At 68.8% G+C, this 44,458-nt stretch carries 37 protein-coding genes and 1 riboswitch (1 of these 38 running past the window's edge); of the genes, 14 read left to right on the forward strand and 23 right to left on the reverse strand.

The window, feature by feature from the left end:
- The 3 genes in view from glgX to treZ are tightly spaced (at most 3 nt apart) and all read left to right on the forward strand, a layout consistent with a single transcriptional unit that may run on beyond the window.
- A protein-coding gene (gene glgX / locus A5747_RS07085; RefSeq protein ID WP_076122947.1) for a glycogen debranching protein GlgX crosses the window boundary here: on the forward strand, positions 1-71 show its end. It extends 2,134 nt beyond the left edge of the window; 71 of the gene's 2,205 nt are visible here — the last part of the coding sequence; its start codon lies off the left edge, out of view; its stop codon occupies positions 69-71.
- Positions 72-74: 3 nt separating this feature from the next.
- Positions 75-2,381, forward strand: coding sequence for a malto-oligosyltrehalose synthase (treY, locus tag A5747_RS07090; protein WP_076122948.1), 2,307 nt, complete (start codon positions 75-77; stop codon positions 2,379-2,381).
- Positions 2,374-4,128, forward strand: coding sequence for a malto-oligosyltrehalose trehalohydrolase (gene treZ / locus A5747_RS07095; RefSeq protein WP_076122949.1), 1,755 nt, complete (start codon positions 2,374-2,376; stop codon positions 4,126-4,128). The genes treY and treZ overlap by 8 nt, the downstream gene beginning before the upstream one ends.
- Before the next feature lie 3 nt (positions 4,129-4,131).
- On the opposite strand, the gene A5747_RS07100 is transcribed toward treZ, so the two are convergent.
- Positions 4,132-5,496 carry an HNH endonuclease signature motif containing protein gene (locus A5747_RS07100; protein ID WP_083700203.1) on the reverse strand — a complete coding sequence of 455 codons (1,365 nt, stop codon included), beginning with the start codon at positions 5,494-5,496 and terminating at the stop codon, positions 4,132-4,134.
- A 74-nt stretch (positions 5,497-5,570) separates the two neighbouring features.
- Positions 5,571-6,890, reverse strand: coding sequence for an aminotransferase class I/II-fold pyridoxal phosphate-dependent enzyme (locus tag A5747_RS07105; protein ID WP_076122951.1), 1,320 nt, complete (start codon positions 6,888-6,890; stop codon positions 5,571-5,573).
- 10 nt (positions 6,891-6,900) lie between these two features.
- Between A5747_RS07105 and A5747_RS07110 the strand changes: the two genes are divergently transcribed.
- Positions 6,901-7,596, forward strand: a complete 696-nt coding sequence (locus A5747_RS07110) for a pyridoxamine 5'-phosphate oxidase family protein (RefSeq protein WP_076122952.1) — start codon at positions 6,901-6,903, stop codon at positions 7,594-7,596.
- Between the two features lie 8 nt (positions 7,597-7,604).
- On the opposite strand, the gene ilvA is transcribed toward A5747_RS07110, so the two are convergent.
- The 5 genes from ilvA to fadD11 are packed head-to-tail and all read right to left on the reverse strand — an operon-like array spanning position 7,605 to position 13,927.
- Complete coding sequence (gene ilvA, locus A5747_RS07115; protein WP_076122953.1) at positions 7,605-8,897, reverse strand: threonine ammonia-lyase; 1,293 nt, start codon at positions 8,895-8,897, stop codon at positions 7,605-7,607.
- 43 nt (positions 8,898-8,940) lie between these two features.
- The gene (locus A5747_RS07120) at positions 8,941-9,378 is read right to left on the reverse strand and encodes a nitroreductase family deazaflavin-dependent oxidoreductase (RefSeq protein WP_076061976.1); all 438 of its coding nucleotides are present in this window, start codon (positions 9,376-9,378) and stop codon (positions 8,941-8,943) included.
- Positions 9,379-9,388: 10 nt separating this feature from the next.
- The gene (locus tag A5747_RS07125; protein ID WP_076122954.1) at positions 9,389-10,177 is read right to left on the reverse strand and encodes a DUF6065 family protein; all 789 of its coding nucleotides are present in this window, start codon (positions 10,175-10,177) and stop codon (positions 9,389-9,391) included.
- 34 nt (positions 10,178-10,211) lie between these two features.
- Positions 10,212-12,080, reverse strand: a complete 1,869-nt coding sequence (locus A5747_RS07130) for a lysophospholipid acyltransferase (protein WP_142245479.1) — start codon at positions 12,078-12,080, stop codon at positions 10,212-10,214.
- 11 nt (positions 12,081-12,091) lie between these two features.
- Positions 12,092-13,927 (reverse strand): fatty acid--CoA ligase FadD11, encoded by a 1,836-nt coding sequence (fadD11, locus tag A5747_RS07135; protein WP_076122956.1) that lies wholly within the window; start codon positions 13,925-13,927, stop codon positions 12,092-12,094.
- A 131-nt stretch (positions 13,928-14,058) separates the two neighbouring features.
- Between fadD11 and A5747_RS07140 the strand changes: the two genes are divergently transcribed.
- Positions 14,059-14,922 carry a class I SAM-dependent methyltransferase gene (locus A5747_RS07140; RefSeq protein WP_076122957.1) on the forward strand — a complete coding sequence of 288 codons (864 nt, stop codon included), beginning with the start codon at positions 14,059-14,061 and terminating at the stop codon, positions 14,920-14,922.
- Here the strand turns inward: A5747_RS07140 and A5747_RS07145 are convergent.
- Positions 14,910-15,308 carry a MerR family transcriptional regulator gene (locus A5747_RS07145; RefSeq protein WP_076122958.1) on the reverse strand — a complete coding sequence of 133 codons (399 nt, stop codon included), beginning with the start codon at positions 15,306-15,308 and terminating at the stop codon, positions 14,910-14,912. The genes A5747_RS07140 and A5747_RS07145 overlap by 13 nt on opposite strands.
- Positions 15,309-15,368: 60 nt before the next feature.
- Here A5747_RS07145 and A5747_RS07150 point away from each other — a divergent pair, with 60 nt between their 5' ends.
- Complete coding sequence (locus A5747_RS07150; RefSeq protein ID WP_076122959.1) at positions 15,369-15,812, forward strand: PPOX class F420-dependent oxidoreductase; 444 nt, start codon at positions 15,369-15,371, stop codon at positions 15,810-15,812.
- Positions 15,809-16,753, forward strand: coding sequence for an MBL fold metallo-hydrolase (locus tag A5747_RS07155; protein WP_076122960.1), 945 nt, complete (start codon positions 15,809-15,811; stop codon positions 16,751-16,753). The genes A5747_RS07150 and A5747_RS07155 overlap by 4 nt, the downstream gene beginning before the upstream one ends.
- Here the strand turns inward: A5747_RS07155 and A5747_RS07160 are convergent.
- The gene (locus A5747_RS07160) at positions 16,750-17,658 is read right to left on the reverse strand and encodes an alcohol dehydrogenase catalytic domain-containing protein (RefSeq protein WP_369805017.1); all 909 of its coding nucleotides are present in this window, start codon (positions 17,656-17,658) and stop codon (positions 16,750-16,752) included. The genes A5747_RS07155 and A5747_RS07160 overlap by 4 nt on opposite strands.
- A gap of 185 nt (positions 17,659-17,843) precedes the next feature.
- Here A5747_RS07160 and A5747_RS07165 point away from each other — a divergent pair, with 185 nt between their 5' ends.
- On the forward strand, positions 17,844-18,422 hold the full coding sequence (locus A5747_RS07165; RefSeq protein WP_076122961.1) for a TetR/AcrR family transcriptional regulator: 579 nt from the start codon (positions 17,844-17,846) through the stop codon (positions 18,420-18,422).
- On the opposite strand, the gene dnaE is transcribed toward A5747_RS07165, so the two are convergent.
- From dnaE to A5747_RS07185, 4 genes are all read right to left on the reverse strand, one after another.
- Positions 18,419-21,952 (reverse strand): DNA polymerase III subunit alpha, encoded by a 3,534-nt coding sequence (dnaE, locus tag A5747_RS07170; RefSeq protein ID WP_076122962.1) that lies wholly within the window; start codon positions 21,950-21,952, stop codon positions 18,419-18,421. The genes A5747_RS07165 and dnaE overlap by 4 nt on opposite strands.
- A gap of 145 nt (positions 21,953-22,097) precedes the next feature.
- Complete coding sequence (locus A5747_RS07175; RefSeq protein ID WP_076061952.1) at positions 22,098-22,529, reverse strand: SRPBCC family protein; 432 nt, start codon at positions 22,527-22,529, stop codon at positions 22,098-22,100.
- Positions 22,529-23,332, reverse strand: coding sequence for an SDR family oxidoreductase (locus A5747_RS07180; protein ID WP_076122963.1), 804 nt, complete (start codon positions 23,330-23,332; stop codon positions 22,529-22,531). The genes A5747_RS07175 and A5747_RS07180 overlap by 1 nt, the downstream gene beginning before the upstream one ends.
- Before the next feature lie 4 nt (positions 23,333-23,336).
- Complete coding sequence (locus A5747_RS07185; protein WP_076122964.1) at positions 23,337-24,362, reverse strand: SDR family NAD(P)-dependent oxidoreductase; 1,026 nt, start codon at positions 24,360-24,362, stop codon at positions 23,337-23,339.
- A gap of 175 nt (positions 24,363-24,537) precedes the next feature.
- On the opposite strand from A5747_RS07185, the gene A5747_RS07190 reads away from it, so the two are divergent.
- Positions 24,538-24,948 carry a group 1 truncated hemoglobin gene (locus A5747_RS07190; RefSeq protein ID WP_076122965.1) on the forward strand — a complete coding sequence of 137 codons (411 nt, stop codon included), beginning with the start codon at positions 24,538-24,540 and terminating at the stop codon, positions 24,946-24,948.
- Positions 24,949-25,037: 89 nt separating this feature from the next.
- On the opposite strand, the gene A5747_RS24765 is transcribed toward A5747_RS07190, so the two are convergent.
- Positions 25,038-25,679: a hypothetical protein gene (locus A5747_RS24765; RefSeq protein ID WP_142245476.1), complete on the reverse strand. Its 642-nt coding sequence runs from the start codon at positions 25,677-25,679 to the stop codon at positions 25,038-25,040.
- A gap of 87 nt (positions 25,680-25,766) precedes the next feature.
- On the opposite strand from A5747_RS24765, the gene A5747_RS07195 reads away from it, so the two are divergent.
- Positions 25,767-26,525 (forward strand): class I SAM-dependent methyltransferase, encoded by a 759-nt coding sequence (locus tag A5747_RS07195; RefSeq protein WP_076122966.1) that lies wholly within the window; start codon positions 25,767-25,769, stop codon positions 26,523-26,525.
- Between the two features lie 107 nt (positions 26,526-26,632).
- On the opposite strand, the gene A5747_RS07200 is transcribed toward A5747_RS07195, so the two are convergent.
- Both A5747_RS07200 and lspA read right to left on the reverse strand, forming a co-directional pair.
- On the reverse strand, positions 26,633-27,562 hold the full coding sequence (locus A5747_RS07200; protein WP_142245477.1) for an RluA family pseudouridine synthase: 930 nt from the start codon (positions 27,560-27,562) through the stop codon (positions 26,633-26,635).
- Positions 27,562-28,155 carry a signal peptidase II gene (gene lspA / locus A5747_RS07205; protein WP_139333435.1) on the reverse strand — a complete coding sequence of 198 codons (594 nt, stop codon included), beginning with the start codon at positions 28,153-28,155 and terminating at the stop codon, positions 27,562-27,564. The genes A5747_RS07200 and lspA overlap by 1 nt, the downstream gene beginning before the upstream one ends.
- Before the next feature lie 48 nt (positions 28,156-28,203).
- Between lspA and A5747_RS07210 the strand changes: the two genes are divergently transcribed.
- Positions 28,204-29,130: an asparaginase gene (locus A5747_RS07210; protein WP_076122982.1), complete on the forward strand. Its 927-nt coding sequence runs from the start codon at positions 28,204-28,206 to the stop codon at positions 29,128-29,130.
- Here the strand turns inward: A5747_RS07210 and A5747_RS07215 are convergent.
- Positions 29,095-30,486, reverse strand: coding sequence for a DNA polymerase IV (locus A5747_RS07215; RefSeq protein ID WP_198938145.1), 1,392 nt, complete (start codon positions 30,484-30,486; stop codon positions 29,095-29,097). The two genes, A5747_RS07210 and A5747_RS07215, sit on opposite strands and share 36 nt — an antisense overlap.
- Positions 30,487-30,543: 57 nt before the next feature.
- On the opposite strand from A5747_RS07215, the gene A5747_RS07220 reads away from it, so the two are divergent.
- Positions 30,544-31,113 carry a class I SAM-dependent methyltransferase gene (locus A5747_RS07220; RefSeq protein ID WP_076122968.1) on the forward strand — a complete coding sequence of 190 codons (570 nt, stop codon included), beginning with the start codon at positions 30,544-30,546 and terminating at the stop codon, positions 31,111-31,113.
- A complete protein-coding gene (locus A5747_RS07225) occupies positions 31,113-31,598 on the forward strand; it encodes a hypothetical protein (protein WP_076122969.1) in 486 nt (161 codons plus the stop codon). Before A5747_RS07220 ends, A5747_RS07225 begins: the two co-directional genes overlap by 1 nt.
- Here the strand turns inward: A5747_RS07225 and A5747_RS25215 are convergent, their stop codons facing one another.
- The 6 genes from A5747_RS25215 to A5747_RS07255 all read right to left on the reverse strand — a co-directional run bounded on the left by A5747_RS25215 (position 31,599) and on the right by A5747_RS07255 (position 40,182).
- Entirely contained in the window at positions 31,599-33,029 is a 1,431-nt protein-coding gene (locus A5747_RS25215; protein WP_076122970.1) for an RNA polymerase sigma factor, read from the reverse strand.
- Positions 33,030-33,189: 160 nt separating this feature from the next.
- A complete protein-coding gene (locus A5747_RS07235) occupies positions 33,190-34,185 on the reverse strand; it encodes a hypothetical protein (RefSeq protein ID WP_076122971.1) in 996 nt (331 codons plus the stop codon).
- A 134-nt stretch (positions 34,186-34,319) separates the two neighbouring features.
- Positions 34,320-37,448: an isoleucine--tRNA ligase gene (gene ileS, locus A5747_RS07240; RefSeq protein ID WP_369805016.1), complete on the reverse strand. Its 3,129-nt coding sequence runs from the start codon at positions 37,446-37,448 to the stop codon at positions 34,320-34,322.
- 218 nt (positions 37,449-37,666) lie between these two features.
- Positions 37,667-37,909, reverse strand: coding sequence for an Rv1535 family protein (locus A5747_RS07245; protein ID WP_076122973.1), 243 nt, complete (start codon positions 37,907-37,909; stop codon positions 37,667-37,669).
- Between the two features lie 287 nt (positions 37,910-38,196).
- Positions 38,197-38,379, reverse strand: a riboswitch (M-box (ykoK) riboswitch).
- A 65-nt stretch (positions 38,380-38,444) separates the two neighbouring features.
- Complete coding sequence (locus A5747_RS07250; protein ID WP_076122974.1) at positions 38,445-39,572, reverse strand: nitronate monooxygenase; 1,128 nt, start codon at positions 39,570-39,572, stop codon at positions 38,445-38,447.
- 31 nt (positions 39,573-39,603) lie between these two features.
- The gene (locus A5747_RS07255) at positions 39,604-40,182 is read right to left on the reverse strand and encodes a carboxymuconolactone decarboxylase family protein (RefSeq protein WP_076122975.1); all 579 of its coding nucleotides are present in this window, start codon (positions 40,180-40,182) and stop codon (positions 39,604-39,606) included.
- Positions 40,183-40,486: 304 nt separating this feature from the next.
- On the opposite strand from A5747_RS07255, the gene A5747_RS07260 reads away from it, so the two are divergent.
- On the forward strand, positions 40,487-44,458 hold a 3,972-nt coding region (locus tag A5747_RS07260; protein ID WP_198938142.1), incomplete at its 3' end, for a type I polyketide synthase.

Below are 44,458 nucleotides of genomic sequence, written 5' to 3' on the forward strand. Positions count from 1 at the left end.
CGGTCGTGGCGGCCGAAGAGAAGTTCGAAGTGCCGGCCCGCTCGTTGCTGATCCTGCGTAAGACCGCCTGACGCATGGCTTTTCCGGTCCGGGCAACCTACCGGTTACAGCTGCGCGGTGAGTCCAGCGGATTCGGGTTCACCCTCGCCGACGCCGAGAACCTGCTGGACTACCTCGACGACCTCGGTGTCTCACATCTGTACCTGTCGCCGATCCTGACCGCGGCCCGGGGGTCCAGCCATGGATACGACGTCACCGACCCGACGAGCGTGTCGCCGGAGCTGGGCGGGCCCGACGGCCTCGCGCGGCTGTCCGCGGCGGCCCGCGCGCGCGGCATGGGCCTGGTCGTCGACATCGTGCCCAACCACGTCGGCATCGACAAACCCGAGCAGAACGCGTGGTGGTGGGACGTGCTGCGGCACGGCCGGTCCTCGCCGCACGCGCCATTCTTCGACATCGACTGGGACGTCGGCGACGGGCGAATCATCCTGCCGCTGTTGGGTTCCGACGACGACGCCACCGACCTGACCGTCGACGGGGAGCTGCTGCGACTGGGCCAGCTGGCCTTGCCTATCGCCCCCGGCACGGGCGGTGGCACCGGACCGGAGGTCCACGATCGCCAGCACTACCGGTTGGTCGGCTGGCGAAACGGGGTCTGTGGGTACCGCCGCTTCTTCTCGATCACGTCGCTGGCCGGCCTGCGGCAGGAAGACCGCGCGGTGTTCGAGGCCAGCCACGCCGAAGTCGCCCGCTGGTTCGAGGAGGGTCTGGTCGACGGCGTGCGCATCGACCATCCCGACGGGTTGTCCGATCCCTGTGGGTATTTGGCAAGGCTGCGCGACCTCGTCGGTCCGGACGCCTGGATCGTGATCGAAAAGATCCTCGCCGTCGACGAAGCGCTGGAACCCACGCTGCCGGTCGCCGGAACCACCGGCTACGACGCGCTGCGCGAGGTGGGCGGGGTCTTCATCGACCCCGCCGGGGCGCCCGCGCTCACGGCGCTCGTCGAATCGGCCGGTACGGACTATCACGCGATGCCGGAACTGTTGCGCGACCTCAAGATCCATGCGGCCACCGACACCCTGGCCAGCGAACTGGACAGGCTGCGGAGGTCCATCACGGCAGCGGCCGGCACCGATCATCCGCAGCTGCCCGAGGCGGTGACCGCCCTGCTCAGCCACATCGGGGTATACCGCTGCGACTACCCTGGCCTGGCCGCGATCCTGCCCACCGCGCTGGCCGAAACCCAAGCGGCGGCACCACAATTGGGGCCGGCGCTGCAGCTGATCGCCGCGGCGCTGGCCGCTGACGCAGAGCCTGCCACCCGCCTGCAGCAGCTGTGCGGCGCCGTGACCGCCAAGGCAACCGAGGACTGCCTGTTCTACCGCGACGCGCGACTGGTGTCGCTGAACGAGGTGGGCGGCGAGCCGCGTCGGTTCGGCGTGAGCGTCGCCGAGTTTCACCACCGCGCCGCCACCCGCGCTCGGACATGGCCGCAGGCGATGACAACGCTCACCACACACGACACCAAGCGCGGCGAGGACGTGCGGGCCCGCATCGGCGTGCTGTCGCAGGTGCCGTCGCTGTGGACCGAGTTTCTCGCCCGTTGGGAAATTGCGGCCCCCTCCCCGGATCCCGCGACCGGGCGATTCCTGTGGCAGAACATCTTCGGGGTCTGGCCGGTGGGCGGCGAGGTCACCGAAGAGCTGCGCGGTCGGCTGCACCGGTACGCCGAGAAGGCGATCCGGGAGGCCGGCCTACACACCTCGTGGAACGAGCCGGACCCGGCGTTCGAGGAGGAGGTGCACCGCTGGCTGGATACCGTGCTCGACGGGCCCGTGGCGCCCGCACTGACCGAGCTTGTCGCCCAACTCAATCCGCACGCCGCGAGCGACTCCCTGGGTCAGAAGCTGCTCGCCCTGACGGTGCCCGGCATCCCCGACGTCTACCAGGGCACCGAGCTGTGGGACGACAGCCTGGTGGACCCGGACAACCGCCGCCCGGTCGACTACGGAGCCCGCAGGGCCGCGCTGAAAGAGTTGCGGCACCCCAAGATTCGCGTCGTCACCGCGGCGCTGGCGCTGCGGCGCTCCCGGCCGGACAGTTTTCTGCGCGGCTCATACCTTCCCGTGCTGGCCGACGGCGAAGCCGGCGATCACGTGGTGGCGTTCCGCCGCGGCTGGGAAGGCCAGGACGTCCTGGTCGCGGTCACCCGCTGGACCGTGCGGCTGGCCGAAACCGGCTGGGGTAACACCGTCCTGCCGTTGCCCGAGGGCTCCTGGACCGACACCCTCACCGGCGCCATGGCCAGCGGGCCGACGTCGACCGCCGAATTGTTCGCGGACCTGCCCGTCGTCCTGCTGGAGCGCGACCATGAGTGAATTCCGCGTCTGGGCGCCCAAACCCGCGGAGGTGCGCCTCGACCTAAACGGCCCAGACGGCGAGGCGCACGCGATGACGCGCTCGGGTGACGGCTGGTGGCACACGTCGGTCGACACGGCGCCGGACGCCAGGTACGGGTTCCTGCTCGACGACGACCCCACCGTCCTGCCGGACCCCCGGTCGCCCCGCCAACCCGACGGGGTGCACGCCCGCTCGCAGCTGTGGGACGCTTCGGCGGCGGCCTGGACCGACGCCGCCTGGCCCGGCCGATCGGTCGAAGGCGCGGTGATCTACGAACTGCACGTCGGCACCTTCACCCGCGACGGCACCTTCGACGCCGCCGTCGAAAGGCTGGACTACCTGACCGATCTCGGTGTCGACTTCGTCGAGCTGATGCCCGTCAATTCCTTTGCCGGAACACACGGCTGGGGATATGACGGAGTGTTGTGGTACAGCGTGCACGAACCCTACGGCGGGCCCGACGGCCTGGTGCGCTTCGTCGACGCCTGCCACGCGCGCGGTCTGGGGGTATTGATCGACGCGGTGTTCAACCACTTCGGCCCCTCGGGCAACTACCTGCCCCGCTTCGGCCCCTACCTCTCGTCGGCCAGCAACCCGTGGGGGGAAGGCATCAACATCGCCGACGCCGACTCCGACGAGGTGCGCCGCTACATCATCGGATGCGCGCTGCGCTGGATGCGTGACTTCCACGCCGACGGCCTGCGGCTCGACGCGGTACACGCGCTGGTGGACACCACGGCCATCCACATCCTCGAGGAACTCGCCGCCGAAACCGACTGGCTGGCAAGGCAGCTGGGCCGCCCGCTGTCGCTGGTCGCCGAAAGCGATCTCAACGACCCGCGGCTGATCACCCCCCGCGACCGCAACGGTTACGGCATCACCGCGCAGTGGGATGACGACATCCACCACGCGATCCATACAGCGGTATCCGGTGAGCGGCAGGGCTACTACGCCGACTTCGGCTCGCTGGCCACGCTGGCGAAGGCCCTGCGCCGCGGGTACTTCCACGCCGGGACCTATTCGTCGTTTCGCCGGCGCCGGCACGGGCGGCCGCTGGATACTTCTGAGGGGTCCGGCATCCCCGCGACCAGGCTGCTCGCCTACACCTGCACCCACGATCAGGTGGGGAACCGGGCGCTCGGCGATCGCCCGTCGCAGGGCCTCACCGCCGGCCAGCTGGCCATCAAGGCCGCCCTGGTACTCGGCTCTCCCTACACCGCAATGCTTTTCATGGGTGAGGAGTGGGGCGCGTCGACGCCGTTCCAGTTTTTCAGCTCACACCCCGAACCGGAGTTGGCCCGGGCCACCGCCGAGGGCCGTAAAGCCGAGTTCGCCGAGCACGGCTGGGACGCCTCAACGAAAGGGGAGGTCCCCGACCCGCAGGACCCACAGACGTTTCTGCGCTCCAAGCTGAATTGGGACGAGGTCAGCTCCGGCGAGCATGCCCCCTTGCTGCGGCTCTATCGCGACCTGATCGCCCTGCGCCGCACCGAGGCCGACCTGGCCGACCCGTGGCTGGACCACCTCGCCGTCGACTACGACGAGGAGCAGGCCTGGATTGTGTTGCACCGCGGCCGGTTACGCATCGCGTGCAACCTAGGCGCTGGGCAGGTGACGGTGCCGGTCGCCGGTGACTTGGTGCTGGCGTGGGGCGAGCCGACGGTCGGTGGGGAAACCACAGAGCTGCCGGCGCATTCGCTTGCGATACTGCGGGTCGCCGGGTAGACGTCAAACGGGTTCGTCGTCGTCCGGACCGCGGAGGAATCGTTCGGGGTGATGAAACGCGTTGGTTCGGGGTTGGCCGCGATCGAGGTGTGCCGGCGGTAGCCATTCGGTGTGGCCTCGGGCGTTGGTGCGGGTGGTCCAACCCTTTTCGACGAGCCGGTTATCCGGGCCGCAGGCCAAGGTGAGATCCGTGATGTCGGTGCGACGCGTGGTGGTCCAGCCGCGGACGTGATGCACTTGGCTGTGATAGGCAGGGGCATCGCACCCCGGCCTACTACAGCCACGATCCTTGGCGTACAACATGATTCGCTGCGCCGGGGAGGCCAACCGCTTGGCGTGGTACAGCGCCAGCGGTTTGGCGTTATCGAAGAGCGCCAAGTAATGGTGAGCGTGGCTGGCCATGCGAATCACATCCGACATCGGAAGCAGCGAACCTCCACCGGTCACACCTTTGCCTGCGGCCGCCTCCAGTTGCTCGAGTGTGGCGGTCACGATGATCGACACCGGCAGCCCGTTGTGCTGGCCCAGCACGCCCGAGGCGAACAGGGCGCGCAGCGCAGCCAGCAAGGCGTCATGGTTGCGTTGGGCTTGGGACCGGCCGTCGCGGCGCACCGCATCCTCGTCGGGTTCCTGGTCGACGACAGGGATTTCGTCCTCGGGGTTGCAGGTGCCCGGAGCGGCCAGCTTGGCCAGCATGGCCTCGATGGCCGCCCGCAATTCCGGGGTGACCATGCCGCTCAGGCGTGACATGCCGTCGAATTCCTGCCTGCCCAAACTGATGCCCCGCTTGCGGGCGCGTTCGGCGTCGCTGAACTCCCCGTCGGGGTTAAGCCAATCCATGATCCGCTGGGCGTATCGGGCCAACTCATCGGGGCGATAGTGGCTGGCCTGCTCCGCCAGATCGGCATCGGCGGCCTCGCAGGTGCACACGTCCACCTCGGCGGGCAAGTGGGCGAAGAAGTCGCGGATCACCCGCACGTGCCCGTCGCCGATCAGCCCCGCCCGCTGGGCGCTCGCGGTCGCACTCAATCGCGGCGCCAACGGCTCCCCGGTCAACGCCCGCCGCGGCCCGAGATCTTGGGCTTCCGCGACGCGCCGCGCCGCCTCGGCCTTCGTGATGCGCAGCCGGTCGCCCAGCACCGAACGCAGCGTGCCGCCCAATTCTTCCGGGCCGGCTTGGGCGCCAAGCTGATTGATCAGAGTGTGCTGCGGGGCCCGCAGCCGGCGGGCCGCCGATTCGAGGCTTTCCAGGGCCCGCAATCGTTCCGGGGTGGTCAACACGTCAAAAGACAACTCGCCCAGACGCTCCAGATCGGTCTTGAGCGCGTCGAAGACCTCGACGATCTCCTCGCGACTACTCGAACCCATGCCCCAAACACTACGAAGGCCCACCGACAAGAAACGCCGTCCGGTGACCACTGAAACCAGAGTGGCACAAGGGATTACACGCTGGAGCGTCCGGTTCCGCGCACCGCCGCGGCGACGGCATCGGCGAGCGGTTCGATCTCGTCGGCGGCGAGGTCCGCGATCGTGATACGCATGCCCGGCCCGCTGCGAATGCGAAACCGCGTGCCCGGCGCCGCCGCCCAGCCCGCGCCCAGCAGCCGGGTGATCGCGACGGTCTCGTCCGGGACCGGGATCCACACGTTCAGCCCGGACCGGCCGAAAGCGGTGACCCCCCGCTCGGCCAGGGCGGTGCGCAATCGCGTGCGCGTGGAGGCGTATCGCTCTTCGGCCTTGGCGATGAGCCGCGTCGCGGCCTCGTCCGACCATAGGCCGGCCGCCAGCGCCTGCAGGATGTGGCTCACCCAGCCCGGCCCGAGCCGCAGCCGGCCGTGCACCCGCTCGACGGTGCGGTGGTCCCCGGCCAGGACAGCCACCCGCAGGTCGGGGCCGTACGCCTTGGACGCCGAGCGCACGAAGGCCCAACGGCTGGTCGACCCGGCCAGGGTGTGCAGCGGGGCGCCGGAGATGCCCGCGCAGTGATCGTCCTCGACCAGCAGCAGGTCATCGGATCGGTCGGACAGCACGCCGCACAGCGCGTCCGTGCGATCCGCTGACAGCGCCGCACCCGTCGGGTTCTGCGCGCGATTGGTGACCACCAGCGCGCGCACCCCGCGATCCAGCGCCCGGGTGACGTCGGCCACCAGCGGCCCGCCGTCGTCGACCCGCACCGGCTCGGCCGAAAGCCCCAGCGCCGCAAGCAGATCCAACAGATTGGCCCAGCCGGGATCCTCGACGGCCACCCGATCGCCGGGGCGCAGGTGCGCGGTGAGCGCCCGCTCGATGCCGTCCAGTGCGCCGCTGGTCACCGCGAGATGTCCGGCCGGAACGCCGTCGGCGCCCAGCGCCGCGCGGGCGTGGTCGACCAGGTCGGGCGACATGGCCGGTTCGCCGTAGAGCACCGGGCGGACGACGGGAGCGGGGGCCGCTGCGATGGGCAGTAGGGCGGGGTCCGGGTTGCCGGTCGACAGATCGCGAACCCCGGCGGGAACGTCGAGCCCGAGCAGGGAGCGCGGGGTGGTCGCGGGGCGGTGGCGCACCCGCGTGCCGCGCCGGCCCGCGGTCTCGACGGCGCCGCGATCGCGCAGCAGGCGGTAGGCGGCGGCGGCGGTATTCGGGTTCACACCGAGCCGGGCGGCCAGGTCGCGGATCGGCGGCAGCGCGTCGCCGGGCGCCAGCCTGCCCGTCGAGATCGCCTCTTCCACGTCGGCGGCTATGGATTCCGCGCCCGACCCCGCTATGCTGTATTGCACTGGCACAGTTGATATTATGTACTATTACAATCGCAGAGGCAATCCATTGGACTACCGCCCCACCCCGCGCACCACGCCCACCCGCTACCGGGAACGCGCCCGCTACGACCGCGACACCGTGCACCGGATCCTGGACGAGTCCCTGATCTGTCACCTCGGCTACCTCAGCGCCGGGCGGCCGGTGGTCCTGCCCACGACGCATGCCCGCCACGGCGAAACCCTCTACCTGCATGGTTCCACCGGCAGCGGCCCGATGCTGGCCGCCATGGCGGTCAATAGACCGGCGTCGGGCCTGCCCGTCTGCGTCACCGCCACGCTGGTCGACGGGCTGGTGCTGGCCCGCTCGGCGTTACATCATTCGCTGATGTATCGCTCGGTCGTGGTGGTGGGTGATGCGCGGGTGGTCGACGATCCGGAGGAGAAGCGGCGGGCCCTGGGATCGCTGCTCGATCACATCGCGCCGGGGCGCGCCGCCGACTGCAGGCCCCCGAACGCGCGCGAGCTCGCCGCGACGTCCGTGCTCGCGCTCGACCTCGTCGAGGTCTCCGCCAAGGTGCGCCGCGGCGGGCCCGCCGACGAGCCGGAGGATTTGCCGCTGCCGCACTGGGCCGGGGTGCTGCCGCTGAGCCTGTCGGCCGGAAAGCCGGTTCCGGACGACGACCTTGATCCCGCTACCCCGCTGCCGCCGTACCTGGCGGCCTACTCGCGCTAGCCGCCGGTCTACAGCAGGTACCGGTAAGCGGGCGAATCCGGCTGCAGAGTCTCGACGTGGATGTCGGTCGCCCGAATCCGGGCCAGCAGGCCGTCGAGGTCCGCGGACGATCCCAGCTGGATGCCGACGAGTGCCTCACCGGTCTCGCGGTTGTTGCGCTTGACGTACTCGAACAAGGTGATGTCGTCGTTGGGCCCGAGCACCTCGTCGAGGAACCGGCGCAGCGCACCAGGCTCCTGCGGGAAGTCCACCAGGAAGTAGTGCTTGAGGCCGAGGTGCACCAGCGAGCGCTCGAGCACCTCACCGTAGCGCGAGACGTCGTTGTTGCCGCCCGAGATCAGGCACACGACGGTGGAGCCCGGCTCGACGTCGGCTTCCAGCAGGCCGGCCACCGACAGCGCGCCGGCCGGCTCCGCGATGATGCCCTCGTTCTGGTAGAGGTCGAGCATCGCGGTGCACACGGCGCCCTCGTCGATCGTCGTGATCGACACCATGTCACCGGCGGCGGCCAGCGCGGCGTAGGTCAGCGTTCCCGCCCGCTTGACCGCCGCGCCGTCGACGAACTGGTCGACGTGGTCCAGCGTCACCGGCTCGCCGGCGGCCAGCGCGGCCATCATCGCGGCGGCTCCGGCGGGCTCGATGCCCAACACCGCGGTGTTCGCGGTCCGCTCGGCCAGGTACGTGGTGATGCCGGCGATGCAACCGCCGCCGCCGACCGGGACCACTACCAGGTCGGGCTCCCCCACACCAAGGGCGTCGAGTTGCGAAAGCAGCTCGACGGCGATGGTGCCCTGGCCGGCGATGGTGCGCAGATCGTCGAACGGCGGCACCAGCGTGGCGCCGGTGCTCTCCACGTCGGCCAGCGCCGCCTCGGCGGCCAGGTCGTAGGTCCGTCCCCCGACGATCAGCTCGATGAACTCTCCGCCGTGGTAGCGGATCCGGTCGAGCTTCTGCCGGGGCGTCTTCGCCGGCACGTAGACGCGGCCGCGCACACCCAGCGCCCGGCACGCGTACGCGAAGCCCTGCGCGTGGTTACCCGCCGAGGAGCACACCACGCCGGCCGCCGTCTCCTCGGCCGACAGCTGCACCAGCAGGTTGTAGGCGCCGCGCAGCTTGTAGGAGCGCACGGTTTGCAGGTCTTCGCGCTTCAGGTAGACCTGCGCGCCGGTGATCGCCGACAGCCGATCACTGCGCTGCAACGGGGTGGGCGTGACCACCGGCGAGATCCGCTTGGCCGCGGCGTCGATGTCGGCCGCGGACAGCGGCGACTCGCTCGGGCTCTGACTCAGTTCAGCGGACACCGGTCAATCGTGCCATGTCGCGCCCTCAACCTGCGAAAGCGGCTCAGTTCACCGGCGTCAGCACGAACACCGGAATCTGGCGTTCGGTCTTTTTCTGGTACTCGGCGTAGTCGGGCCAGGCCTCGACGGCGCGCTCCCACCAGGTGGCTTTTTCCTCGCCGAACACCTCGCGGGCGTCGTAGTCGCGCGTGACGGCGCCGTCCTGCAGCTCGACGCGCGGGTTCTTGACGATGTTGTGGTACCAGACCGGGTTCTTCGGGGCCCCGCCGAGCGAGGCGACGACGGCGTACTCGCCGTTGTGCTCGACCCGCATCAACGGGGTCTTGCGGAGTTTGCCGGTCTTGGCGCCGACGGTGGTCAGCAGAATGATGGGCTTGCCCTTCATGTCCGCCGCATCCTGTCCGCCGGATTCGGCATACTTGTCGGCTTGTTCGCGGGACCAATCCCATGGGCTGGGTGCGTATTCACCTGAAAGCGGCATGTCCCTCACCTTACGGCTGAGCGAAGGGACGCAGATGACGCCGGGTCTGGTGATCCGGTGCGCCGGCCTCGCCGTCGCGGTGCCGGCCCTTCGTGTAGTCGCCTTCCCAATCCAGTCGCTCGCCACCGGCGACGTCCGCCGCCGCCTGGATCCGCCCCGCGTCGTCGCGGGAGCGAAGGAAGAGCTCGTGCTTGCGCCGCAGCTCCTCGTCGGACTCGATGCGCCGAAGCTCGGGGGCGAATTCCTCGAGCTCGGCCCGGCGTTGCGGAACGATCATGCCGATCGGCTCGTCGACCTCGAACCGCACCGGCATCAGCTTGCGGGTGAATTTCCAGCTCATGCTGAAACTCGCACTCGCCCAGTCGGTTTCGACGACGCCCTCCAACGGGGACACGGCGTCCTTCGGATAGTTCGCCGGCCCGCGGACCAACAGGTTGTATCCGGGAGGGGTGCGGAACAGCATCGGCAGGTGCCACGTCAGGATGCCGTTACCGAAATGGCTGGACGGCAGGAACTGGCCGGGCTCGCGACTATCGGGTGCGACCAGCACGTCCACGCCGCCCTGATCCATCCAGGTGGCCGTGAACGCGCACGGATTGCGCAGCTCCCAACCGCTCTGGTTGGCGATGAGCATCGGCAGACACCGGCTGGGCCAACCGATCCGCCGCTCCGACATCTCCGACATCCACGTCCGCGTGATCGGCGCCGGGCCGATCGGGGGTGCGTTGTCCCGCGTGATGAACCCGATCAGCGGGCGGCCCTGCGCGTCGGATTTGTCAGACGTTGGAAATCCCCTCAATAAGCACGGGCGGCAGTCTAGCGCTGGGGGCTCGTTAGCGCGTCCTGGCGAGCTCGGCGATGGCGTTGACCCGCCGGATGGCCGTCGCGATCTCGTCCGCGAACTGCCGCCGCCGCTCCGCGATGTCCGGGTACTCGAAGCCGTCCACCAGCTCGCGATGCCGCGCCAGGCGCAACGCGGTCTTGAACAACTCCATCGACCTCGACTCGGCGCTGGCGATGCGGCGCTGCAGCTCCCACTGCTTGCCCACCTCGAGGCACTCGGTGAGGAACGCCTGCTCGTCGAACGATTCGTCCTCGTGGGAGGCCAGCCGGTCGGCGACGATGTGGTACGCGTCCAGGAAGGGGCGCAGCACTAGATGCGCGAGCAGCAGGTCCGCCCGCTCCAGCAGCCGCCGCACCTGGGCCGAGCTCGCGGGCTTGGTGGTGTCTTCCACCGGCCCGATCAGGCGTACCTCGTCGGCGAGGTCCTTCTCGAACTGCGCGCGGGCCGAGAACAAGAACTCGAACTTGAGCAGCTCGCGAAGGCTCAGCGCCTCGTCGCGCACGGACGCCGGTGCGACCAGGCCATCCTCCGACATTTCCGACGCGGCCAGCAGCGCGGTCTCGGCGATGGCGCGGTCGACCAGGATGTGGATGGCGGTGTTGCGGTAGAACGCGGCGACCAGGTGCTGGTCCTCGCCGATGCCCCAGACCGGTTCGGTGCCCGCGTCGTAGACGCTGACGACGCCGGAGGCGACCAGCTGGTGCAGGGTCCACCGGATCGTGGAGCGGTTCGTCAGGTCGGCGGCGCCGGCCACCGCCCAGTTCCGCGCCGCGATGTAGCTCGCCAGGGGCCGCACGGTGGCCAGCACCTCGCTGATGGACAGCGACCGGTCCGCACCCAGCAACGCGAGGCTCACCACCGCGGTGGGCGTGACCGGCGTGGCGCGGTTGATCCGGTGCTCGACGTCCAGCGCGATCCGTTCGATCTCCGTCCCGGCGCCGGATTCCTCGGCACGCAATTCCTCGAGGCGCTTGCGCAGCGGCAGCGGTTCGCCGAAATCCAGGTAGGCGCGGCCCAGGCGCTCCCCTTGCTGTCTGGCCAGCCGGATCAGGAAGCGGAAGTCTTCGGGCCGCTTCGTCGCGCCGTAGGCCTCGGTGGTCATGGCCTCCACCTCGTGCAGTTGGTCATACACGATGGAGGTCGGCACCAAATACACCTCGGGACCGTCGATTTCGTCGACGGCGTCGCTGATGTAGCGCAGGATTCCGAACACCGGGGGCCGCAGCTTGCCGGTCCTGGTCCGGCCGCCTTCGATCGACCAGGTCAGGTTGGCGTGGTTTTGCACCAGCTGCGCGGCGTAGGCGCGCAGCACGAAGCGGTAGACGGGAATGTCTTTGGTCTGCCGCCGGATGAAGATCGCCCCGGTGCGCTTGGCCCAGGCGCCCATCGGGAAGAAGTTCAGGTTCGCGCCGCCGAACGTCAGCGCGGGCGAGAGCCGGTTGGCCTGGATCACCTCCGGCAACAGCATGCCGTCCAGATACGAGCGATGCGAAAAGGCAAATGCCAGCGTCGCTTTGCGATCCAGCTTGCGCAGCGCCGCGATCTGATCCTCGTCGACGAGAATGTCGTAGGCCCGCATCAGCCAGCAGGAGAAGCTGCGCCAGGCCCGTACCGCCCGCTCCTCCAGCGAGGCCGACATCTCGCGCAGGTAGCCCGCGGCCTCCGCGCGCACGCCGGCCGGGTCGCGGCCGAGCTCGTCGGCCAGCTTGTCGAGGCGCTCGACATACCACGGCGCGGCCAACAGCTGAACGACCTCGGCCGCGTCGGTCGACAACGGCGTCGCCGATTCTTCGAGTATTCCGGTGCGTTGTAGCAACTTTCGCGCCCCGACGCGGCCGAGCTCGCGCGCCGTCGCCATCCGTCCCCCGCTCACGCCGGTTGCACCGTTGCGGCCACGGAGGGATCGCGGGGCTCGTGAACCTCCGCAGGTGGTTCGGGCGCGTAGAGTTCCTCGATCTCGGCGGCGTACTTGGCCATGATCGGTTTGCGCTTCAGCTTCATCGTCAGCGTGATCTCGTCGCCGCCGGGCTCCCATAACGTCGGCAGCACCCGGAAGCGCTTGATCTGTTCGACCCGCGAGAGTTTGGCGTTGCCCGCGGCCACCCCGGCGGCGATCCGGGCGATGACCTCCGGGTGGGCCGCCAGGGCTTCGGGCGAGGCGTCGGAAAGCCCATGCTGGGCGGCGTACGGTCCGACCGATTCGGCGTCGAAGACCATCAGCGCGGCGTTGTACGGTCGCCCGTCGCCGATCGTGATCATGGCGCCGACCATCGGGCAGGCGGCCAGGATGGCGTTCTCAATGTTGGCCGGGGACATGTTCTTTCCGGCCGCGTTGATGATCAATTCCTTCTTGCGGTCCACGATGCGCAGGTAGCCGTCGTCGTCGACCTCGAGGATGTCGCCGGTGTGCAGCCAGCCCTCGGCGTCGATCGCCTCGGCGGTCTTCGCGGGTTCCTTGCGGTAGCCCTTCATCACCAGCGGGCCGCGGATCAGGTACTCGCCGTCCTCGGCGATCTTGCCCTCCAGCCCCGGAAGCAGCTTGCCGACGGTGCCCAGCCGGGCGACGCTCGGATGGCTCACGCTGGCAACGCAACTCAGCTCCGACATCCCCCAGAGCTCGGCGATCGGAATGCCGATGCCGAGGAAGAACGCCAGTGTCTCCCTGGGTATCGGGGCCGCGCCCGACACCGCCCAGCGCAGCTCGCCGAAGCCGAGCCGTTCGCGCAGTTTCGACAGCACCAGCTCGTCGGCCTTGGCCCACTCGGCGGCTACGTCGTCGGGCATGGGCTGGCCGGCCAGTTCGGCGTCGGCGCGCTTGGCCGCCACCGACATCGCCCATTGCAACACCTGCCGCTTGACTTCGTCGGTCTCGTGGCTGACGGTGAATTCGATTGCAGCCTTGAGCTTTTCCCACACCCGCGGCACCGCGCCCCATACCGTGGGTCGCGCGTCGGGCAGCGCGGCGGCGATGGCCTTCACGTCGGAGATCACCGTCACCCGGGAGCCGAACACCTCCAGCCCGTAGAGCGCCATCACCCTGTCGGCGATGTGCGCCGACGGCAGGAACGACGTGACCCGCTCGCCGAAGCCGACCGGCAGGACGGTGTAGAGGGCGAACAGCTCGAACAGCAGATTGGTGTGGGTCATCTCCACGCCCTTGGGGTTTCCGGTGGTCCCCGAGGTGTAGATCAGCGTGGCGACGTCGTCGGGCCGCACCGCCCGCCAGGTGGACTCGAAGTCGAAATCGGCTGGCGCGGCGGCATACAGCTCGTCCACCGAGATGGTGCCGGGCGGCGAACCGTCGATGCAGACGATGTGCTCGATGTCCGCGCCGCTGGCGCGAATGCGGTCCACGTATTGCTCCTCGCAGATCGCGACTTTGGTGCCGGCGTTGCCGAACAGGTATGTGAGCTGCTCGGCGGGCAGCGTGTTGTATACGGAAAACGAAGTGGCACCGACGTGTTGGGCGCCGATTTCGAGTGGGTAGAACTCGATCCGGTTGGCCATCATCAGTGAAACCGTGTCGCCGCGCCGGACTCCCAGACCCGCCAGGCCCGCGGCGACCTTGCGCACCTGCTCCGCGAGCTCCCGCCACGTCAGCGTCTGGGTGTCACCCGGCGTGCGCAGCGCGACGGCGTCGGGATCGATGGACGCGGTGCGCTGGAACGCCTCGCACACCGTGGCCGGACGCTCGGGTGTCGTCATGTGCGTTCTCCTTTTGCGTCGGCGCTGCCCTTCGTGAGCGTACGTCCGCGATCGCCGGGCGCGGAATAGGTTGCGCGATTTCTCCGGCGCGCCAACGTCGCCGGTCAGCGGCACCGAGTACGTTGTCGATCATGCGGCCCGATCGAGGCGTTGACGTCAGCGACCTCTCGCCGCTGGAGCAGACCGCATTGCTGACGCAGTACGCGCGGGCGCTCGACAACCGATGGCCGCGGCACGGCCGGAGGCCGCGATCGATCCTGCGCGACGAGCTCGCCGACGACATCGTGAGAAGGATCGACTACGACTTCGACGGGCTCGGCGTGCCCATGAGCGTGGTATGCCAGGCGTCCCTGCGCGCGAAGATGCTCGACGACCGAGTGCGGGCCTTCACCGCCGCGCACCCCAACGCCGTCGTGGTGGACCTCGGCGCGGGTTTGGACACGGGCCTGTTCCGGGTGGACCCGCCGGCCGCGGTCGATTGGTACAGCGTCGACCTGGCGGGCGTCATCGCGTTGCGTGACCGGCTGATGCCGCCCCACCAGCGGGCCCACTCGGTCACCGCATCGGTGGCCGATGACAGCTGGCCCAACGCCATCCCGGGCGGCCGGCCCACGATGGTGATCGCCGACGGGCTGTTCGCGTTCCTGTCCGAGCCGGTGATCGCCGGTGTCTTTCACCGCGTCACCGAGCACTTCACGTCCGGGGAGCTGGCCTTCAACGACTACGGGCGCATCGGCTGGTTCAGCCGGCTGGCGGTCAAGCTGGCCCCGCAGCAGATGTTCAGCAGCGTCGGCGCCCAGTGGGGCTATCCGGGGTTCAAGGACGCCCGGGTGCCACAGATATGGAATCCACGCCTGACGCTGGTCGAAGAGGCCAGCCTGGCACACGCGCCCGAGGTCGACGTGTTTCCGGGCTGGATTCGGTTGGCTACCAAGGTATCCGGCAAGTTCGCGGCATTCGCCCGCAAGGCCCGCATCCTGCGCTACAAGTTCTGAGTCTCCAGCGGGCTGTGAATGCCGCACGTGCAGGCGTCGATCGACGGGCACGTACAGCGCATTCCCCATTCGATGACGGCACGAGCCCGGGCCAGCGACGCCATCTGCGCATCGATTTCGGCGAGCTTGGCCTCGGCCAGCGCGCGGCTGGCGGGGCGTCCCGGGGCGTCATCGGCGAACAGCACCTGGATCTCCTCGAGAGCGAACCCGGCGGACTTGCAGAGCCCGATCACCTCGAGCCGGGCCAGCACCGCGTCGTCGTAGCGGCGCTGACCGCCCAGCCGCGTCGGCGCCGGCACCAGCCCGATGCGCTCGTAGTAGCGCAGCGTGGTCGCGGCGACCCCGGCCTGGCGCGCGACCTCGCCGATCGTCAGGCGTGCGCCCATCCGTCCTCCCGAGAATTCCATGCTTGACTTAGAGTCAACTCTAAGTTGTTGACTGTGTCCATGGATCACCCCCTCGCCGAACTGAGCGCCGCCCGCTACGCCCTGCTCCGATCGTTTCGCCGCGACGGCACGCCCGTGGACACCCCGATCTGGTTCGGGTTCGACGGCGATGCGCTGGTATTCCGGACGAAGGTAGGCCCGAAGACCCGGCGGCTGGCCGCGCGCCGCGAGGTCGAACTCGCCGCGTGCGACTACCGGGGCCGGGTGCGCCGCGGCGCGACGACGGTCGCGGGCCGGGCCACCATCCTGTGCGGCGCCGACGCCGAGCGGGCCAACCGGGCGCTGCACCGGCGGTATGGCTGGCAGTGGAACATCGTGCCGCTGATCAAGGTGCCCGGAGTGACGAACGTCCACCAGGACCTGTGCCTGCGCGAGAAACTGCGCCGCGCGCGTGACCGCGGAGTGTGGGCGGACAGCGCCATCGTCCGGGTGGATCCGGCATGACACCCACGACACTGGTGCCCGACCCCGTCCGCTCCCCCAGCGTTCTCCAATGCTGCAGCGCCGCTGCCGGACTCGTCCGTGGCCTGGTGCGGCCGCGGCGCCTCGATCGGCGCTTCGTCCGTAGCGTCGTCGACGCGGGCCTGCCGGATCCCCGGGGCACCGTGAGCGTGCGGGCGCTGCCGCAAGTGCCGCGTTTGGTGCCGACCGCCGCGATCGTCGAGGGCACGTGGAAGCCCGCCCGCATCGAGAACTCGCTGACGTCGTTCGTCGTCACGCATCCGGAGGCAACGTTCATCGTCGATCCCGCGGTGTGCCTCGACGTCGAGCACCGGGCGATCGCCCAGCTGCCCGCGGTCCTGCGCGCCGTGGTCCGCCCGCCCGCCGACACCATCCCCACGATCACGGCCCTGACCGGGCTGCCCGAAACGCCTCGACTGGATTTCGCGTTGCCCACGCACGCCCACTGGGACCACGTGTCCGGGCTGCTGGATATGCCCGACCTGCCTGTCCACCTGCACCGCGTCGAAACGGAGTGGATCGGTTCCGGGCCCGTCGCCCCCGTCGGCGGCGTCCGCGACTCGCTGCGCGATCGGCCCGTCATCGAATACGAGCTGGACGGTCCGCCGGTGCTGACCTTCGGCAGCAGCCGCGACCTGTTCGGGGACAGTTCGGTCATCCTGGTGGACCTGGCCGGACATACGCCGGGCAGCATCGGTGTGCTCGTCCATACCGGGCAGGGATGGATCCTGATCGCCGGCGACGCGGCGTGGCACCACTTGCAGATCGAGAAGGTCCGGCAAAAGTCAAGCTACCCCGGCGTTTTGGTGGACGAGGACCGCGAGCAGACCTTCCGAACACTGCAGCGACTTCATCTCGCACGGCATGCGGTGAGGATCATCCCCACCCACGACCACCAAGCGGCGCTGCAGCTCCCGACCTAGCTGTCCAGGACGAAGATGGGCTTGTGGCCGGGGGTGTCCGAAGTCAGGACGCCGGGGATGTCGTCCCAGGCGTAGATCCCGCTGGTGATTAGCTCGGGGTGCAGCGTCCCCGCAGCGACAGCGTCGAGCGTGGGCGTCATGTTCGGCCGGGCTTGGCCCTTGCCGTTGTGGAAGTGGACGCCGCGCAGGTACAGCTGCAACAGCGGCAGCGTCACATCTTGAAAGTAGATGCCCACGCTGTTGACGTGGCCCTCGGGCACGACGGAGAGCAGGGCCTTTCGCAGGCGGTCGGGGTCCGCCGTCGCGTCCACCGCCACGTGAAAGTCCTTCTCCCGCTTGCCGTTGACGTCGCACACCTCCGCACCGAGCTTTTCGGCGACGGCCATGCGGGTGGAATCGTCGTCGTAGTACACGGTGCGCGCGCCGGCGCAGTGGACGGCGACGTCGACGCAGTACAGGCCGATCGATCCCGTTCCGCCGAAGACGGCGACCTGCGGGTCGTCGATCCCGGCGATGGTCGGCATGACCGTTTCCCAGCCCAGGGCGAGGTTGTCGCCGATCGACGCCAGGTGTATCGGGTCGATGCCGGCCGGTAACGGCGCGAGGTTGTAGTCGGCGTAGGGCACGCGGATCAGCTCGGAAAACGTTCCGCCCCAGAACCCGTTGACCGGAAGACCGAACTGGGCGTCGCCGTGGCGCAGGCAGCGGGCGGGGTGCCCGAGTCGGCATTGCGCGCAGGTGCCGCACGCGATGTGCCAGGCCACGCCGACGACGTCCCCGACGCTGATGTCGGTGCAGTCGGGGCCGAGCTCGACGAGGGTGCCGACGCACTCGTGGCCGAGCGGGAACGGCCCCAGCCCGAGAACGGGGTCTTGTCGGCGACGACGTGGTGATCGAGGTCGCAGGTCGTGGCCGCGAGCGGGCGCACCAGCGCGTCGGACGGCGCGAGGATCGTCGGATCATCGACATCATCGAAACGGAGTTGCCCAGGGGCGACGAACATCAGACTTCGCACGGAACCTCCTCGCTATAACGCTCGTTATAGCAGTTCACCGTATGTTATAACGGACGTTATAGCAAGGAGGTCGGCATGCCGGAGAACTCTGTCGCCCGCGAACGCATGGTGGTCGGCGCCGCCGACATGATCAGCCGGCGCGGGCTCAACGCCACCAGCGTGCGAGAGCTGGCCAAGCACACCAGCGCCCCGCTCGGTTCGACGTACCACTACTTCCCCGGCGGGAAATACGACCTGGCCGCCGAGGCGGTGCAATGGGCAGACGACCTCACCGTCCGCATTCTGACCAAAGAGCTGCGGGCCGGCCCGGTTGCCGGACTGCAGGAATTTCTACGAATGTGGCGAAACGTGGTGCTGAACAGTGAGTTTCACGCCGGCTGTCCGGTTCTCGCGGTTTCGGTTGAAGATCTGCCCGACGGGCAGACCGCACCTCGCGACGCCGCAGCCGTTGCCTTCGGCCATTGGACAGCGCTGCTGGCGGAATCGATGCGCGAGCACGGTGTGAACGCGCCGGAGGCCGAGCGCATCGCGACCCTGATCGTCGCGGCCGTCGAAGGAACCGTGGCCATGTGCCGCGCTCAGCGCAGCATCGAGCCGCTGGATCAGGTGGCCGCGGAGCTCACGCAGATCGTCGAGCGCGCCCTGCCGTCCTAGCCCCCCAGGCAGCCCGGGCCGAGCAGCTCCTTGAGGTCGCCCATCAGCGCCGGCGAGGGGGTCACCCGCAGCGAGGCGTCCAGCTCGAGCGTCGTGATGCGATCCCCGCTAATGAGCCGCAGATGCACCTGCGAGGTCCCCGGGTGCCGGGCCAACACCTGCTTGAGCGCGCTCACCTTGTCCAGCGTGCACTGCCGGGTGGGCAGGCTGACCGCCAGCGGCCGGTCCGGCTGGGCGTTCGAAAAGTCGGGCACCACAAGGTCGTTGGCGATCAGCGCGATCCGGTCGTCGCGGATCGCGACCTTGGCGTTGACCAGCACCACCGCGTCGTCGACGATGTCGCCGCCGTAGGCGGAATACGCGTGCGGGAAAAACATCACCTCGATGCCACCGGTGAGGTCCTCCAATTGCGCTGACGCCCAGGGCATTCCGTTCTTGTTGACCCGCCGGTTCACCGAGGCGAGGATGCCGCCCACCCGCACCTGGGTTTCATTGGGGATATCGCCGTCGAGGATCGCCGGGATGGCGGTGTCGACCTGCGCGGCCAGCAGGTGCGCCACCCGGTTGAGCGGATGCCCGGACACGTACAGCCCCAGCATCTCGCGTTCCAGCGCCAGCTTGTGCTTGTCCTCCCACTCGTCGTCGGGCACCTTGATGGTGAACACCGCGTCCGTGGTGCCGGCATCGCCCCCGCCGAAAAGGTCGAACTGCCCCATCGCCTCGGCCTTCTTGGTGCCCAGCACCGAGTCGACGGCGTCGGTGTGGACCAGGAACAGGCCCTTGCGGGCATGCCCGAGCGAATCGAACGCGCCCGCCTTGATCAGCGATTCGGTGACCTTCTTGTTGCACGCCGAAATGTCGATCTTGTTCAGGTAATCCGAGAAATCGGTGAACTTGCCCTTGTCCGAACGGGTGCCGATCAACGACGTCACGACGTTGGCCCCGACGTTGCGCACCGCCCCCAAGCCGTAGCGGATGTCTTGGCCCACCGACGCAAAGTTCAGACCCGACTCGTTGACGTCGGGCGGCAACACCGTGATCCCGAGCTTGCGGCAGTCCGCCAGATACACGGCCGCCTTGTCTTTGTCGTCGCCCACCGAGGTCAGCAGGCCGGCCATGTACTCGGCGGGATAGTTGGCCTTGAGGTAGGCGGTCCAGTACGAGACCATGCCGTAGCCCGCGGCGTGTGACTTGTTGAATGCGTAGTCGGCGAACGGAAGGATGGTGTCCCACAACGCTTTAATCGCTCCGGCGGAGAACCCGTTGGACTGCATCCCCGCCGCGAAGCCCTCGTACTCCTTGTCGAGCACCTCGCGCTTCTTCTTACCCATCGCCTTGCGCAGAATGTCGGCTCGGGCCAGCGAGTAGCCGGCCACCTTCTGCGCGATGCGCATGATCTGCTCTTGGTAGACGATCAGGCCGTAGGTCTCGGCCAGGATCTCTTCGAGCGGTTCGGCCAGCTCGGGGTGAATGGGCCGGATCGCCTGGCGGCCGTTCTTGCGGTCGGCGTAGTCGTTGTGCGCGTTCTGGCCCATCGGGCCGGGCCGGTACAGCGCGATGACGGCGACGACGTCTTCGAACCCGGTTGGTTGCATGCGGCGCAGCAGGTCGCGCATCGGCCCGCCGTCGAGCTGGAACACGCCCAGGGTCTCGCCGCGGCCCAGCAGCTCGTAGGTGGCCTTGTCATCGAGCGGCACCGATTCCAGGTCGAGGTCAATTCCCTTGTTGGCCTTGATGTTCTCGATCGCGTCGCCGATGATCGTCAGGTTGCGCAGGCCCAGGAAGTCCATCTTCAGCAGGCCGATGGCCTCGCACGACGGGTAGTCCCAGCCGGTGATGATGGCCCCGTCCTGCGGCCGCTTCCACAGCGGGATGGCATCGGTCAGCGGCTCGCTGCTCATGATCACCGCGCAGGCGTGTACGCCGGCGTTGCGGATCAGGCCCTCCAGGCCGCGGGCGGTCTGATAGATGGTGCGCACGTCGGGGTCGGTTTCGATCAGCCCGCGGACCTCGGCGGCCTCCTTGTACCGCTCGTGGTTGGGGTCGGTGATGCCCGACAGCGGAATGTCCTTGGCCATGATCGCCGGCGGCAGCGCCTTGGTGATCCGGTCGGCGATCGCGAAGCCGGGCTGGCCGTAGTGGATCCGCGCCGAATCCTTCAGCGCCGCTTTGGTTTTGATGGTTCCGAACGTGATGACCTGGGCGACGCGGTCCGAGCCCCACTTGTCGGCGGCGTAGCGCACCATCTCGCCGCGGCGGCGGTCGTCGAAGTCGATGTCGATGTCGGGCATCGAGGTGCGTTCGGGGTTGAGGAACCGCTCGAACAGCAGCCCGTGCGGGATCGGGTCGATGTCGGTGATGCCCAGGGCGTAGGCGACCAGCGATCCGGCGGCCGAGCCGCGGCCCGGGCCCACCCGGATTCCCACCGAGCGCGCGTAGTTGATCAGGTCGGCGACGATCAGGAAGTACGACGGGAAGCCCTTGTCGCAGATGACGCCGATCTCGTAGGCCGCCCGCTGTTCGTAACCGTCCGGGGCGCCGGCGGGAAACCGGCGGGCCAGCCCGGCGTCCACCTCGTGCCGCAGCCAGGAGGCTTGGTCGTGCCCGTCGGGAACCGGGAAGACCGGCATCCGGTCGCGCGGGGCCCACACGTCGGCGTAGGACTGCACCCGCTCGGCGATCAGCAGCGTGGAGTCGCACGCGCCGGGCACCTGGTCGTCCCAGATCTGGCGCATCTCGGCGGCCGACTTCAGGTAGTAGCCGTCGCCGTCGAACTTGAACCGATTGGGATCCGACAGCGTCTTGCCGGTCTGCACGCACAGCAACGCCTCGTGGTTGTGCGCGGCGTCGCGGGTGACGTAGTGGCAGTCGTTGGTGGCCAGCGGCGGGATGCCCAGCGTGCGGCCGATTTCGAGCAACCCGTCGCGCACCCGGCGCTCGATTTCCAGGCCGTGGTCCATCAGCTCGAGGAAGTAGTTGTCGGGCCCCACGATCTCGCGCCACCGGGCGGCTGCCTCCAGCGCCTCGCGGTCCTGGCCCAGCCGCAGCCGGGTCTGCACCTCCCCCGAGGGGCAGCCGGTGGTGATGATGATGCCTTCGGCGTGCTCGGCGATCAGCTCGGCATCCATCCGCGACCACTTGCTCAGCTGGCCCTCGAAGGAGGCCAGCGACGACAGCTTGAAAAGGTTGCGCAGCCCCGTCGCGTTCTCGGCCACCATCGTCAGGTGCGTGTAGGAGCCGCTGCCGGAGACGTCGTCGGACTTCTGGCTGGGGTCACCCCAGGTGACCCGGCGGGTGTCGAAGCGTGAACCCGGCGCGATGTAGGCCTCGACGCCGATGATCGGCTTGATCCCGGCGGACGTCGCCGCGTTGTAGAACTCGCTGGCGCCGAACATGTTTCCGTGATCGGTCATGCCGATCGCGGGCATTCCCAGCCGTTCCGCCTCGGCGAGCATCGGCGTGATCTTCGCGGCACCGTCCAGCATCGAGTACTCGGTGTGGTTATGCAGGTGCACGAAGGAGGAGTTCATAGGGACGCCAGTCTATGACCGAGCACCGACGCATCCGGGCGTGTCGGGGAAGTGTGTCTCAAGACGTTTCTGGCTACCCGTCCAGGATGCCTCGCCGGCGCGTTTTCGTGCCGGAGCGGCGTGGCTAGCGTGTCGTCGCCGGCCGTCACCCATACTTCTCGACGAACAGCTGCAACGACTTCTGCACGTCGCCCTTGACGGCGCGGGCCGCGGCCGATCCCACCGGACCGAACAGCGGACGTCCGCCCAGCTCAAGACGCAGGCCCAGGGTGGAACCGTCCTTCGTGGGCCGCACGGTGAGGGTGACACCGTATTTCGTCCCGCCCTTGCCCGCACCGGACATCGCGACCTCGTGGGGCGGGTCCCATTTCGTCACGGTCCAGGTCACCCGATTGCGCATGCCCTTGGCCCGCGCCACGCCCACGATCTGGGTGCCCTCGGCGATCTCGTCGGGCAGCTCGCTGCGCCAGCCCTCGTGCATGACGAGCCACTCGCCCAAGTCCGAGAGATCCGACACGTGATCCCACATGTCCTGCGGGCTCATCGGCATGTCGGCGGTCATGTCAACGGCGGCCATCAGCGGGTGGGCCCCCCGCGAAAACGGTTGCCGATCCGGATCGCGGGCAGCAGCAGGCTGCGTGGCGCGAAGCGGCCGCTGGTACTGACCACCTTCGGCACGACGCCCGGCACGACGCTGCGCCGGCCCGCAAGCATCCCACCGATCGCGGCCTCGGCGACGTCGGAGGGTGAGACCTGCGCAATGGAAAGGCTGAAGCGTTCGGCGTTGGCGATCTCGGCCCACTCGGTGGGAACCGGTCCCGGGCACAGCACTGTGACCGACACGCCCGAGCCGTGCAGCTCCTCGTGGATGGCTTCGGAAAACGTCTGCACGAAGGCCTTGGTGGCCGAATACACCGCCATGAAGGGCATCGGCTGGAATCCCGCGATCGACGCGATGTTCAGCACCGCCCCGGCCCCGCGTTCCACCATGCCGGGCAGGACGGCGTGGGTGAGCTCCATCAACGCCAACGCGTTGAGCGTGACCTCCTCGCTCTCCCGTTCGAGCGGCAACGTGTAGAAGACGCCGCTGGTGCCGAAACCGGCGCTGTTGCACAGGCCGGCGATCGGCTCGCTGCTCAGCCGGTTCGCCAATTTGGTGCGGGCTTTGAGGTCGCTGAGGTCCAGCGGCAGCACCTCGACCGCGACCGAGTACTCCGCGCCCACCTCGTTGGCGAGTTCGTCGAGCCGCTCGCGGCGGCGCGCGACCAGCAACAGCGGGAAGCCGCGGCGCGCCAGGCCGCGGGCCAGTTCGGCGCCGATGCCGGAGGAGGCGCCGGTGATGACGACGGTGGTGTCGGTGTCGGGTTTCGGAAGGCTCATAGTGTCACCAATGGATCCCGCGCGTCGCCCGCACGAACGTCTCGCTCCGTTTGTCGAATTGCTTCGAATCCTTTGTGTCGGTTGCGGATTCGCCGCCCTTGGCGGCGTCGGAGTCTTCGAACATGCCGAAGGCGCGGTTGCGCACCAGGTCCATGACGGCGGGGTTGACCGCATCGGCGAGGGCGGCGAACTGCCCGAACGGTGAACTTGCCCGTCGCGGCCGGTGCACGATGGCGTCGGTGATCACGCCGGCGGCCTGATCCGGTGTCAGCGCCGGGAACTTGTCGTACATCTTGGTGGGGCTGATCATCGGCGTGCGCACCAGCGCCATGTGCACGGTGGTGAACTTGATGTCGTCGTTGACGACTTCGGCCTGCAGCGCGTCGCACAGGCTGTCCAGCGCCGCCTTGCTCGCGATGTAGGCGCCGAAGCGCGGGGCGCGGGTCTGCACCCCGACCGAGGACACGTTGATGATCTGCCCGAAGCCGCGCTCGCGCATGCCCGGAATGAACTTGAGGATGAGCTGGACCGCGCCGAGGTAGTTGAGCTGCATGGTCCGCTGGTAGTCGTGGATGCGGTCGTAGGACAGCTCCAGGGAGCGCCGGATGGAGCGGCCCGCATTGTTGACCAGGATGTCGACGCCGCCGAGCTCGTCGAGCACCCGATCGGCCATCCCCGCGATGGCGTCCATGTCGGTCAGGTCGCACGAGTACACGTGAGCGGTTCCGCCGTCGCCCTGAATCTCGTCGGCGACCTTCTCCAGGTTTTCCATCGTGCGGGCGACCAGCGCGACGATCCCGCCCGCCTCCGCGATCTTCTTCGCCGCGGCCGCACCGATGCCCGACGATCCCCCGGTGATGAGGATGGTCTTGCCGTCGACCGCGTCCTCGAGCGTGCGGCCCTGCACCGCGTCGAGCAGATTGCGCAAATAGAAGGGCCGATATCGCCCGGCGGAGTTGGGGGTATTGATGATGTTGGAGACCGCCGCGAACGGCTTTTCCACCAAGTTCGTCAGGTCACCGAGATTCATCGGGCGTCGCTCCTGTGACGTAGGCCATAAAGCCAACCTAGGACATAGCTCGGCGATTGGCTGCAGATTGCGGGCAAGCGCACCGGAGATAGCGGCAATCCGCTTGTTACAGCGAGTAATCCGGGTGTGATCGCACACTAACTGACGGGCAACGCCGCGATGATCACCTGGTGACATGAGATTACTGGCGCGCTTCCGCGAGCCCGAGCCGGCGAGCATCTACGACCGGATCGGCGGGCACGAGGCGATCGAAGTCGTGGTCGAGGACTTCTACGTTCGGGTGCTTGCCGATGCTCAACTGTCGGGCTTCTTCGCCGGATCGAACATGAACCGCCTCAAAGGCAAGCAGGTCGAGTTCTTCGCCGCCGCCCTCGGCGGGCCCGAGCCCTACACGGGTGCACCGATGAAAGAGGTGCACCGGGGCCGTGGAATCACCATGTATCACTTCGGTCTGGTGGCCGGGCACCTGGCCGACGCGCTGACCGCCGCCGGAGTGCCACCTTCGACGGTGACCGAGATACTCGGCACCGTCGCACCGCTGGCTCCCGAGATCGCGTCCGGGGAGAGCACCGCCGCCAAGGTGTAGGGGGCTGCCGCCACGGCAGGGTTGATCGCCTGGTCCCCTTCGGCGCATCGTGTTACGCGCGGAATGGCGTGATACGCCCCCGCTATCGATCAATCTCCACCACGGTTGCCAAACCAGTAGCCGATGACCGTGCCCGCTATTCCGGTAATCGGTGCCATCAGTGCGGAGAAATCGGCGGGCGTCAGATGGACCAGCATGCCGACGAGTGGTGCGACCACCAGAGCCGCCACAATGACCACTATGACGAACCCACGCCCGCGCGCCTCCTGAACTTTCCGTCGCACTTCATACAAGCGTTCAACATCGTCGGCGGTCGCATTTTCCGGCACTATGTCTGAGAAGGTACTGAATAAGCCCCAGCCCCGGTTGGTAATAGGCTGACCTGCGCCTAGGGTATCCCGGAGCGACACGAGGGACGCTGTGTTCCCTGTTTGTAAGTACTCGTTTTCAGCTTCGCAAAGTAACAGCTGCTCTACCCGTTCTTTAGTTGTCAGGCGTCGAGTGGGAATGCCGAAAATGTGAACGCGGGTGGGAACACCCCGTATAACTTCGCTTCTTGTTCTGCCAGCTTTCCGGGTTATCTCCTGTGCCGAGCTTGTCTCGGAGTGGTCCGGCGGCTGCGTCATCACATGCCCTTCTGCGTCCTTCGAGTACGGCAAGAAGTATGGCACCACGAATTTCACCGCAAAACGATCGCGGTTAACGCTCGGGCACAGCGAGATTGCCGTCATGGCTGTGATTGCGCCGTGGGGCACGACCCTGGCGGCAATCTCACCGACTATCGACGGGGCGGCCCGTTTGTGGCGAGAATTCCTTGCATGTCTCGCACATTCGACGACCTGGTGGCCGAAGCCGATTCGGTATCGGTCGACGGTTGGGATTTCTCGTGGCTCGACGGCCGCGCGACCGAGGAACGACCGTCCTGGGGCTATCAACGTCTGCTGAGCCACCGCTTGGCGACCGTCTCGGCTGCGCTGGACATTCACACCGGCGGCGGGGAGGTGCTGGCCGGTGCGAGGCCGTTCCCGCCGACGATGGCCGCTATCGAGACGTGGCCGCCGAACGCCGCGCTCGCGACCAAGCTGCTGCATCCGCTCGGCGTGGTGGTCGTGGCGATGCGCGACGAGCCGCCGTTGCCGTTCGCCAACGAGTCGTTCGACCTGGTGACCAGCCGGCACCCCGTCTCGGTGTGGTGGACCGAGATCGCTCGGGTGCTGCGGCCCGGGGGCAGCTACTTCGCGCAGCACATCGGACCCGCCACGATGGGCGAGCTGGTCGAGTACTTCATCGGACCGCAGCCGGAGAAATGGGCCGAATTTCACCCGGACGCCGTCCGCTCGCAGATCCAAGCCGGGGGTCTGGAGATCGTCGACGTGCGCATGGAACGGCTGCGCGCCGAGTTCTTCGACATCGGCGCGGTTGTCTACTTCCTGCGCAAAGTGGTTTGGACGGTGCCGGATTTCAGCGTCGACCGCTATCGCGAGCGACTCCGGGAACTGAACGAGCTCATCGAGACCGAGGGCTCCTTCGTCGCCCACCCCACCCGCGTCCTAGTCGAGGCCCGCAAGTCGGGGTGATACTCGGGTCTCCGCACCCGCCGAGCCTGTAATTCTGCAGAAGAAGTGCGAGACAGGGCCTGCAAAATTACGGGCTCGGCGAATCCCGTTGGGCGTTTGAGCGCCGATCAGCCCTCGTCGCGCAACACATCCAGCGCGTGCTGCAAGTCCGGCGGATAGGGGCTGACGATCTCGAGGCGCCGGCCGTCGGCCGGATGGGCGAATGCCAAAGAGCGTGCATGCAGCCATTGACGTTCCAGCCCAAGTCTTTTCGCAAGCTTCGGATCGGCGCCGTAGACCAGGTCGCCGCAGCACGGGTGATGCAACGCGGCGAAATGCACTCGGATCTGATGGGTGCGACCGGTTTCCAAATGAACGTCGAGCAGGCTGGCGGCGACGAACGCTTCGACGGTGTCGTAGTGGGTGAGGCTGTGCCGGCCGTCCTTCGTCACGGCGAACTTCCACTCGCCGCCGCGGTGCCGGCCGATCGGCGCGTCGATCGTCCCGCTGGACGGATCCGGATGTCCCTGCACCAGTGCGTGGTAGCGCTTGTCGACCGTGCGTTGTTTGAACGCGCGCTTGAGCACGGTGTAGGCGCGCTCGGAGATCGCCACCACCATCACCCCGGAGGTGCCGACGTCGAGTCGATGCACGATGCCCTGCCGCTCGGGCACGCCCGACGTCGTGATCCGGTAACCCGCGGCGGCCAGGCCGCCGAGCACCGTGGGCCCGGTCCAGCCCACCGACGCGTGCGCGGCCACCGCGGCCGGCTTGTCGACCGCGACGATGTCGTCGTCGGAATACAGAATCGTCATGCCCTCGATGTCGACCGGCGTGTTCTCCGGCGGCGCCGGCGCATCCGGGAGGCGCACCTGCAGCCAGGCGCCGGATGCCAGACGGTCGGACTTTCCCGCCGGCACGCCGTCCAGTTCGACGCCGCCGTCCTCGGCGAGGGCCGCCGCGGCGGTGCGGGACAGTCCCAGCAGGCGCGCCAGCCCGGCATCGACGCGCATGCCCGCCAGCCCTTCCGGAACGGGCATCGATCGCTCGGATGCCATCAGCGCCGGTCGGCCTTGGCCCGGCTGCCGGTTTCCCCGTCGGCCTTGCGCCGACCCACGGTGTCGAAGTCGAAGCCGAAAATAGACAGCGCGACGAGCAGGATCGCGCCGCCGACCACCGACGGGTCGGCGACGTTGAACACCGGCCACCAGCCGACGGACAGGAAGTCCACCACGTGTCCGCGCAGCGGCCCGGGTGCCCGGAAGAAGCGATCGACCAGGTTGCCCATCGCGCCGCCGAGGATCATCCCGAGTCCCACCGCCCACCAGGGCGACACCAGCCGCCGGCCCATCCAGAAGATGCCCACCACGACGCCGGTCGCGATCAGCGTCAGGAGCCAGGTGTATCCGGTTGCCATGGAGAACGCGGCCCCCGAGTTGCGCACCAGCGTCCAGGTGACCGTGTCGCCGATGATCGACACGGGCTGGCCCGGGGGCAGCAGCTTGACGGCGAGCACCTTGGTCACGATGTCCAGCACCAGCACCACCGCCGCGACCGTCAGCAGCAGGCGCAGCCGCCGCGGGGGGTTGTGCTGCTCGCCGGCCGCGGGCTCCACGCTGTCGTCAATGTCTCCCGTTGGTTCCTCGGACACCCCCCCATCATCCCCTAAGGCCGACAACGCATGCGGGATGATCCCACCATGGGCCGCCTCACCGTCGTCGCCACCGGCGGCACGATATCGACGAGCACCGGTGCCGACGGCGTGCGCCGTCCCAGCCACAGCGGGTCAGCGCTGACCTCCGGCCTGGACGTCGACGTCGTCGACCTGATGGCGGTCGACAGCTCGGAGCTGACACTGCCCGATTGGGATCGGATTCGCGCCGCGGTGCGCGCCGCAGTCGACGGCGGCGCCGACGGCGTGGTCATCACGCACGGCACCGACACGCTCGAGGAGACCGCGCTGTGGCTGGACCTCACCTACGACGGCACAGTTCCGGTCGTGCTGACCGGCGCCATGCGCAGCGCCGACGCCCCCGACGCCGACGGCCCGGGCAATCTGCGTGACGCGCTGGCGCTGGCGACCAGCCCGGCCGCCCGTGGCCTGGGCGTGCTCGTGTCGTTCGCCGGCCGGGTGTTGCAGCCGTTGGGCCTGCACAAGGTGGCCACCGCCGACCTCAGCGGCTTCGCCGGCCGGGTGCTCGGCAGCAGCTCGGGTGACACCGCGCTGACGGGCGACAAGGCGCGCCCGTATCTCGGTGATCTGAGCGCCGCGGACGCGCCGCGGGTCGACATCGCCGCGGCCTACCTGGGCAGTGACTCGGTGGCGCTGGACGCGTTTGTCGAAGCCGGGGCGCGCGCCGTCGTGCTGGAGGCGCTGGGTTCCGGCAACGCCGGCGCCGCTGTGATCGACGGCGTGCGCCGCCATTGCCGCAACGGCGTCGTGGTCGCGGTGTCCACGCGGGTCGCCGGGGCGCGGGTCGCCGCGGGGTACGGCCCGGGGCACGACCTGGTGGCGGCCGGCGCGGTGATGGTGCCGCGGCTGCGACCTGCCCAGGCCCGGGTGTTGTTGATGGCCGCGTTGGCCGCGGGGCTACCCGTCGCCGACGTCGTCGACCGCTGGGGCTGACACCTCAGCGGCGGCCTGCAGCGCGCCGACATAGTCCGGCCAGTCCAGGGAGTCGACCGGGTTGGCGCCGGTGAGCTCGTCGGTGTCGGCGGGAAACGTGCGGGCCTGGCCCGGGCCGGAGCCACGGGTCTCGAATCGCACCGTGACAACGCCGTGGCCCGCGCCCTGCACCCAACCGTGCCCGAGCTCGCGATGGGCGACGTCGTCACCGATGCGCCAGCGCGAGGGCTCGTCGGGCGGCGCGAACATCGCCTCGGTCGCGGTTTCTGGAGTTTCTGCGGGGTGTTCCTCTGACATCGACAGCTCCAGGTCGGGGAACAACGATTCCTGGCGCACGTCGCTGAGGCCCGAAAACCCCACGCCGACAAGCCGAATGGGCCCGATGTCGCGCGGATCGAGCAGCAGCCGCCGGGCCACCGCGATCAGCGCGCCGGCCTCGGTGGTCGCGTAGGGCAACGTCGCCGAGCGGGTCAGCGTGCTCATGTCCGACTTCTTCAGCTTCACCGTGACGGTGCGGGCGCCGCGGCCGTCGCGCAGCAGGCGTCGGTGCGCATGCTCGGCGATCGGGTCGATCGCGTCGCGCAGTTGCTCCAGGCTGGTCAGGTCGACGGCGAAGGTGGACTCGGAGCTGATCTGCTTGGCCTCGGCGCGCTCGGCGACCGGGCGGTCGTCGATGCCGCGGGCCAGGCGGTGCAGCGCCGGGCCGACCGTCGCGCCCAGGATGTTGGCGACCTCGGCGTCGGTCAGCGCGGCGAGCTGTCCGATCGTTTCGATGCCGAGCCGGTGCAGCTTCTCCTCGGCGACCGGGCCGATGCCCCACAGCCGGCGCACCGGCAACCCGCCGAGCAGCGGTTGTTCTTCGGCGCGCCGCACCACCCGGACGCCGTCGGGTTTGGCGAGGCCGGACGCGATCTTGGCGATCTGCTTGCCAGAGCCGGCGCCGACCGAGGCGATCAGGCCCGTCTCGTCGCGAATCCGCCGCCGCAAGTCCTCACAGAACGCCTCGACGTCGTCGGCAGACGCCCCGGCGAGCTGCGGCGGCTCACCGAAGGCCTCGTCGACGGACAGCTGCTCGACGACGGGCACCAGGCTGCGTACGGCATCGAAGACCCGCCGGCTGGCCACCCCGTACACCACGCCGCGCGGCGGCAACACCACCGCGGTCACGCCGACCAGGCGGCGGGCCTGATGCATCGGCATGGCCGACCTGGCGCCGAACACCCGCGCCTCATAGCTCGCGCCGGCCACCACGCCTCGCCCACCCAAGCCGCCGACCAACACCGGCCGCGCGCGCAGGGTCGGTCGGGTGAGTTGCTCGACGGAGGCGAAGAACGCGTCCATGTCCAGGTGCAGCACCCAGCGGGACTCCACAACCCTCGATGCTATTGGGGCTGTTGGTCTACCGTCGGTGACATGGCCATGAACCTCTGCCATAGGTGGTGCTGCAGTTCGAACCGCTGGGCGAAGGAAGTGGAAACCCACCTGCTGCCGACCGTGCTCGCCGACGTGGAACTGGGCGACAACACGCTGGAGATCGGACCCGGATACGGCGCATTCCTACGGGTGCTGGTCGACAAGACGCCAAATCTCACCGCGGTTGAGATCGATGCCCCGATAGCACAGCGGCTGCAGCGGCTCTACGGCGATCGGGCCCGCATCATCAACGGCGACGGCACCGATACAGGCTTGCCGGACAACGAGTTCAGCTCGGTGGTGTCGTTCACCATGCTGCATCATGTCCCGACCGCGGAATTGCAGGACCGGTTGTTCGCCGAGGCGTTCCGGGTGCTCCGGCCCGGCGGCGTCTTCGCCGGCACCGACGGCGTGCCGTCGGTGGTGTTTTCGATCCTGCATTTCCGCGACACCTGCAATCCGATTCCGCCGGAGACGCTGCCGGATCGCTTGCGCGCCGCGGGTTTTCGCGACGTGGACGTCAAGGTCGGCACCGGCAGGCAGCGCTGGCGCGCGGTCAAGGCCGCCTGATGGAAAATGCGCCGTCATCGCGACTGGCTCGGCTGCGCCACCAGTGGGACGAGCGGCTGGAACCCGGTGAGCAGGCGACGATTCTCGCGTGGTTGTCGTTCACCGTCACTTTCGTCGGGGTGCGAGCCCTCACCCACTGGATCCGCGCGGGCCACGGTCCCTCGGGGGGCGGTGTCAGCCTGGGCGGCAAGCACTTTCATCACTACAACATCGGCATCGCGCTACTGGCGACGGTGGCGGCGGTCGGCCTGCGCGGGACGGAGAAGCAACGCCGCCACCCGGCGGCCGCGGTCGCTTTCGGCTCGGCCAACGCACTGATCGTCGACGAGCTGGCCCTGCTGCTGGACCTCAAGGACGTCTACTGGGCGACCGAAGGGCGCGAGAGCGTCGACGTCGCGATCGGCGTCATCGCCACAGGCGCGACGGTCGCAGCGGGCATGCCGTTCTGGGCGCATGCCCACCGCGCGCTGCGCTCGCGTTCGTGATCAGTTGATGCGCCCGATCGGCCCCCGAGGGGGAACGGGGACCTGCGATGACGACGACGGCGGGTATCTCGGCGGGATCGGCTTGGGGATCGTCGTCGTGGTTGTCGGCGGCGAGGCCGGGTAGCTCGGGGGTGTGACCCGCACCGGCGGCGGGAGGGGAACCGGCAGCGGCACCGGCACGACGACGGGCGGCGGTGGGGCCTGCGGCGGGAGCGGCGAATTCGGAATCGCGGCCGCGGGTGGCGGCGCGTTGGCGGGCAGCTGCGGGGGCAGGTTGACCGGCCCCGGGTTGTTCGGGTGCGGCTGCGGCGGCGGCGCTTGGGGCGGCGCTTGGGGCGGCGGCGCTGTGATCGCCGCCGGTGGTGTGTTGGGTCCGGCGGGCGGGGGTGTGTTCACCGTGACGTCCGACGGGGCCACCGCGGTTTTCTGGTGGTGCAGCAGCAGGAACATCAATCCGAGGGCGACGAACACGATGCCGGCCAGCACCGTGGCGGCCTGGATGTGGCGGGTGCGACGGCTCGCCGCGGCGCCGGGTTGACCCGCGCCGGCGCCGCCCTGCTGGTGGAGAGCTTCGGTAGCCGCGTCCGGGTGCGAATCTCCGGTGTCCGCGCCCATGGGGCTGTCGGCGGATGTCAGCTGGACCTTGGTCAGGGTCTGTCCGCGTAGCCACCAGGGCGCCGCGACGAATATCGGGGCCACACCAAGCAATGCGGCCGGGGTGACGAGGTCGCGACGCTTCCGCTCACAGGTGCTGCAGTAGTCGATGTGCCGCGCCACACGTTTGCGCAGGAGGACGGTGAACTTGCCGTCCCAATTCGCCAGGATCGCGCCGAGCTCCGGGCAGCCCTGGGGATTGCGCTGCGCGCGGCGGGCGACCAGCAAGGCACCCAGCGACCGTTCGACCGTGTCACGCATGCGCGACACCAGCTTGGTGGCGTTGTCGGGGCTGACGTCGAGCGCGGCCGCCAGTTCGGGCCCGTCCAGGCCGTGGCGATAACTCAGTTCCAGCACCGTGCGGTCCCGGTCGGACAAACCGCCGGCGGCCTCGGCGACCAGGTCGGCCAGTTCGGTGCGGCGTGCGAGCGTATCCGGGCCGGCATCGAAGGACTGCGCCTCGGGCAGCTCGTCGGAGACGTTTTCGCGGCGACGCAGCCGGAGGCACCGCAGGGCCTCGTTGCGTGCGATGGCGTAGAGCCAGGGGCGTAGTTTGTCGGGGTCGCGCAGCGTCGACAGTTGGGCCGCCGCAGTGCAGAACACCTCCTGCACGCAGTCGGCGGCGGCGTCGCGGTCGCGCACCATGCCGACGCAGAAGTCGTGCAGCCGGTCGGCGTAGCGGTCATAGATTCCGGCGAAGGCGGCGCGGTCGCCCGCGACGGCCGCGCCGGCCAGCTCGGCGTCGCCTGCCATATTCCAGTCGGGCAGTGCGGTCATGACGTTGCTCCAGCCAATCCGGCGCCGGGGACCCATCGCGCGGGGCCCGGCCCATCCGCTAAGTGTGCGCGCATTTTGCTGAGTTGGCGCTGGTTAGTCAGATTTCTTCCGGGAGAGCACGGTGAAGGCCGGACATACCGGCCGGCCTTCACCGCTACTACTACTTCTTGTTCTGCGGGGGCAGTTGGTGGCAGGCCAGGCACTGCGTTGGCGCCGATTGCACCGGAATGCCGCCACCCGGCTTGGGGCCGATCGGCTTGCCACCGCCGGAATTGCCACTACCCGACTGGCCACTACCGGACTGGCCGCTGCCCGAGTTGCCGCCGCTCGGCTTGCCACCACCCGAATTGCCACTACCCGACTGACCGCTGCCCGACTGGCCACTACCGGACTGGCCGCTACCGGAGTTGCCGCCGCTGGGCTTGCCACCTGAGTTGCCGCTGCCGGACTGGCCGCTACCGGAGTTGCCGCTACCGGAGTTGCCACTGCCGGAGTTGCCACCGCTGGGGTTATCCGGATACACGGGCACCGGGATGGGTATGGGCACGATCACCGGAGGCGCGCTCGGGCCGTCGGCCGGAGGCGGGCCAGGGTCGGCGGGCGGGGGCGCCTGCACGGTGACGACGGGAGCCGGAACGTTCACGTTGGTGGGAACGATCGGCCCCGCCGGACCCGCGTCGGCCGGGGGAACGACCGCGGCCGGCGCCGGGGCGACCGGCGGCGGTGGCGCCACATTCGGCGTCTGGGGCGCCACCGAACCGACACTGGAGTTCGGAGCCACGACGGCCGGCTTGGGCTTCGGACTCGTCCCGGCGACGAGCATCACCCCGAACCCGGCGACCAATCCAAGCGCGGCGATCACGGCCGCCACCACCAGCGCGTTCGCTCCCCACCATCGCCGCTGCGCGGGCTCCGCGGGGAGGTCGTCCTCGGACTCCGCGGTAAGGCGGTCCTCGACGTGCGCGGGGGTGTGGAGAGATCCGTCCTCGATCGCCGGATCGCCCAGCGGGCTCGACGCCCACGCCTCGGCGGCGGTCAGGTCCTCGTGCGGGCTCGCGGCGACGGTCAGGTCTTGGTGCGGGGCAGCCGCGACGGTCAGGTCGTCGCGCGGGACCGCCCTGAAGGTAGCCGACTGGGAGTCTTCGATGGTGCTCATGGCCTGTTCCTTAACTGTGGTCGCGGCCCCCTTTGGGTCGCATTCACAGGTATGAGCAGCCGCCGGTGGTCACCCGGACACTTTTTTCGGAACTTTTTTGCGGAGCCTTTCCCGGCCCCGGCGCCGGCCCGGTCCTAGGCCTTGGCGATCGCCACCCGCACGCCGTCGCCGATCTCCGCCGCCTCGGCGGGCTCGCCGAACTCGAAGCTGGTGGCCAGGATCTCCCCGGCGATGAGGTCTCGGTGGGCGCGGGCCCAGTCGGCTCGCTCCGCGGGCACCGACATCACCACGCTGATGCGGTCGGACACGTCCAGCCCGGTCGACTTGCGCAGTTCCTGCAGCTCGCGGATCCGGTCCTTGGCCCAACCCTCGGCCTCCAGCTCCGCGGTGACCGTGCCATCGAGGACGACGAGCCCGGCCCCGTCGGGCAGGGCCGCGGTGAATTCCGGGTCGGCGGCGACCAGGCGCGAGCTGTACTCGTCGGGTTGCAGCACCGCGGGGCCCGCGGTCAGGGTGCCGTCGGGGTTGACGACGCCCTCCCCCGCCTTGACCGCCTTGATGGCGGCCTGCACGTCCTTGCCCAGGCGCGGGCCGGCGACGCGCGCGTTGACGGTGAGCTCGAACCGGCCGTAGGTGTCGATCGCGTCGGTCAGCTCGACACGCTTGACGTTGAGCTCGTCGGCGATCAGGTCGACGAACGGCTCCAGCCGCCGCGGGTCCTCCACCGCCACGGTCAGTTTCGGCAGCGGCAGGCGCACCCGCAGCTTTTTGGCCTTGCGCAGCGACGACGCGGCCGAACAGACTTCGCGGACCTGATCCATCGCGGCCACCAGCTCCGGGTCGGCGGGCAGCACGTCCGGCTGGGGCCAGTCGGTCAAGTGCACCGAGCGCTCCGCGGTCAGCCCGCGCCAGATGATCTCGGCGGTCAGGGGCAGCAGCGGGGCCGCGAGCCTCGCGGTTACCTCGAGCACGGTGTGCAGGGTGTCGATCGCGTCGCCGTCTTCTTCCCAGAATCGCGAACGCGACCTTCGCACATACCAATTCGTCAGCGCCTCGGTGAACTGGCGCAGTTGCTCGCAGGCCCCGGAGATGTCGCACACGTCCATGGACCGGCTGAGTTCGTCGCGCAGCACCGCGAGCTTGGCCAGGATGTAGCGGTCCAGCACGTGCGCCGAATCGGTGCGCCAGGCACCGACTTTCGGCGCGTAGAGGGCCAGGAAGCTGTAGGCGTTCCACAGCGGCAGCAGGACCTGCCGCACGCCTTCGCGGATGCCCTGCTCGGTGACGATCAGGTTGCCGCCCCGCAGGATCGGCGACGCCATCAGGAACCACCGCATGGCGTCGGAGCCGTCACGGTCGAACACCTCGGTGACGTCCGGGTAGTTGCGCAACGACTTGCTCATCTTCTGGCCGTCGGAGCCCAGCACAATCCCGTGCGCCACACAGGTTTTGAACGCCGGACGGTCGAACAGCGCGGTGGCCAGCACGTGCAGCGTGTAGAACCAGCCGCGAGTCTGGCCGATGTATTCGACGATGAAGTCGCCCGGATAGTGGCCGTCGAACCAGTCGCCGTTTTCGAACGGGTAATGCACCTGGGCAAACGGCATGGAGCCCGAGTCGAACCACACGTCGAGCACGTCGGGGATCCGCCGCATCGTGCTGCGACCGGTGGGGTCGTCGGGGTTGGGCCGGGTGAGCTCGTCGATGTAGGGCCGGTGCAAGTTGGTGGGCCGCACCCCGAAGTCGCGTTCGAGCTCGTCGAGGCTTCCGTAGACGTCGATGCGCGGGTAGGCGGGATCGTCGGACTTCCACACCGGAATCGGCGTGCCCCAGTAGCGGTTTCGCGAGATGGACCAATCGCGGGCGCCCTGCAACCACTTGCCGAACTGGCCGTCCTTGACGTGTTCGGGGTACCAGGTGATCTGCTGGTTGAGTTCCACCATCCGGTCGCGGAATTCGGTGACCGCGACGAACCAGGACGACACCGCGCGATAGATCAGCGGATTGCGGCACCGCCAGCAGTGTGGGTAGGGATGGTCGTAGGTTTCGCGGCGCAGCAGGATCGGCTTGTTCACGGCCGCGGGGCCACTCTGGTTCTTCAGGTCGCGGATGATCTGGGCGTTGGCGTCGAAGACGTGCTGGCCCTGATAGTCCGGGACGGTGGCGTCGAACCGGCCCTTCGAGTCGACCGGGGTGACCGGTTCGATGCCCACCTTGTCGGTGGTGGCCATGTCGTCCTCGCCGTACGCGGGCGCCATGTGCACGATTCCGGTGCCGTCCTCGGTGGTCACGAAGTCGCCGGGCAGCACCTGAAAAGCGTTGGCCCGCCCCGGTTCTGGGTCGGTGAAATACGGGAACGGCGGCACATAGTGCGTGCCGAGCAGGTCGGCTCCGCGGTAGGTGCCGAGTACCTCGGGCGGCTCCCCTTCTTCGAGACCCAGCTCGCGGGCGTAGGCGCCCAGGCGCGCCTCGGCCAGCACCAGGCGGCGATCGCCGGCCTTCACCTGCACATAGGTCACGTCCGGATTGACCGCAACCGCGAGGTTCGACGGCAGCGTCCATGGCGTCGTCGTCCACACCAGCAAGTAGGCGCCCGCCAATTCGCCGTCGGGTACCCGGAATCCGACGGTGATCGCGGGATCCTGGCGGCTTTGGTAGATGTCGTCGTCCATCCGCAATTCATGGTTGGACAGCGGGGTTTCGTCGCGCCAGCAGTACGGCAGCACCCGGTAGCCCTCGTAGGCAAGGCCCTTGTCCCACAGCTGTTTGAAGGCCCAGATCACCGACTCCATGTAGGACAGGTCGAGCGTCTTGTAATCGTTGTCGAAGTCGACCCAGCGGGCCTGGCGGGTCACATACGCCTGCCATTCGTCGGTGTAGCGCAACACCGATTCACGGCAGGCCTCGTTGAACGCCGCGATTCCCATGGTGTCGATCTGGGACTTGTCGGTGATGCCCAGCTGGCGTTCGACCTCGAGCTCGGCGGGCAGCCCGTGCGTGTCCCAGCCAAAGCGGCGCTCCACCTTGGCGCCGCGCATCGTGTGATAGCGCGGGACGATGTCCTTCACGTAACCGGTGAGCAGGTGCCCATAGTGGGGCAGGCCGTTGGCGAACGGCGGGCCGTCGTAGAACACAAACTCCGGGGCGCCGTCGCGGCGGGCGATGCTGGCCCGGAAGGTGTCGTCGCGCGCCCAGTACTCGAGGACCTCGAGTTCGAGCGCCGGGAAGTCGGGTGCCCCGGCGGCCAACTTCGGGTAGGTCAAAGCGTCGTCTCCCTGTGCCAGTTCTCAGGCCGGGGACGACGACGCGCTAGCTGCGCGAGCGCCGCGGTACCACCCCGCTTGCCGCGCTGCCGCGCGACCGCTCGTGACAGCTATGACGGGCCTACCCGTTCGGTTCTACTGGGCCGCAATGGCCGTTCTTCCGAAGGCTCCCCGGTGATGGCCGGATCGATGCCGCTGCGCCGATTCTAGCCGGTGGATCAGGCGCGGACTTCGAGCACGCCCGCGCGCCACAGCGCCGCGTAGGCGTGACGCAGCGGAATGCTCAACAGACGGGCGGCGCCGTTCACCAGCGGGTCGGCGCCCGGGCCGAAGATCGGCACGTCGACGCGGCGGGTCACCTTCTTGGGCGCGGGGACGTGGACGGGCGTGTCGGCGCGCACGACCGTAAGCGCGGGCTTGGGTGCCGCGGTTGCCAGTTCGTCGTGCAGGGCTGCGGTCATGGTCGCCTCCTAGACGGAATTCAAAACGGGGACTAGCTGGACTGACGTGTCCCGTCCCGTACTGGTTCCGATCCGAGAATGCTTGGCCGGTAAGCCTATTGGCGTTGCGACGACTCAGCCGAGAGCGTCGCGCCGGAAGCCGGATCGGGACGGAACGGAGCCCGGACTTCGGCCCGGACTATCGCTGGAACTCATACGTCCCTCACCTCCTCTACGGCAACGACGCGTGCGGTCACCCGCACGACCTGCGCGCACAAAGGAGTACAGAAACCGACGACCGTCGGAGATCCGCACCCCACTCGTCAGAGCTTCGGCACTACACGACGTGTCCTGGCCGGAAACAATCCGAGCCGGAAGCCACCTGGGCTCAACCCTTAAGCCGGGAGGAGCTGTCCTGACCCGGGGCGTCTTTGGACGTTCGGGGTCAGTGGCCTGTATTCGTGTAGACGCCTCACCTAACGAGGTGCCGTCACGATGATGCACGAAGGGCGGAAGACCGTCAAACTCGGGCGAGTGCGCCGGCGCGTCGTGGTGCTCACTTCTCGACCAGGTCCTCCAGCCGCCCGATCGTGTCGATGAACTCCTCGACCATGTCGAGCACCACCGAGCGCGTCGGGCGCACCCGGTCGAGTGAACCGACGACCTGCCCGACGAAGTAGGTGGCGAGCTCGCGCGCCTTGGCGCCCGGGTGGGCGGCGGCCTGATTGATGCGCACCTGGTATTCGGTGATCAGCGCAGTCTGCAGCGGCATGCCGAGGGGGTCGGGGCTGTCGGGCCGCTCCCATTCGTCGGTCCAGGCCGTGCGCAGCATCCGCGCGGGCTTGCCGGTCATCGACCGCGACCGCACGGTGTCCGAGGAGCTGGCGGCGAGGAACTTCTCCTTGACCACCGGGGCGGTTTCCGCTTCCTCGGTGGTCAACCACACCGATCCGCACCACACGCCCTCGGCCCCCAGGGCCAGCGCCGCCGCGATCTGGCGGCCCCGGGCGATCCCGCCGGCGGCGAGCACCGGCGTCGGCGACACCGCATCCACCACTTCGGGAACCAGGACCATGGTCGCCACCTCACCGGTGTGCCCGCCGGCCTCGGTGCCCTGCGCGACGATCAGGTCGACGCCGGCGGCGGCATGCCGCCGCGCGTGTTGCGTGGTCCCCGCGAGCGCGGCCACCAGCACGTCGTGGTCGTGGGCGCGCTCGACGAGGTCGACCGGGGGCGGGCCGAGCGCGCTTGCTATCAGCCGGATGTCGTGGCCGAATGCCACGTCGAGCAGCGGCTCGTAGCCCTTGGGCGAGATGTTGAGCCCGCCGCCGGAAGGCGCGCGCGGCGGCTCGGCGGTCGCCGGGATGCCGTAGCGGGTAAGGAGGTCGTCGACGAACGCGCGGTGCTCCTCGGGCAGCAGCGCGGCGACTTGTTTGGCGTCGATTCCGCCCTGGTCGGCTCCGACGTACTTGGGCGGCAACAACAGGTCGACCCCGTAGGGCTTGCCCCCGGTCTGCTCCTCGATCCAGGTGAGCTCGCTGTCCAGCCGTTGCGGGCTGTGCGCGACCGCCCCGAGGACTCCGAATCCCCCCGCGTTGGTGACCGCCGCGACGACGTCGCGGCAGTGGCTGAAGGCGCAGATCGGGAACTCAACGCCGAGCTGCTCGGCGACTCTGGTTCGCATCGCCCGACGCTAGGAATTACTGATGGATATGTCAATCGATTGCGGACCCGGGCGCGCGGCCGTCCGGCGGCCAGCTGGCCACGCCCTCCTCCAACGGGATCTGCAGGCTCTGCAGAATCGACGCGACCATGCGCCACGCACCGATGGCGGTGACGAGTTCGATGAGAACCGTTTTGTCGCCTTGCAATTCGCGTTCGCACGCCGCCCAGCTCTCGGCGCTCACCGCGCCGTCGCGCACGACGTCGTCGGTCGCGGCCAGCACCGCCCGCTCGGTGGGCCCGAACCCGTCGTGTTCGCGCCAGTTGCGCACGCCGAGCAGGTCGTCGGCCGTCACGCCAAGCCCCGACGCGACGCGCCAGTGCTGCGTCCACTCGTAGTCGCATGCGGTGAGCCAACCGATCCGCATGATCACGAGCTCGCGCAGCCGTGAGTCGAGGGCGCCGTGCCACAACATGGTGGCGAGCAGGTCGTTGACGGCGCGCGCCAATTGGGGATGGTTCAGCAGCACCTGAAATATGGACAGTTCGGCCATGTAGTTCGGCACGGCCGCCTCGTCGGCGGCGGCCTTGGCCTCGCCGAGCGGCAGTCCGGGCACGCGGGCTGTGGTCATGGGGTGAGCATTCCACGTACGGGCGGGATTCAGGATCCAGCAACGAACATCACGATTAGATAACGGTTCGGCGAATTCCCTGCGCGCTGCGCACGCCGATAATAATGTCGCCCCTGCTATCGGGGCGGCTGACGTGCGGGAAAGCTCCTGACACCGGGCAACGTCAATTGAGCGAACGTGGGCACCCTCGATGGCCGGGGAGGGGCCACGTATTGCGTCAAGCAGCGAACAAGCTAGTTAGCCGTTGCCGTCAGGAGGCAGCGGCATGTCGTCTCGCTCAGATTCGGCCTGTTCGTCGCCCACTATGAGCGCCACACCGGTCACTCCGGTTGCCGTTATCGGCATGGCCTGCCGGCTTCCCGGCGGCATCGACTCCCCGGAGCAGCTCTGGGAGGCGTTGCTGCGGGGCGATGACCTGGTCACCGAAGTTCCGCCCGACCGCTGGGACGCCGACGATTACTACGACCCCGAGCCGGGTGTGCCGGGCCGGTCGGTATCGAAGTGGGGCGGGTTCCTCGATGACGTCGCCGGCTTTGATTTCGAGTTCTTCGGGATCAACGAGCGCGAGGCCACGGCGATGGACCCCCAGCACCGGTTGTTGCTGGAAACCTCCTGGGAGGCCATGGAGCACGCCGGGCTCACTCGGGAGGCGATGACCGACTCGCCGACCGGTGTGTTCGTCGGCTTGACGCATGGCGACTACCAACTGCTGGCCGCCGACGCGCACACCGCCGAGGGGCCGTACGGGTTCACCGGCAACAGCTTCAGCCTGGCGTCCGGACGGATCGCTTACACGCTGGGGCTCCACGGTCCCGCGCTGACGGTGGACACCGCATGTTCGTCCGGCCTGACCGCGGTGCACCTGGCCTGTCGCAGCCTGCACGATGGCGAAAGCAACCTCGCGCTGGCCGGCGGCGCCACGGTGGCATTGGATCCGCGGAAGTTCGCCTCGGGATCGGCGGAGGGCATGCTGTCGCCCACCGGACGCTGCCACGCCTTCGACGTCGAGGCCGACGGGTTCGTATCGGCCGAGGGTTGCGTCGTGGTGCTGCTCAAGCGGTTGCAGGACGCGCTAAGAGACGGTGACCGGATCCTGGCGGTGGTGCGCGGCACCGCCGTCAATCAGGACGGTCATACCGTGAACATCGCGACGCCGTCGGAGACCGCGCAGACCGCGGTGTACCGGGCGGCGTTGGCCGCGGCCGGTGTCGATGCCCGCACGGTCGGCGTGGTCGAGGCGCACGGCCCCGGCACGCCGGTGGGCGACCCGATCGAATACGCCAGCCTGGCCAAGGTTTACGGCGTCGACGGTCCCTGCGCGCTGGCGTCGGTGAAGACCAACTTCGGCCATGCCCAGGCCGCCTCCGGAACGCTGGGGCTGATGAAGGCGATCCTCGCGCTTGACCACGGTGTGGTTCCGCGGAATCTGCATTTTACCCGCCTGCCCGACGAGCTTGCCCGAATTGAGACCGAACTTTTTGTGCCGCAGGCTAATACGCCGTGGCCCAACAACTCGGCGGCGGACACACCCCGGCGGGCGGCGGTGTCGTCGTACGGGTTGTCGGGAACCAATGTGCACGCCATTGTGGAACAGGCCCCCGAAGCCGTTGAGCCCGAGGACATCCCGGCCGAAGCGGCGACGCCACTACTGTTCCCGCTGTCGTCCACCTCCGCCGAGGAACTGCATCGCACCGCCGGTCGCCTGGCCGAGTGGGTGCAGGAACACGACGACGTGGCGCTACCGGATCTGGCCTATACCCTGGCGCGTCGGCGCGCGCACCGCCCGGTGCGAACGGCCGTCATCGCGAGCACCCTGCCGGAGCTGACCAAGGCTTTGCGCGACATCGCCGATGGCGGCATGCCGTATCAGCCCGCGGTCGGACGGGACGACCGCGGACCCGTGTGGGTATTTTCCGGCCAGGGTTCGCAGTGGGCGGGAATGGGCGCGCAGTTGCTCGCGAACGAACCCGTGTTCGCCGCCACGGTCGCGCAAGCCGAGCCGCTGATCGCCCTCGAATCCGGGTTCTCGGTGACCGACGCGATCTCGTCGCCTCAGGTCGTGACGGGTCAAGACCGGATTCAGCCGACGCTGTTCACGATGCAGGTGGCGCTGGCGGCCACCATGCGGGCGTACGGAGTGCGCCCCGGCGCGGTCATCGGCCACTCACTCGGTGAGGCCGCGGCGGCGGTCGCCGCGGGCGCGCTGTCGCTGGAAGACGGGGTGCGTGTCATCTGTCGCCGCTCGCGGCTGATGTCCCGCGTCGCCGGCGCCGGTGCCACAGCGTCGGTGGAATTGCCTGCCCAGCAAGTGTTTTCGGAGCTGATGGCCCGCGGTATCAACGACGTCGTGGTGGCGATCGTGGCCTCGCCGCAGTCGTCGGTGATCGCCGGCGCGGCCGAGACGGTTCGCGAGCTGGTGACGGCCTGGGAGCAGCGCGACGTCATGGCCCGCGAGGTCCCCACCGATGTCGCCTTTCATTCGCCGCAAGTCGATCCGATCCTCGACGACCTGACCGACGCGCTCGCAGAGCTCGACCCGAGGACACCGGAGGTTCCGTTTTACTCGGCGACCCTGTTCGACCCGCGCGAACAACCGGTGTGCGATGCCCGATATTGGGCGGACAACATGCGCCGCATGGTCCGGTTCGCCACGGCCGTGCAAGCCGCCATGCAGGACGGCCACCGGGTCTTCGCCGAGGTGGCACCGCACCCGCTTCTCACCCACGCTCTCGACCAGACGGCCCGCAGCCTCGATGTCCCGGTGGCGGCTCTGGCGGGTATGCGGCGCGAACAAGCGCTGCCGTACGGGCTGCGTGGCTTTGTAGCGGATCTGCACAGTGCGGGCGCGGCGGTGGACTTCTCGGTGCTCTACCCGACCGGGCGCCTGGTCGACGCGCCGCTGCCGACCTGGACGCACCGCCGGTTGTGGTTGAGCCACGACGGCCCGGAATCCCCCACGCACGGTGGCTGCACCGTTTCGGTACATCCGTTGTTGGGCCCGCACGTGCGCCTGCACGAGGAACCGGAGCGCCACGTGTGGCAGGCCGACGTCGGCACCGCCGCCCAACCGTGGCTAGGCGATCACCAGATTCGCAACGTCGCCGTGCTTCCGGGTGCGGCGTACTGCGAGATGGCGCTGATGGCCGCGCAGACAGTGCTGGGCGAGACCTCCGAGGTCCGCGACATCGTGTTCGAGCAGGCGCTGCTGCTCGATGAGCAGACCACGGTCGACACCTCGGCATCGTTGTCGTCGCCGGGCGTCGCCGACTTCACCGTGGAGACAAATCAGGGCGGCGAGCAAGCGCGGCAAGCTACCGCGGTCCTGTCCGCCGCGGAGCATGGGCAACCGCCCGCGCTCGATGTTGCCGCGCTACTGGCCGCGCATGGCCGCCGCGAGGATGGCGCCGCGGTGCGCACGCGCCTGGGCGAGCGTGGCGTTCAATACGGTCCGGCGTTCACCGGCCTGGGCGCCGTGCACATCGACGAGACGGCGTCCGGCACCGTGCTGGCCGAGATCGCGCTGCCCCGCGAAATCCGTTCGCAACAAGACGCATACGGCATGCACCCGGCTCTGCTGGACGCGTGTTTCCAGTCCGTCGCGGCGCATCCCGACGTCGAGGCCATGGCCGGGCAGGTGCTCGCGTTGCCGCTGGGCGTCCGGCGGCTACGCGCATACGGTGCCGCTCGCAATGCCCGCTACTGCTTCACCCGGGTGACCAAAGCCGACGCCACCGGGATCGAGGCCGACATCGACGTGCTCGACGAGCACGGGGCAATCCTGCTGGTCGTGCAGGGCCTCCGCTTGGGCTCCGGAGTCTCGGAGAGCGCACACCACCAGCGGGTGCTCGACGAGCGGCTGCTGACCATCGAGTGGCAGCAGCGGGAATTGCCCGAGGCGGAATACGCCGACCCCGGCGCGTGGCTGTTGATCAGCACCACCACCACTGCGGACGTGGTGGCCACCAGTTTGACCGACGCGCTGAAACACCATGGCGCACAATGCACCACGATGTGCTGGCCGCAGGGCGCCGACCACGCCGCAAACACTGCGCAGCTCGAAAATCATTTGCGCGCAGCGGGATTCACCGGCGTGGTGATCCTCGCCGGACCCAAAAACGGTCACTCCGACGACCACTCCCCGCTGCTTGGCCGCGAGTACGTGGAGCATGTGGTGCGTATCGCCCGCGGATTGCCGGACATCGCCGGCCAGCACCGCCTGAGCGCCGCGGGTGACGACGCACAGGCGCGGCGGCCTGTCTCAAGCAGCGGGGACCGA

This window comes from Mycobacterium sp. IS-836, from assembly GCF_001954275.1.
In the GTDB taxonomy this organism is placed as follows: domain Bacteria; phylum Actinomycetota; class Actinomycetes; order Mycobacteriales; family Mycobacteriaceae; genus Mycobacterium.

Bases quoted from the DNA above. Each gene is read 5' to 3' on its own strand.
- A5747_RS07250 (WP_076122974.1), bottom strand. From the start codon at position 39,572: ATGCGAACCAGAGTCGCCGAGCAGCTCGGCGTTGAGTTCCCGATCTGC.
- treZ (WP_076122949.1), top strand. From the start codon at position 2,374: ATGAGTGAATTCCGCGTCTGGGCGCCCAAACCCGCGGAGGTGCGCCTC.
- A5747_RS07190 (WP_076122965.1), top strand. From the start codon at position 24,538: ATGAGATTACTGGCGCGCTTCCGCGAGCCCGAGCCGGCGAGCATCTAC.
- A5747_RS07180 (WP_076122963.1), bottom strand. From the start codon at position 23,332: ATGAGCCTTCCGAAACCCGACACCGACACCACCGTCGTCATCACCGGC.
- A5747_RS07140 (WP_076122957.1), top strand. From the start codon at position 14,059: ATGCGGCCCGATCGAGGCGTTGACGTCAGCGACCTCTCGCCGCTGGAG.
- A5747_RS07150 (WP_076122959.1), top strand. From the start codon at position 15,369: ATGGATCACCCCCTCGCCGAACTGAGCGCCGCCCGCTACGCCCTGCTC.
- A5747_RS07130 (WP_142245479.1), bottom strand. From the start codon at position 12,080: ATGGCGACGGCGCGCGAGCTCGGCCGCGTCGGGGCGCGAAAGTTGCTA.
- A5747_RS07155 (WP_076122960.1), top strand. From the start codon at position 15,809: ATGACACCCACGACACTGGTGCCCGACCCCGTCCGCTCCCCCAGCGTT.
- A5747_RS24765 (WP_142245476.1), bottom strand. From the start codon at position 25,679: ATGACGGCAATCTCGCTGTGCCCGAGCGTTAACCGCGATCGTTTTGCG.
- A5747_RS07175 (WP_076061952.1), bottom strand. From the start codon at position 22,529: ATGGCCGCCGTTGACATGACCGCCGACATGCCGATGAGCCCGCAGGAC.
- A5747_RS07165 (WP_076122961.1), top strand. From the start codon at position 17,844: ATGCCGGAGAACTCTGTCGCCCGCGAACGCATGGTGGTCGGCGCCGCC.
- treY (WP_076122948.1), top strand. From the start codon at position 75: ATGGCTTTTCCGGTCCGGGCAACCTACCGGTTACAGCTGCGCGGTGAG.
- A5747_RS07245 (WP_076122973.1), bottom strand. From the start codon at position 37,909: ATGACCGCAGCCCTGCACGACGAACTGGCAACCGCGGCACCCAAGCCC.
- A5747_RS07200 (WP_142245477.1), bottom strand. From the start codon at position 27,562: ATGGCATCCGAGCGATCGATGCCCGTTCCGGAAGGGCTGGCGGGCATG.
- dnaE (WP_076122962.1), bottom strand. From the start codon at position 21,952: ATGAACTCCTCCTTCGTGCACCTGCATAACCACACCGAGTACTCGATG.
- A5747_RS25215 (WP_076122970.1), bottom strand. From the start codon at position 33,029: ATGACCGCACTGCCCGACTGGAATATGGCAGGCGACGCCGAGCTGGCC.
- A5747_RS07255 (WP_076122975.1), bottom strand. From the start codon at position 40,182: ATGACCACAGCCCGCGTGCCCGGACTGCCGCTCGGCGAGGCCAAGGCC.
- A5747_RS07120 (WP_076061976.1), bottom strand. From the start codon at position 9,378: ATGCCGCTTTCAGGTGAATACGCACCCAGCCCATGGGATTGGTCCCGC.
- A5747_RS07195 (WP_076122966.1), top strand. From the start codon at position 25,767: ATGTCTCGCACATTCGACGACCTGGTGGCCGAAGCCGATTCGGTATCG.
- A5747_RS07235 (WP_076122971.1), bottom strand. From the start codon at position 34,185: ATGAGCACCATCGAAGACTCCCAGTCGGCTACCTTCAGGGCGGTCCCG.
- A5747_RS07220 (WP_076122968.1), top strand. From the start codon at position 30,544: ATGGCCATGAACCTCTGCCATAGGTGGTGCTGCAGTTCGAACCGCTGG.
- A5747_RS07110 (WP_076122952.1), top strand. From the start codon at position 6,901: ATGTACTATTACAATCGCAGAGGCAATCCATTGGACTACCGCCCCACC.
- A5747_RS07185 (WP_076122964.1), bottom strand. From the start codon at position 24,362: ATGAATCTCGGTGACCTGACGAACTTGGTGGAAAAGCCGTTCGCGGCG.
- fadD11 (WP_076122956.1), bottom strand. From the start codon at position 13,927: ATGACGACACCCGAGCGTCCGGCCACGGTGTGCGAGGCGTTCCAGCGC.
- A5747_RS07210 (WP_076122982.1), top strand. From the start codon at position 28,204: ATGGGCCGCCTCACCGTCGTCGCCACCGGCGGCACGATATCGACGAGC.
- A5747_RS07225 (WP_076122969.1), top strand. From the start codon at position 31,113: ATGGAAAATGCGCCGTCATCGCGACTGGCTCGGCTGCGCCACCAGTGG.
- A5747_RS07100 (WP_083700203.1), bottom strand. From the start codon at position 5,496: ATGGGTTCGAGTAGTCGCGAGGAGATCGTCGAGGTCTTCGACGCGCTC.
- A5747_RS07145 (WP_076122958.1), bottom strand. From the start codon at position 15,308: ATGGGCGCACGCCTGACGATCGGCGAGGTCGCGCGCCAGGCCGGGGTC.